This is a genomic window from Mucilaginibacter sp. UYCu711, assembly GCF_050433825.1.
Lineage (GTDB): Bacteria > Bacteroidota > Bacteroidia > Sphingobacteriales > Sphingobacteriaceae > Mucilaginibacter.
Window position 1 is genome coordinate 1 of sequence record NZ_JBNPWM010000013.1, and the last position, 57,671, is coordinate 57,671.

A 57,671-nucleotide genomic window follows, 5' to 3' on the forward strand; every position below is an offset into this window, starting at 1 on the left:
AATATTCTTTAACAACCTTGCCTTTAAAAATTTCATCGTGCTTCTTATTCATAAAAATGCCCCCAAATAGTGTCTAACTTTTTGGGGGCAGTCTACCAGGTGCGCCTTTGTTGTTAAACCTGGCCTTATCACAGGTGTCGCGCAATGCCGTTAAGTTAAGGAGTAAGGCTGAGGTTAATATCAGGCGCTGGATCCAATATCGAAAAAGGGGAAAGTTCGGTGTTGATAGTCAAATTCAGTTTCGATATTATACTTTGGCTTCCTTAACTTAACGGGATTGCAGGTACCCGCCCGTTACCGCAAACATCCCGCTTGTGGTGCATCGTTACTCCGGTACCCTAAGCCATCCTTCTTAAACCACCGCCGTTGCGCCCTTCTTTATGCGCTTTAAGTATGGCTAATATTTCCATATAGCAGCTCACTTTAAAATCATCGCAGCAGCACGTCAGGTGTAGCCGCTTATCCACAAATTCAACCTGTGGGTGTTGTTTATGAATTAAACAGGTTTTGTTTTCAACCCGCGATATCAGCTCATAGTAAATTACTTCCATACGTAAGAGAATAAAAATTTAAAGGCATTACAAGAAACAGTATACGGGGGGCGGGTATGTATACGTGCGAGTAATTTGCAGGGTTTCGTAAAAATTTAATTTTATTTCTTTTGAGATAATTCAATTTACCGGGATGCCTACAGACGGTCCTGGTGAGGCAGCTACCTGTCGGCGGGGACTCACCCCGACATCGCTTCGCTCGTCGACCCTCTCTTCCGCAAGCGGGAAAGGGGGTAATGAAAAAAACTCTCCAAAGGAGAGGGATTTAGGGTAAGACCAACCCTCTTTCCGCCAAAGGCGAAGAGAGGGTCGCGCTCGCCGTAGGCGGGTCGCGGGGTGGGTCAACGGCGCGCGTTTATTACCGTCAACTGTCTATCATAAACTGACTTTCGGTAAACGATGCCCGGCGTATTTATTCTTAATTTTGCACAGCTAAAAATTTTAAGATGTCTATAACTACCGAAAACGAACTAACCGGGATGCAGCAGGCAAGCGATGCTGTGGCCATTACGCTTAAAAAGATGCGTGAGTTTGCCAAACCGGGCATTTCAACAAAGGAACTTGATGAGTACGGCGGTAAATTGCTGGCCGAACTGGGCGCAAAGTCTGCCCCTAAGCTAACCTATGGTTTCCCGGGGTATACCTGTATCAGTGTTAACGAGGTGGCCGCGCACGGCATACCGGCGGCAGATAAGCTATTGAAAGAGGGCGACCTGGTAAATATCGACGTATCGGCCGAGTTAAACGGCTATTGGGCCGATAACGGCGGATCGTTTGTATTGGGGGAGGATATCTACGGCCATGGCAAACTGGTGGCGGCATCAAAAGAGATATTGAAGAAAGCCATCAACAATATTAAAGGTGGGATCAGGATCTCGGAGATAGGCAGGCTGATTGAGACCGAAGCCAAAAAAGCCGGCTACACCGTAATAAAAAACCTGACCGGGCATGGCGTTGGCCGCAGCCTGCACGAAGAACCGCACGAGATAGCCAACTACTGCGACCGTTATAACACCACACGTTTTAAAAAGAATTCGGTAGTAGCGATAGAGACCTTCATTTCAACCCGGTCGACCATTGCCGAGACGCAAGCCGATGGCTGGACCCTAACCGGGAATAAAGGCGGTTTTGTTGCCCAGCACGAGCATACCATTATGGTAACCGGCGGCCAGCCCGTGATATTTACCGCAGGGAGCGGGATTTGGGAGTGAGTTTTGAGTTGTAGGTGGTGTGTTGTAAGCGTTTTGTGCTGACGATACGATAAGCGCAGCGGCCTGTGCGGTTCCCCTCTTGAGAGGGGGCAGGGGTGTGTTTAGCCGCTTCGTTAACACACCCCTGCCATGCACTGCCTCACGCGCCCCCTCTCAAGAGGGGAATAAAATCTGCTTCGCTGTTAGAATTTTGCGCGTCTCTCTCTACGTCATTGCGAGGAACGAAGCAATCTCTACACCTGCTAATCAAATTTCCAACATGTCATTGATTAAAGATTTAGCAGACTAATAAAAATGAAAGTATATTCGTTGCATCAACTAAAACCAATTGATATGCAAACCACTCAACAAATTGCCGACAGGCTGGTGGCTTTATGCCGGGAAGATAAAAATCTGGATTGTATCAGCGAGTTATATGCTGAAAATGCCACGAGCACCGAGTCGGACACTGTAAAGACCGGGCGGGACGCGATATTACAGAAGAATATTAACTGGTTCAATTCGGTAGAAACGCTGCACAGCACCCTTATTTCCACGCCCATTGTAACCGGCAATTTTTTTGCACTCACAATGGATATAGACGCTACCTATAAACAGCACGGCCGTTTTATGATGCGCGAAATTGGCGTTTATGAAGTAAGAGATGGTAAGATCATCAGCGACCAGTTCTTTTATAATATGTAAATATAATCGCGATTTATCAAACAGCTATGATAACGACACAATAGGCCTGGCTTAATTATCCTTCCTCGCCGCCACCTTTACCACCGGCAGTAGCCGGTACAAAACTTGGGCTTATTTGCTTCCTAAATTCAACTATCACCCTTTTCATCGCCGGGTCTTTGGCTACGTTGTGCCATTCTTTGGGATCTTTGGCTTCGTCGTATAGTTCCTCGGTGCCATCGCTGTACCTTATGTAGCGGTATTGTTTGCTGCGGATAGCCTGGTTACCTTGCTTGTAGGTTGTTACCGCCGGGTATTTCCAATCGGCCAGCGGGTCTTTTAAAAGCGGAACGATACTGCGGCCATCCAATTTTGACATTGGGCCGTTTAATCCGCATAGTTCCACCAACGTAGGATAGATGTTTATGAGCGATGTGGGCGCGTCGCATACCTGCCCGGGTTTGGTCATGCCCGGTACGCGCCACATATGCAGCACATGCGAGGTTTGCTCCCAAAGCGCGAATTTGGCAAAGTGTTTCTTTTCGCCCAGGTGGAATCCATTATCAGCAGAAACAACAACGATGGTATTGTTATAATACTTGCTGTTTTCCAACGCGTCCATCATGCGGCCAAAGTTCCAGTCCATAAATGAGATACAGGCCAAATAACCTCTCACGATGCTTTTCCATTCACCGCTTTTTTTCAGGGCCTCATAGTCTACCGGGCTGGCTGCCCATTTTTTAGCTATCTCGGGCAGGTCGTCCCAATCCTCTTCCAACACCGGGGGTAACTGCACACTTTCTAAAGGGTACATATCAAAGAAACGCTTAGGGGCGGTCCAAGGGTTATGCGGTTTGTACAGGCCTGCCGCCATAAAAAACGGTTTGTCGTAATCTTTGCCTAAATTTTCTATTACCTGTTGGGATGTTACATAATCGGGATGGTCCGTATCCGGCCCTGTCCAGGGCTGGTAGTTAAACATTGGCGGCGCAACGCCTGGCTGAATATGTTTTTCGGTTGGTTGCGGGCCGTAGCCACCTTGTCCGCCCTTTACATCCCACATCGCCTGGTTGCGGGCAGGCTTAGGCATTGTATGAAATATTTTGCCACGCGTAAGCGTGATATAGCCGTTGCTTTTAAATAATTCAGGCAGGAAAACCGCGCTGTCCAATACTTTAGAATCCATGATACGGTTATCGTTATCATAAATACCAGACCGGTAAGGCGAGATCCCGCTCAACAATGCCGCCCTTGATGGATTACAAACCGGTGCCGCGCAATAGGCCCGGTTAAAGTTTACCGCTGTTTTTACAAAGCGGTCCAAATTTGGTGTTTTTAAACCGGGATAGCCTTTTAATTGGGTAACGTAATCGTTCAAATCGTCAATCATCACGAAAAGCACGTTAGGCTTGGCTTGTTGTGCTTGCAAAGGGGCAGGAGCGGTGCCTATCAGGCTAACCAATAAAAGGGCATAAATGAATTTCATAATAAAGGAGTTTGGGCTAAGATATGAGTTTTAGGCATAAAAGCGCAAGGCCGTACTTTTGCATTATCGTTGTAAAAATATTAGCTAAGATCGAAACCGAACATCGTCCTGCGTTGTAAACTTCGGACAGCGAAAGCCGCGGAGATCAACGGCGCAGAGATAAAAAACATCCCCGCCACCCAGCGTTTTTAAAAATTGATACGATGATGTAATAAAGACCATTAAATCAATTTGAAACCATGAAAAAATCAATAGGTAGTATAGTAGCTGTGTTAGGGATAATTATTGGGTTGGCGATACTGTTTTTTGTAGCGGGCTGCATTAAAGGTTGAGCGTCTTAGCCCGATACAACAGTACAATTGCCTGATGCTGAGTGTTAATGTCGTTAAAACGCGTAGTATTCACCAAATAGTGAATTGCAGGTAAGATACCTCCCACGTTTGAGGAGCGTTGGGGCGCTAACCACTCAAACTATTCCGGGCCCCGGATAATCGGGGCTTTTTTTGTTGGATGCCTGTTGGTTAGGGATGGTAAATAACAACCATAACACCCAAATACTTATGCACATGCCGGTTATGGCCCAGATGATTTTTAATGGCCCATGGGTAAACATAGCTGCCCAATTAGCCGGTTTGCCGTTAACAAAAGCAAAACCTACCAGGAAAAAGTATTTTACCCAATTAATACCTATTCTTAATAAATAAATTACAATACCAAAAACAACTATCATGGCAATAGGTGCATAATTTTTATGCCTGGCATGCATATCGTTGTAGTACAAAAAGAAGTTAACTAAGGCTATTACCAGTTGTAATAAAACAATTTTAGACGCTTTAATATAATTGGGATGTACAGTTGGCATATGGTAGGTTATAATGCAAGATAATTAATAAAGCGCAAAATAAATAACGCTGTTGGGGACTTCGCATGAAGGGGCAAAAAGTAAGTTGCAACCCAAAAAAATACTCACAACTCACAACCCAAAACTCAACCTACTTCAACTCATCCAAAACCTTAAACATCTTTTCCCTGATGCCGCGGCCGGGGCCGTTGTAGTTGTTTATAATAATGCTGAAGCATAGCTGGCGGCCGTTATGGGTTTGATAGCCGGTGTAGGCCTGGCAGCTGTTGATGCTGCCGCTTTTCATGTGCATATCATTGTATACGGGCAGGCTGTTGTAAAAATCGGTGTACCAGCTATTGGCCGTAGCCGACTGCAGGATCTTAGCCATGGTAGCGGTAGTGATGCGGTTACCGGGAGCCAAGCCGCTTCCATCAAACAGGTTAAGCGAATTTGGGTCGATACCTTTGGCTTTCCAGAAGTCTTGCAGGGCCTCAACCGCGTTGTTGGTATTAACCGGCTTGCCCATTTTGTTGGCAACGGCAAGTAGCATCTGCTCGGCATAAAGGTTAATGCTGATATGGTTTTGCCAGTACAGCATACTGGCCATAGTTGGCGAGTTTATTGTAAGCAACGTGGTGGCAGCCTGCGGCATAGTTAGCCCTTTGTTAACCAGGGTGGTGTTAGATTCGGGTGTGCCGGTTAGGGTAATACCGAGTGTTTTCAAGGTATCTGCCAGGTGCCAGGCAAGGTCGAAAGGTGGGTCGGGCAGGGCAGTGCCTATGGCTTTCTTAGTTTGGTCGGTAGCGTAAGTGCCGCGTACATACATGATGTTGCTGCCGCCCATTGGCAGGTAAGCGTAGGCTTGGTCGCCGGTACCCGGGGCGCCGTTTATAAGCTCGCTTTTGAAGTTAAGATAGGGTATAGCCGGCGAACTGCCCGAAATACCGACAGGTGTATTAACCTGGCCCGTCCGCAGCTTCAGGCTAAACTGGTTCTCGCCCCAGCAAAGCGCCGAGGTGCCCGCGCCGTAATAGGTGCCCAGGTCCTGCCAGATCCACCCGTTGGGGATAGATTGGCTGGTGTAATACGTATCATCACCAATAATACGCCCCACTATCTTCCGGATACCCGCTTTCTTTAAAGCCGACACCATTTGGTTGAGAATGTAGGTTTGCCTGGTAGTTTCCCAGCGCCAGCTGCCCAGGGTAGGGTCGCCATAACCTTTTATGATGACGTCGCCGGTTAGGGTGCCGTTGGCGATGCTGCCGCGGTACCCAAAATCGGTATGGAATAAATAATCGCTCCCCAAAACATTTAACGCGGTTACAGAGGTAACCGCCTTCATGGTGGACCCAGGCGCCAGGCCCATATCCGGGTTGGCGGCAAATACCTGTTCGCCGGTTTTGGCATCAAGCACGGTTAAACCTATAGAAGCATACTTACACTGCGCATCAGCCTGGAACCTGCCAAACGCCGACTGTAATTTTTGCTGTAAAGCGGCATCTTGTGCCCATGCCTGGCTAACAATTAATAATAAACTAAACGGGGCTATCCAGCTGCTTTTCATCCTTTGGTTTTGAAATATAATAAATAGGTATACCAATAAGTACAATAATAAGGCCCGGCCAGGTAAATTGTGGTTTGTAGATGATCAGCAATATGCAAAAGGCCAATCCCATCAGCATATAAATTGCCGGCAATACCGGGTAGCCAAATGCTTTGTACGGGCGCTCGGCGTTAGGGCGTTTTACGCGGAGGATGTAGATACCCAAAATAGTCAATACATAAAATATCACTACTACGAAAGAGATCATATCCAGCAGGTCGCCATACCGGCCGCTAAGGCATAGTACACTGGCTACAGCGCATTGGATCCATAAACCGAAGCTTGGTACCGCAAACTTGTTTAAAGTGCCTGTACGCTTAAAGAATAGGCCGTCCTTGGCCATGGTATAATAAACCCGGGCACCCGCCATGATCAATCCGTTGTTACAGCCAAAGGTTGATATCATGATCATCAACGCGATAATAACCGTACCGAACGAGCCAAATATTACCTGCGACGCTGATACCGCAACACGGTCCTTTTCGGCAGTGGCAATATCATGCAGCGGCAATACACCGGTATAAACTATGTTGATGCTGACATAAATAAGCGTAACAATCAACGTACCTAAAAATAAGCTTAAGCCTATGTTGCGCTGCGGGTTCTTCATCTCGCCGGCTATGAAGGTTACGTTGTTCCAGGCATCACTGCTAAAAATAGAGCCCACCATTGATGCCGCGATAGCACCCAAAGCCGCTGCCATGGTATAGGATACGGTAGAGTTATCCGGATTTAATTTATGGATATCCCAGGCGTTAGTCCAGTTGGCTGTCCATACGTCGCCCTTAATCATGATCAAACCAAATATAATCAGCCCGAATAAACTGGCCAGCTTGGTTAGCGTAAAGGTGTTTTGAATGATCTTGCCGCTTTTAACACCGCGGGTATTGATATAAGTAAGGATAATGATTAATACGATAGACACACACTGCGCCGCGCTGATCGTAAAATTATACGATCCTATCATAGCAGAGAATAGCTTATTATCCTCGCTAACCGCCGGAATTAAATAAGCCGTAAACTTTGAGAACGCTACACCCACCGCCGCTATGGTGCCCGTTTGTATCACCGCGAAAAAGCTCCAGCCATATAAAAAGGCGATGAGTTTATTATAAGCCTCTTTTAAATACACGTATTGTCCGCCCGCTTTCGGGAACATGGCGCTCAGCTCGCCGTAGCTTACGGCTGCGGTAAGAGTCATGAAACCGGTTATCACCCAAACAGCTATGAGCCAGCCGGCCGAGCCTACATTACGTATAATATCGGCACTTACGATGAAGATACCGGAGCCTATCATTGATCCGGCTACGATCATGGTGCCGTCTAACAAGCCCAGCGTGGCTTTTAATTTTGTGGGTTCGGTTTGCTTACTCATTAATTGTGTGGATTTAAAGTTCTAAACTATTCAAAAAACTTTATAATTGACAGGCTATTGTAAAGAAATTAATTTGCTTAATTTGCGAAACCAATTATACCATAGTATCAACTGTAAACAAACAAACTAAATATAAATTTTAACATCGTATATGGATTTTCTGAACACTTACTTAATTTACCTTATCCCCGTTTTTGGTTTAATCGGGATCTTATTTATGATCATCAAGTCGGCCTGGGTTACTAAACAGGAAACCGGCGATGCGTCAATGAACGAGCTTGCAGGCTATATAGCCGACGGTGCAATGGCCTTTTTACGCGCAGAGTGGAAAGTATTAGGCTACTTTGTAGTAGTGGCAGGCGTATTGCTGGCCTGGAGTGGTACTACAGTTGCTACATCAAGCCCGGTTATTGCTATATCTTTTGTAATCGGCGCTTTCCTTTCTGCTTTCGCGGGATATCTGGGAATGCGCATCGCCACCAAATCAAACGTACGCACAACGCAAGCTGCTAAAACCAGTTTGGCACAAGCGCTTAAAGTGTCATTTACCGGTGGTACGGTAATGGGCCTTGGTGTTGCAGGTTTGGCTATTATTGGTTTAGGATCTTTATTCATCGTGTTTTATACCATGTATGTGGTAAATACAGGCGGCAGCGTTAACGGCGAAGCAATGGCTAAAGCGCTTGACGTATTAGCTGGTTTCTCGTTAGGTGCCGAGTCTATCGCGTTATTCGCGCGTGTTGGCGGTGGTATCTACACCAAAGCTGCCGACGTAGGTGCCGATCTTGTTGGCAAGGTTGAAGCCGGTATCCCTGAGGATGACGTGCGTAACCCTGCAACCATTGCCGATAACGTAGGCGATAACGTAGGTGACGTTGCAGGTATGGGTGCCGATTTGTTCGGATCGTACGTAGCAACAATGCTGGCTACCATGGTATTGGGCCGCGAAATCGTATCGCATGATAACATGGGCGGTATTGCCCCGGTTTTATTACCAATGGTAATTGCCGGTTTAGGTTTAATATTCTCGATTGTCGGCGCGTCTTTAGTTAAAATTAAAAACGAGACAGACAGTGTACAAACTGCTTTGAACATAGGTAACTGGGTATCCATCATTTTAACAGCCGTTGCTACCTACTTTGTAGTGCAATGGATGTTACCAAACGATTTTATGCACTTAACCCGTGACGTAATACCAGGAACTACCGATCTTAAAGAAGGCTCATTGGTATTCACCAAAAATGGTGTTTACGGTTCTATCCTGGTAGGTTTAGTGGTTGGTACCTTAATGTCTATCATTACCGAGTATTATACCGCAATGGGTAAACGCCCGGTGATGAGCATTATTAAACAATCATCAACCGGCCACGCTACCAACATCATTGGTGGTTTAGCTATCGGTATGGAATCAACCGTATTGCCGATATTGGTATTGGCTGCCGGTATTTATGGTTCATTCTTTTTTGCAGGATTATATGGTGTGGCTATTGCTGCCGCAGGTATGATGGCTACAACAGCTATGCAATTAGCTATCGACGCGTTTGGCCCAATCGCTGACAACGCCGGTGGTATTGCCGAAATGAGCCAGTTGCCGCCGGAAGTACGCCACCGTACAGATAACCTTGATGCAGTAGGTAACACTACCGCCGCTACAGGTAAAGGATTTGCCATCGCATCAGCCGCGTTAACCTCACTGGCTTTATTTGCCGCTTTTGTGGGTGTTGCCGGTATTGAGCATATTGATATTTACAAAGCCAACGTATTAGCTGGTTTATTTGTGGGAGGGATGATCCCTTTTATCTTCTCGGCATTATGTATCTCGGCAGTGGGCCGTGCAGCAATGGCGATGGTGGAAGAAGTTCGCCGCCAGTTCCGCGAGATCCCGGGCATTATGGAGTACAAAGCTAAACCCGAGTACGAAAAATGCGTGGCCATATCAACCAAAGCATCTATCCGCGAGATGGTTGCCCCGGGACTGATCGCTTTGATCACTCCGGTTGTTGTTGGCTTTATCTTCGGCCCTGAAGTGTTGGGTGGATTATTAGCCGGTGTAACAGTATCGGGTGTGTTGATGGGGATTTTCCAGAGCAACGCCGGAGGTGCCTGGGACAACGCTAAAAAATCATTTGAGAAAGGTGTGGAGATCAACGGCGAGATGCACTACAAAAAATCAGAACCGCATAAAGCATCAGTAACAGGTGATACCGTAGGCGATCCGTTTAAAGATACCTCAGGCCCGTCAATGAACATCCTGATCAAGTTAATGTCAATCGTGTCATTGGTTATCGCACCGCACTTAAATGTGGCTGCCGGCCATAACGCTCATATTCAAAAAGAGATCAAAGTACAATCAATGAACGTACACCAGATCAAGGTTGAGAAAAAAGCATAATAGGCTTAAAGCTTTTTAAGAGGAGGGATGCCAGGTTGGTGTCCCTTTTTTGTTTACTTTAGATTATGAAGACACCAATAAAGGATCAACAGAAAAACTTACAGATAAACAAAAAGAAGAAATCCTTCGCAGAGATAAAGCGTTTGTAGACGGCAAAACTAAGGCACGGTTATGGAGTGACATAAAAAAGGAGTTAGAAAAAGTATACCGTTAGTTATAGATGTCTTTTCTATGTCCGAGTTTGACAACGTTAACAATTAGCATGTCATCAATTATCTCATATATAATTCTATAATCGCCAACTCTTATCCTGTAACCTTCTCTGCCTTTTAATTTTTTGCAACCAGTTGGCCTTGGTTCATTAGCCAAAGTATAAATCGAATCAACTAAGCGCAAGGCTAAATTGTCGGGTAGTTTATCCAACTGTTTCTGGGCGACTCTTGAAATGGTGATTTTATAAGCAGGCATTATTTAGAAAACCTTTGTTTGACATAGTCATCAAACAGCATTGCAGGTTCTTTATCTTTTTTAGCTTCGTCAAAGAGTTTGATATCGTCTAACTCATCCAACTCATCCAAAATTTGCTCAAATTCACCCATGGATAACACAACGGCTGTTTTTTTTCCGTCCTCATCGGTGATATATTGTGGGTGAATAGTATTCATGATAAAATGATTAATGTAAATTTAGAGATATTTCTTCAATTTAAAAAAAACTATTTCAAGCTATAAAACCCTCTATTTTAAGTGCTGTAATCAATATTTTGTCACATTATTTTTTTCAGAAAAATTAACTATGTTTGGGATTAGATTAACTGATTTTCAAAAACACACATGAAGCTATTTATTAAGAAACCTCTTGCGCAATTAATGGCCGCTTCTAAGGAAGGCGAGAAGACATTAAAGCGTACACTCGGTGTTGGCTCGCTTATAGCCTTGGGTATTGGCGCTATTATTGGCGCGGGTATTTTTGTGCGTACAGCAGCTGCAGCCGGCCAGCACGCGGGCCCGGCAGTAACCATTTCATTTTTAATTGCAGCAGCAGGTTGCGCCCTTGCAGGCCTTTGCTATGCTGAGTTTGCCAGTATGATACCCATAGCAGGATCGGCTTATACCTATTCTTACGCTACTATGGGCGAGTTCATTGCCTGGATAATCGGCTGGGATCTGGTGCTTGAGTATGCATTGGGTGCCGCTACTGTAGCCATCGGCTGGTCGCAATATTTTAATACTTTTCTCGATACCTTCTTTAATGTCCATATCCCGTTCGCCTTGTCACACTCGCCTTTCGAAGTGTCGACTACTACAACGGGTATGTATGCCGGCGAATTGGGTACGCATGGTTTAGTTAACTTACCTGCTATTTTCATCCTTTTAATGCTTACGCTATTGCTTATAAAAGGTACTGCAGAATCGGCAGCTGTAAACAATGTTATCGTTATTATTAAGGTAGCAATCGTGTTAATGATCATCGGCTTAGGCTGGAGCTTTATTAACCCTGCTTACCATACGCCATATCTTATCCCTGCTGATGCAGGTACGGTTACCACCAATACAGGTACCGTAAACTATGCCGATACGTTTAACCACGGCTGGCTGGGTGTATTACGCGGAGCGAGTGTGGTATTCTTCGCATTTATTGGATTTGACGCGGTATCAACCGCTGCGCAGGAAGCCAAGAACCCGCAGAAAGATATGCCAAAAGGTATCCTGATCTCTTTGGTATTCTGTACTATTTTATACATCCTTTTCTCGCACGTGTTAACAGGTTTAGTGCCTTACAAAGAGTTTTTATTACAAGGTAAAGAAGCATCAGTAACCTATGCTATAAACGCGGCTATGGGCGGCGGTTACGGCTGGTTAGCTAAACTGGTAACTATAGCTATTTTAGCCGGTTTCTCATCAGTTATCCTGGTGATGTTATTGGGCCAAACCCGCGTGTTCTATACCATGAGTGTTGATGGTTTGGTTCCGTCTATATTTTCAAAACTGCACCCTAAGTTCCGCACACCTTATAAATCGCAATGGTTGTTTTTTGTGATGGTATCCGTCTTCGGTGGGTTCATTCCTGACAGCATTGTGGGTGATATGGTGAGTATAGGTACACTATTCGCATTCGTGCTGGTATGTATCGGTATCTTTATATTACGCAGGACAGACCCGGGTATTACGCGTCCGTTCAAAACCCCGCTTTATTACATAGTTTGCCCGCTTGGTGCAGTAATTTGCTTATGTATGATGGGTAGCGAAGGTTTAGAGAACTGGTTGCGCCTGTTTATCTGGATGGGTATAGGCATGGCAGTTTATTTTGGCTATAGCGTTAAAAACTCGCATGTAAGGCACGGTAAGCCAGAGAGTGCTAACGATCCGCCAAACCCTAAGTTTGTTGAATAATAGCATTTCGATGTACATATTAAAAAAGGTTCTGAATTTTCAGAACCTTTTTTGTTGATATTGTTTTATAGCTTTGCATTAACTATTAACGCCATAACCTATGCAACCGTTCATTTTTAAAGAGATCCTTTCCATAACCATGATCCTTTTCGCGATCATTGATATACTTGGCGCTATACCGGTTGTTATACAGCTGCGCCAACGTGCCGGTCATATCGAGTCGGAAAAGGCCAGTATTGCCGTATTGGTGCTGATGGTTGTGTTTTTATTGATAGGCGATAAAATACTGGATATCATCGGATTGGACGTAGCATCGTTTGCTATCGCAGGTTCACTGGTGATATTTTTTATCGCTATGGAAATGATATTAGGCATCAACCTGTTTAAATCCGAAGATCTGGGCAGCACGGCATCTATTGTCCCGCTGGCTTTCCCGCTAATTGCCGGCGCGGGCACCATGACCACGCTGCTGTCCCTGAAATCACAATATCAAACGCAGAATATACTGGTGGCTATAGTTATCAATACCCTGTTTGTTTACCTGGTGCTTAAAAACGTAGGCTGGCTTGAAAAGCTGTTGGGTAAAACAGGTATCAACATCCTGCGCAAAGCATTCGGGGTAATTTTATTGGCTATCGCGATTAAGCTGTTCAGGAGTAATACGCATTTGTAAGCGGCTTAATCTTCTTTTTTAGTTTTAAAACCTATAGGTACTCTGGGTTTATTTTCTTTTTCGATAAATTTACTGAGATATGTAAATAGTACTTCTATTTTTTGATCTTGCTTAATTAACTTCTTTTCTACCTGTTCAACCAGTAATAATATATCTTTATGCGTTAGTAACAACTCTCTTATTCGTGTGTAAATTCGCATAATTTGTATGTTGACCTGTATTGCCTGTTTGCTATTTAATACGCTTGATAACATTAATACGCCGTGTTCTGTAAAGGCATTAGGGAGTTTTCTTCTACCTCCCCAACTTGATGTCGCATTTTGCGACTTCAAGTCCCCAAACTCTTCTTCTGATAATTTAAACATAAAATCGTCAGGAAACCTATCGGGATTTCGTCCGACCTGTTCATTTAAGCGCCTCGTTTCTATTCCATACAATTCTGCCAAATCTTCATCAAGCATCACTTTTTGATTCCTGATCATAAAGATCTTATCCATTACGATTTCATCGGGTATGGCGACAGATTTAATTTGCTTACTCATTACACAAATATATTCTTTGATCCCAAGAATTTATAACTTGTATCAGACATTATTGATTACATGTTAGTCCGGGATCACAGATCGGGACTAACAGAAAAAATAATTAAAAGTATTCCCTACCGGGTCCAAAGGACTCCTATGGAGGGAGATTTAGAGGGAGCTGCGGCTCAATCTCGCCACAAACATACTATCCGCCCTACGCTCATAACCTTTTAACACTTCCACGCTTTCCAGCTTCAACCCACACTCTTTAACCAAATAATCAACCACATCCTCATTCTCGGCCTTAAAAGCCGAGCAGGTAATGTAGATGAGCGGTTTGCCGGGTTTCAGGAATTTAATAACATTGGCGGCTATGTTTTTTTGCAGGCGCTGAAAGAACTCTATCTTCTGCGGTTCAAATTGCGAGATCATTTCGGGCGTACGGCCCCAGGTGCCCGACCCGCTGCAGGGCGCATCGAGGATAATGCCGTCAAACTCGTAATCGTGCAGGGTTTGGTCGATGTTTTGGGTAAGGTCAAGCTGTTTCTTTTGATATTTCATCAGGCCGGCCGAGCGGAAGCGCTCATCCAAATTAGCTAATATTGATTCGCGGATATCCGACACCACCAGTTTTATATTCGGCTCCAGCTCGTGCAGTAAAAGTGACTTGCCGCCGCTGGCCGCGCAGGCATCCCACCAGGCATCCCATTTATTGGGTTTAAAGTAGTTGGCCGTTTGCTGCGACGAGTAGTCCTGCACCTCGAACCAATGCTGTGTAGGGAAGATGGCCTCAAGCCGCGTACCGTTTGGCAGCGATATACAGCCATTACCTTCATCTTTAAAAGCTACGGCCGCTTTTACCAGTTCGGCCTTTACCAAATGGTCGTAGCCGTTATGTACGTGTATAAACAGGTCGGGCTGTACAAAAAACGATTTCAGGAAAGCCTGTTTATCAATGGCCGGCGATGCCTGGCTAACCCACGGAAAAACATCATCCAACTTAAAATCAGGATAGGTTTTGGTAACCAGGTCTATTTTATCTTCAATAGTAAAACCAACGCAAGCTGCCCAGTCGGGTTTAAAATGCTGCAGGAACGAGTTTACCTGTGTATTGCATAAGAATTCGGCAACCATCAAACGGTCTTCGGTAGGAGTGTTCCAAAGGGCTTTGCCTAACCTAAAGTAGTTATACATTAACCGGTTGGCAACACGCCGGTCGCTTGAGCCCATTTGTTTATTCTGGCGATAAAAGCCCGGTAAAAATTTTCCTAAAGGCGTTTCGGCAGGGTACTCACCCAATATGCGCTGAAATGTTTTAAGCTGGTTTATCGCCTTCATTCTATCTTCCTCAGTTCGTAATTGCGGTAATCCATTATGTTAACATGGGTATTAATGTAGCCAACCCCCGGTTTTTTTATAAAATGGAAGTCGTTATCAATGCCGTTAAAATCGTTGGCGGTTAAATTTTTTACGTCGCCATTATTGGCGCCCAATAGCTTGCCAAAATACATACCCTGGTCAAACCCTTTTAAAGCATATTCGCTTGGATCAATCCGGTAATTTTTACGGTACGCGCGCTGGAAATTAATTGTGGCGGCGTCCTTATAGTCAACCACATCTGCCGACGTTATATGCGTGCGCAGGCGCTGTAACAAATCGCTGCGTAAAAAACTGAATTTTTCCCAGTTAGGGTGCCCAAATAATATAACAGGATATGTTTTCGATAGCGAATCCAGCGTCCGCATAGTAACTGCTAAAAACGCCTGGTTGGTTGATGGGATTACGATAATGTTGGGGCTATCGGTAGTAAACTGACTTTCCAGCAGGTTTAAGCGCCCCCTTACAATAGTAGTTTGGACAACCTGCGTTCGCCCTTTACTTAAACTGTCGATGGTATTTTTAAAGGGGATGATATAATCGTTCTCTTCTGAATAGCCCGATTTTAAAACAAATACTTTCCGGGTATTTAAGCGCTGAGTGATATACTTAGCCGCAGCCCAGGCATGGTATTCCAATGGCGGGATAACCGTTACCAGGTTTTGATTGGCAATGGTAGCCGGAGCCGCCGGGGCCAACGGCGACACAATAGGTTTGCGTGCACCCACCAGGACGCTGGTAAACGCCTTCAGATCATCCGGGAAGATCGGGCCTACTATCAGGTCGCTTGCGCGGACCTGTGGGTTATAAGCCAGCGCATACGATTGTGAGACAACTCCCTTGGTGTCGTAAATATGTAGTTTATAATTATAACCCAACGCGGTTAACGAATCAAGCGCCAGCTTAAAACCCTGGTAATAATCCAAAGCAATATTGGCTTGTTTTAAGCTGATATCGGTATAACCGGAGCCGGGGTTCAGATGGTCCAACGCAAAGGGCAGCAGCATGGCAATGGTTGACTGCCTTGCCGGTACCGGTTTGGGTTTTGGCGGCTCTGGTTTAACAACAGGTTTGTCAGGTTCGGTTTTAGGGGGAGCCACTACCGGCCGCACTTTGGGCGAACAGGCAGCAATTATTAAGGCAATCCCTAAAACTATTAACCGCTTATTCCCACTCAATTGTGGCAGGCGGTTTCGAACTGATATCATATACTACCCGGTTAATCCCTTTTACATTATTAATGATCTCGTTTGATATCTTAGCCAGCAACTCGTATGGTAAATGACACCAGTCTGCCGTCATGCCGTCAACCGACTCAACAGCGCGTAACGCAACCACATGCTCATAAGTACGCTCATCGCCCATAACACCTACCGATTGCACCGGTAAAAATATAGTGCCTGCCTGCCATACTTTATCATAAACACCTGCACCGCGCAAATTGTTGATATAAATCGCGTCAGCCTCTTGTAATATAGCAACTTTTTCCGGCGTTACCTCGCCTAAAATCCTGATACCCAAACCCGGACCCGGAAAAGGGTGGCGGCCTAATATATTTTGGTCGATACCCAAAGCTTTACCAACACGGCGCACTTCGTCTTTAAACAATGTGTTTAATGGCTCAACCACCTTCAGTTTCATAAAGTCGGGCAAGCCGCCTACGTTATGGTGCGATTTAATGGTGGCCGATGGTCCTTTAACTGATACCGACTCAATAACGTCGGGATAGATGGTGCCCTGGCCAAGCCATTTAACGTCCTGCACCTCGTGCGCGGCATCATCAAATACCTCGATGAATACGCGGCCAATGGCTTTACGTTTTGCTTCGGGTTCTGATAAGCCTTTTAACGCGTCATAAAAGCGTTGTTTGGCATCAATGCCACGTACGTTAAGGCCCATGTGCTGGTAGGAATCCAATACCGACTGGTATTCGTCCTTACGTAACAAGCCGTTATCAACAAATATACAATACAGGTTTTTGCCGATAGCATGGTGCAGCAACACCGCCGCAACCGATGAATCAACACCGCCTGATAAGCCTAATACTACTTTATCGTCGCCTATTTTTTCTTTAAGGGCGGCAACGGTGGTTTCAACAAACGAGTCGGCGGTCCAGTCCTGGCTGCATCCGCAGATATCAACCAAAAAGTTTTGCAGCAATTGCTTGCCGTCTGTACTATGTGTAACCTCGGGGTGGAACTGGATACCGTAGGTTTGGGTGCCGGTTATTTGATAGGCGGCTATTTTTACGCTATCTGTACTGGCAATTATTTCAAAATGATCAGCTATGCGGGCAATGGTGTCAGCATGCGACATCCACGTTTGCGAACCCACCGCGATATCCTTAAACAATGGGTTTGAAACATTGATGTACGTTAAGTTGGCACGGCCGTACTCGCGGGTGCTTGATGGCAAAACCTCGCCGCCATGAAAGTGGGCCAGGTATTGTGCGCCGTAACAAACGGCCAAAATAGGCAGCTTACCATGAAACTTCAGGAAATCAAAATGCAGGGCATCTTCCTGGCGAACCGAATAAGGGCTGCCCGAAAGGATAATTCCTTTTACAGTGCTGTCAATTTCTGGGATTTTGTTAAACGGATGGATCTCGCAGTAAATGTTGAGTTCCCTAACCCGGCGCGCGATGAGTTGTGTAAACTGCGAGCCAAAGTCAAGAATGAGGATTTTTTCTTGCATGGGCAAAGATAGTTTTTTAAGGGGAAATTGGGAAGAGAAATAGAAAGACTAATCTTAAATTATTAATTATCTTATCTTTGTTTAGGGATTATTAATAACATGGCTTCAACAGAAGATATTCGATGGCTGCAAAGATTTGCAAATTACCGCAAGGCTTTGGGGCAATTAGAAAAGTTTATTTTGAAAGGTGAATTATCTGAATTAGAAGAGCAGGGTTTGATAAAAGCTTTCGAGTATACCTATGAACTGGCATGGAATACTATGAAGGATTATTTAGATTACCAGGGTATTTTAGATGTGGCCGGCTCAAGGGATACTATAAGAGAAGCTTTTAAAATAAATTTAATTGGGGATGGAGAGGAATGGATGAATATGCTGGTAAGCCGGAATTTAACATCGCACTCTTATAATGAAGAAACTGCCGACGAAATTGCCAGCGCAGTTATTAATACTTATTTTGCTTTATTTAAAGCACTTGAAAGTAAACTCGAAAGTTTAAGATCAGGAAGCCAGGGTAAACTTATTTAACCATGCAATACGGATTATCAGAAAATATAGTCTCCAAAATACATAATGTGCTCGGACAATATCCTGCTGTGGAAAAAGCTGTGATCTATGGTTCGAGAGCGGAGGGGAATTTTAAACCAACATCCGACATTGATATCGCTTTAAAAGGAAATAATATCGATCTCAAATTATTGAGTCTTATCATATTAAAATTGGACGATCTGTTACTCCCATATAAATTTGATCTTTCTATTTATAATCACATAGCAAACAAGGAATTATTAGATCATATCGACCGGATGGGAAAGATATTCTGGGACGTAAATAATATCCAGGCAGATCAGAAGTTAATTGCTTAGGCAAACTTTATAGTCTGCCTAATACGTTTATCTTTATCCCATGCCTAAAAAAACAATAACCCTATTATTCATACTTTGCTTTTGCACCATTGCCAAAGCCCAAACTGCCGACCAGGTTTACGATAAATTCCTGGATTTTAACGATGCGCGGTCGCACAACAATCTGGCAAAAACTTTAACGCTGGGCCAGCAAATTTTAGTTAATGTGGATAAGCTCCCGGCTAAAACCCGCATCTATTTTTACAATGCTTTAGCTAAGGCTTATGAAGATAATAAAGAGTTTGGGAAAGCCCTGCCGTATTACGAAACTGTTGCTAAGGCCGTACCTAACTATTATGTTGTGCACCGCGCTTTAGGCTATATTTACCTGATGCCTGCTGATGAATTGTATAAAAAACTGCAAGCTACAAAGGATAAAACAGCTAATGCAACAGTAATGCAAGATTATAAAAAAGCCGTACTTAAGGCCCTGCCGCATTTGGAAAAAGCACAGGCTTGCGACCCAAGTGATGAAACCCTGGCATTGATCCAATCGCTTTATAAAAATATTAAAGATGATGCCGGCCTGCGTTTGTTAAGCGGGCGGCTTGGTACATTGAGTAAGAATTGTATCGATATAATAACAGAATAATATGTCGCTTAAAACACGACTGGCAACGTTTGATGATGTGCCACAACTGATGAAGTTGATTGCTTTATCTGTTCGCGGATTAAGTACTGATTATTATACCCCGCAGCAAATTGAAAGTGCGCTTAAATACATTTTCGGGGTTGATAGCCAACTGATAACTGATGGTACTTACTATGTGATAGAAAAAGATAACCAAATGGTGGGTTGCGGCGGGTGGAGCAAACGTAATACGTTATACGGCGGCGATCAGCATAAAGAAACAGAGGATCCATTACTTGACCCTGCGAAGGATGCCGCAAGGATAAGGGCATTTTTTGTGCACCCGGATTATGCCAGGCAGGGGATAGGCAAGCATATTATTAATGTTTGCGAAACCGCGGCCCGCGATAACGGTTTTACCACTTTTGAATTGGGGGCAACCTTGCCCGGTGTGCCGCTTTATACCGCAATGGGCTATTCGCCGGTTAAAAGGGTGGATGCTGTTTTAGCTGATGGCGAAGTGTTAGGTATTTTAAAAATGCAGAAACAAGGGTAAATAAAAAGGCTTACGAAGCATAGACCCCGCAAGCCGTTTTAACGGGTTAACGTATTAAAATTTCAAACCTAAGTTAAAGGCTGATCTGAAATTTTGAGCACCATCACTATAGCTTGTTAAGTTTACCAATATGTTTGAGAAGCCAAGCTGCCCTTCATACTCAAAAAATATTTTTAACTTATTGTTAAGCGGGAACTGTATCCCTAACCCGCCGGCGGCACCAAAATCTGTGCTGTTAAAACTGCTTTTTAAATCCGTGTTGGCATAGTTTTCTTTGGCGCTTAATAAAAAGCCCACATAGGGACCTAGGTTGGCATACCAGTTGTTTTCACTTCCAAAATGTATAGTAGCGGCAATTGGTATGGTTATATAATTTATCGAATAATATACACCGGTAACAGTTTTTCCATTTGAAGCATAATAGCCGTCTCCCCAACCTTTTGGATCATAAATAACCTTGGCTTTTATACCCCATTGATCATTAATCGCCCGTTCGGCTGATACGGCAAAATTTGGTGCCCAGATAAGGCCGGGGCTGACGCTGTTTTGCTGGCTTGAAGTTACATAAGAGGCGTTAATGCCGCCGCTAACTCCAAATTCCATTGTTTTTTTTGACTGTGCCTGGGTTAATGAGTAAACGCCAAGTACAATAAAAAGTGTAGTAAATATTTTTTTCATAATTGTGGGTGTTTAGTTAAGCGAAAGTAAACTAAGTTTTAAACTTAATGGCGGAAATATTTAAATACTGACTTATTGGTAGGTATTTAGTTCATCATATAATAAGTGTAGAATAATATTTAATATAACACGTGTGCCGCCTTATAAATAATTACCTACTAAATTCATAGGGATTTTGTTAATTTCGCGGTTCAATTACCATAGCGTTAAATAATGGACTATCAATTTAAAGATATAGAGCAAAAGTGGCAGCAGTTTTGGGCCGATAACCAAACGTTTAAAGCCGAAGATAAATCCACTAAACCCAAGTATTATGTGCTGGATATGTTCCCTTATCCATCGGGCGCTGGGCTGCATGTGGGCCATCCGCTGGGTTATATTGCATCTGATATTTTTGCACGCTACAAACGCTTAAAAGGCTTTAACGTATTGCACCCCATGGGTTATGATAGCTTTGGCCTACCGGCCGAGCAATACGCGATACAAACCGGCCAGCACCCTGCCGTTACAACGGCTGATAATATTGCTACCTACCGCCGACAGTTAGACCAGATAGGTTTCTCGTTCGACTGGAGCCGCGAGGTACGTACCAGCTCGCCTGATTATTATAAATGGACACAATGGATCTTTATGCAGCTGTTTAACAGTTGGTATAATAAAGATGCGGATAAGGCGCAGTCTATTGCCAAACTGGTTGAACATTTTGAGCAAAACGGATCGGCGGGAGTTAACGCCGTTTGCGATGAAGAGGTTTTGACCTTTGCTGCTGATGAATGGAAGGCTAAGACCCCCAATGAACAACAACAAGAATTATTAAAATATCGCTTGACTTACCTGCGCGAAAGCACGGTAAACTGGTGCGCCGCTTTAGGTACCGTATTGGCTAATGACGAGGTTAAAGACGGCTTTAGCGAGCGTGGTGGCTACCCTGTTGAGCAGAAGAAAATGATGCAGTGGAGCATGCGCATCACCGCCTATGCCGAGCGTTTATTGCAGGGACTGGACAAAATTGACTGGCCCGAACCGCTAAAAGAAATGCAGCGCAACTGGATAGGTAAAAGTACCGGTGCGTCCGTAAGATTTCCTCTTGACACTCAAAACTTAAAACCCACAACTCAAAACTATATTGAGGTGTTCACTACCCGTGTTGATACCATATTTGGTGTTACATTTTTGGTGATAGCGCCTGAGCATGAGTTGGTGGCGGAACTAACCACGCCTGCTCAGAAAGCAGAAATAGATGCCTACATCACCCAGACCAAAAAGAAATCGGAGTTGGACAGGATGGCTGATGCCAAGACGGTATCGGGCGCGTTTACGGGCAGCTATGTTATTAACCCGTTAAATGGCGAGAAAATACAGATCTGGATTGCCGACTACGTATTGGCAGGTTACGGCACCGGCGCAGTAATGGCCGTACCAAGCGGCGACCAGCGCGATTACCTGTTTGCCAAACACTTTAATTTGCCGATAGTACCTATCATCGATATACAAAATATTGAAATCGAGGCCGACCCGACCAAGGAAGGGATCTATATTAATTCCGACTTCGCTAACGGCCTGGATTATAAAAATGCTACGGCAGTTATCATAGCTAAATTGGAGGAACTGGGCCTGGGTAAAGCCAAAATAAACTTCAGGATGCGCGATGCTATTTTCGGCCGTCAGCGCTACTGGGGCGAGCCGGTACCGGTTTACTTTAAAGACGGATCGCCGCACTTAATTAGCGAAAGCGATTTGCCATTGCTATTGCCCGAAGTTGATAAATACTTACCTACCGAAACCGGCGAACCGCCATTGGCAAGGGCCGAAGGCTGGGTGTACAACCCAGCCCCCTCTAAATCTCCCCCGGTAGGGGAGACTTCGCCAGCGCACGAGGCCGGAAATTATAGGGAAACTGCTGATCCTGTTTATTATGAAAAATTAAAGGATTATAGCCGCGACAACCGGAATCATCCGACAGAAGCAGAAAGTATTTTGTGGGAACTAATAAGAAAAGAGCAAACTGGCTATAAATTTAGAAGGCAACATGCCATTGATCAATATATAGCTGACTTTGTTTCGCTTGAAAAAGGCTTAGTGATCGAGTTGGATGGACATCACCATAAATTAAATAAAGAAGCCGACGATGCCAGAACCGAGATATTGAATCATTTTGGTTTTAATGTTATAAGATTTACAAATGACGAAGTATTACAAGGTCCTCAAAAAGTATTTGAAATAATAAAAGCGAAGCTTGATTCATTGCCGGAAAGAGATAAAACTCATTTTATAGGTGATCAAAAAGTCTCCCCTACCGGGGGAGATTTAGAGGGGGCTGAGTATGCTTACGAGTTAAGCACCATGCCGGGTTGGGCAGGAAGCAGCTTTTACTGGTACCGCTATATGGATGCGCATAATGATAAAGCGTTTGCATCACAAGAAGCTATTGAATACTGGAAAGATGTTGACCTATACATTGGCGGCAGCGAGCACGCTACCGGCCACTTGCTGTACAGCCGTTTCTGGAATAAATTTTTAAAAGATATCGACCTGGTAATTGAGGAAGAGCCGTTTAAAAAGTTGATAAACCAGGGCATGATACAGGGGCGGAGTAATTTTGTATATCGTTTAATTGATGAAGAGGGCAAGGGTACAAATACATTCGTATCGCATGGCCTGATCAAACAATACAAAACATCACCATTGCATGTGGATGTTAATATTGTGGAGAACGAAGTTTTGAATACCAATAAGTTTAAAGCCTGGCGCGAGGACTTTGCTAATGCCGAATTTATACTGGAAAACGGCAAATACATCTGCGGTGTTGAAGTTGAAAAGATGTCCAAATCTAAATTCAACGTAGTTAACCCGGATGATTTGATTGCCCGTTACGGTGCCGACACTTTGCGTATGTACGAAATGTTCCTTGGTCCGCTGGAACAAAGCAAACCCTGGAATACCAATGGTATTGAAGGTGTATTCAAATTTCTGCGTAAGTTTTGGCGTTTGTTCCATAACGAAGCCTGGGAGTTTAGTGTGTCAAACGCGGGGCCAACTAAAGCCGAATTAAAATCACTGCACAAGATCATCCGTAAGGTGGAGGAGGATATCGAGCGCTTCTCGTTCAATACTTCGGTATCCAGCTTCATGATCGCTATAAATGAACTGACCGACCTTAAGTGCAATAACCGCGCAATATTGCAGGATTTGGTGGTGGTGCTTTCAGCTTACGCCCCGCATATCTGCGAGGAGCTTTGGGTGATGCTGGGTAACCAGGCCGGCACATTATCATATGCGCCATATCCTAAATTTAACCCGGCCTATTTGGTTGAGGATGAATTTGCGTACCCGATATCCATCAACGGTAAAACTAAAATGAACCTGAGTGTTTCGCTGAGCCTTGAGCCTAAAGAGATAGAAGAATTTGTTTTGGCCAATGCCGATGTACAGCGTTATTTAGATGGCAAACAGCCTAAAAAGGTTATTGTGGTTAAGGGGCGTATTGTAAATATGGTGGTTTAATTACCACAAAAAAGCACAGGGGTTTCGCAAACTGATCTAATCCGCGAAACCCCTCCCTTCCACTTCATAGCCCGACGCACCCCTCCCGTGGGGAGGGAATAGATCGCTTCAAAATATGCACTTAATGCTGTTTAACCACCCCTTAGTGTAACATCTACAACATATTCGTTATAAATTGTATTAATAGTGCTGTAGCGTTGTAACATTTGAAGTAATTTCGCCTCTAATTACAAAAAATGTTAAAATGAAACGTATAATTCTACTATTAGCAATAATTTTTTCTGTTACCGTAGCTAAGGCTCAGTTTGGTATTGGCGGTGGTTCTACCGTTGTGGGTAAGGTATCAGGAACGGTTATCGACTCGCTTACAAAAAAACCGTTAGACTATGCTACCGTAGCTATATATCGTGCTACAGGCAATTCTCCTATAAATGGTGTTGTTACTGACGAAAAAGGAAACTTCAGGATAGATAATGTTAAACCCGGCGAGTATAAGTTAGGTATTTCTTTTATCGGTTATCCTACCAAGATGGTAACGGGTGTTGTAACAACGCCGTCAAAACCAGATCATGGCGTAGGGGTGGTTTTTATCGCTCCAAGTGCAAAAGCATTAAAAGAAGTTGTGGTAACCGGCGCAGCCGCATTGGTTGAAAACAAAATAGATAAACTGGTTTACAACGCCGAGAAGGATCTTACATCAGCCGGCGGCAACGCTACCGACGTATTGCAAAAAGTCCCGTTGGTATCTGTTGATATGAATGGTAACGTGGCTTTGCGCGGCGACCAGAACGTTCGTGTGTTGATCAACGGTAAACCATCAGGCGCTACATCAGCAAGTTTGTCTGACGTTTTAAAAACCATTCCTGCTGATCAGATCAAATCAATCGAGGTTATTACTTCGCCATCTGCCAAGTATGATGCAGAAGGATCTGGCGGTATTATTAACATTATCACCAAATCAAAAAATGCCAACGGAATAAGCGGCTCAGTTAGTGGTGGTGTGGGTACCCGTCAAAATAACGGTAATGTTAACTTTAATTATAACCGTAACAGGTTTAGCTTATCAGCCAATTTAGGTGGTAACTTAACCTGGCCGCAAACATCAACAACCGTTTCTGATCAAACTGTTAAAACAGCTGCGATACCAGCAAACGGTGCTAACCCGGGTGTTGCCGCTGTTGACGCGCATAACACCGGTAACTCAAGCAGCCGTATTGCAAGGCATGGTGCAATGGGTTCAATAACGGCAGGTTATGAGTTTAATGCATTTAACAACATTAACAGCACCATCCGGTTAAATGATGGTGGGTTTAATATTGATGGTAACGGCATTAACAACCGTATTGATAATATTACCCCGGCAAACAGCCTTGCCTACAATAGTAAAACTATCTCTCATAATAAATTCCAGGGATTTGACTGGAACCTTGATTATACCCATAAATTTAAAAAAGAGGGCCATGAGTTAACTATTTCAGGTCAGTGGAGCCATAGTATAATCAATACAGATTACTCAAACTTATATACTGCGCTTAACCCAAGCCAAAAAGGAAATAACGACGGTACAAATAACGAGTACACCGCACAGGCCGACTACTCTTTACCTGTAAGCAAGCTTTTAAAATTTGAAGCCGGCGGCAAAACCATCCAAAGACGTATTAATAGTATCTATGATATCTTCAATACCGATGCCAACGGTGGTACTGTTAATCGTGATGATATCAACTCCAACCTGTATGACTATACTCAAAATGTTTACGCAGGATATTCTGTTTTTACCTTTACGCTTCCTAAAGCATATTCATTATTAGTAGGTGGCCGTTATGAAAATACAGCTATAACCGGCGACCCTAAAAACCCATACCAAAATACAACAAGTGGTAATTACCAGGTATTGGTGCCATTTAGCGCAAAATACAATACTTATATCCCAAGCTTAACAGTACAAAAGGTATTTGGATCAAACACGTTGAAATTATCATATAGCAAACGGATCCAGCGCCCAAGCCTGCAGGTTTTAAATCCGTTCATCAACCGCAGCCAGGTTCAAAGCCAGTCGGTAGGTAACCCTAACTTGTCGCCAGAGACTTCACAAACTGTCGAGTTAAACTATAATACCTTTATCAGCTCATCGGTTATAAACGTATCGGTTTTTTATAAAAACACTAATAACTTAATTGAGAGCATTGCTTCGCCAATTAAAGAAACTATAAACGGTAAAGAAATAGTAGGTACGCGTTCTGTATCAAATAACATTGGCGAAAATAATTCATTAGGTGCAAGTTTCTTTGGTTCGATAAACCCTATCAAGATCTTAACCATACGTGCAAGCGTTAACGTGTTTACTTATCACCCAAGTGTTTATGGCCAGTACGTTAGTTTTATAAACCCTGATGCGTTAAAAACACGCTTTATGTCCACTATGTTTGGTAGTGTATCGCTTAACTTGCCAAGCAACTTTATTGTTGAAGGATTTGGATTTTCAAACTCGGCACGTCGTACCATACAGGGTACCAGCCCTGCGTTTGGTATTTATGCCCTGGGTGTAAAAAAACAATTTGCTGATAAGAAAGCGTCTATCGGTTTCAATACCGTGCAGCCTTTTGCAGTTAATAAATCGTTCGATCAGAATATATCAAGCCCTGGCTTTACACAAAGCAGCCATACAAGTTTTCCATTCCAATCATTTGGTATAACATTTAGTTATGCATTTGGTAAAATGAACTTTGGCCCAACCAATCCAAATCAGAAGAAAAAAGGTGTTAACAATGATGACCTTATCCAGGGCGGCGACCAGCAAGGTGGCGGCGCAGGTGGTGGCGGTGCACCAGCCAGACAATAAGTAGCAATCAACATATAATAAAAAAGCGATGAGTGAAAACTCACCGCTTTTTTTATGGGCTATAAATTTAACTTGTCATTCTGAGCGTGAGCGAAGAATCTTATACGCTATCTAAGCCGTTAGCTACCTGTCATTTTACAAGATTCTTCACTCCGTTCAGAATGACAATATTATTTGGTTGTAGATGATGTTACTTATCCAAAAACTCCTGTACAAATATGGCGGTCGCCTGTGGCGCTTTGCTGCCTGCTTTGTAGGTGGTTGCTTCCCCTAATGCTTCGCCGTGTATACCGGGTAGCACTGCTAATTCGGCGCCATCTATTAGTTTGGCCATTGCCATCGTATGCGGAATGGTGATCACATCCTTATCGGCTACTATAAACATTGCAAGAGCTTTTATATTGCTGATGTCGGTATCGCTGATATCTTTAAAGTCTATCATCCGTTGCTTGTCTTTATTAAACATGGTAAGCAGCCCGGCCTGGTTGGGGGTTACTTTTAAAAAGGCGTCTTTTAGCGGCTGAGGCATACTTTCAAATGTGGCCGTTTTCATGAAGTCGAAAAAGCCGTTCATAAAACCATCACGTTTATAACTGCCTGCTATAACAACTATTTTATTAACCAGTTGGGGGTGCCGTATGGCTATTTGCAGCGTAGTGGTACCGCCATTGCTAAAACCCATAATATTGGCTTTAGCTATTTTTAAATGTTTTAACAGTGCTGCCACATCATCGGCGTCCTGCTCGAACGACTCCGGCGCATCCCGGTCGCTGGTGCGGCCATGTGCCTGCAGCTCTACAGCGATAACTTTATTATTGCCGGCAAAGTAGGGCAGGATGTTGCCAAAAGTTACTTCGATGGTTGAGCCGCCGCCGTGGATCAGGACAAGTGGCATATCGCCTTTGCCATGGATCTCATAATACATGTTGATGCCGTTAACAGCGGCATGGCCTGATGTTACTAATGTTTGCATTTTACTGGTTGGTTTTTGTGCGATAGCCTGCAAGGTTATGAATAACATTAAAGTAGCAAGCTGGGCGCGTAAGTTAATGATCATTATTATTTAGTTAATTGGTTGGCTAAATACATGCTTAGTTTTTCTACGTTTTGTTTCAAGCCTTCGGCAGCGTTATGTGCTTTTACTATCGTCTGAAGGATCTCCTCCGAGTCAAACAGCATGCGCCAGGTAAGCAGCGTTTGTTCGCCTTGCGCTTCAAAATTAATGGTAGCCACAAAATGCGGGTTAAAGTGTTCATAACTTATCCTTTTAAATTCAATAACCTCTTTAAAGGTGCTTTTATTAACATAGTCTGTTCCGTCCGGTCCGTGCATCACTAAATTCCATTGGCCGCCCGGCACTACATCCATTTTACTTATGGTATTGGTAAAGCCATTAGGGCCCCACCAGTTAGCGATATGTTCGGGGTTGGTCCACACCTCCCAAACTAATTCAACGGGGGCGTTAAGGGTCCTTGTAATGAATAATTCACGGTCTTTAGTGTTGCTTTCCATGCTGTCTTTCTTTTTTAAGTTTATCTAAATAAGTTTCTAAGTTGTCCAATTTCTGTTCATGATGCTGGCGGAAGCGATCCAGCCAAACCGTTACTTCGTTCAGCTGGTCAAGTTGTGCCTCGCATACCCGTTCGCGGCCCTGCTTCTTTATTTTAAGCAGTTCGCATTCTATCAAAATTTTTATGTGGAGCGATATGGCCTGCCGGCTTACATCAAAGCTGTCGGCAATAGTATTTACATTAAGGGGTTTATCGGCCACCATGTTGATGATCTGGCGGCGGGTAGGGTCGGCAATAGCCTGGAATACATCTCTTCTCTGAATCATTATGCAAGTATATGCTTGCAAATATAAATGCAAGTATTTGCTTGCGCAAATTTATTTGAAAAAAAAGTAAAGCAGAAAATGTACTTTAGTAAACCATGACCAGGAAATGCCTAATCACAATTATAATAGCTGCGATCTTTTTAAGCGGATGTAATAAAGTTAAGCCAGTTAGTTTGATAGGGGAGAATTTCTACCTTGTATCGACTGATATTAACCAAAGCCGTTATGTGCAGATAAATTATCAGTTTCAACCTGGCCAGGTAGAGGTTTTTGCAATTAAGAGTCTGCACCCTATGTATGGCGATGTAACAATTGGCCCGTATTCGTTCAAAAATAATATGCTTAAAATACCATTGATAGGCACCATTGTGGCCAGGCAAACTGCTGACGGATTTAATTTATATCGTAATGGTAAGCTCAAATACAGGCTAACGAGGGAAACAAAATCTTTTATCCAGCCTCCCCAACATCAATCCCAATTTGTTTCAATAACAAAGTAGCGTTAAACGTTGTACACTCGCCGTGTTTCATTTTATAATCAAACAGCATTTCGCCGTTAATTACCTGGATATCGAAATGGAAATTACGGACATAATCTGGATAGGCGTTTTCCAGCTTAGCCATCTCCAGATCGTGCGTGGCAACCATGCCTACGCCTTTTTTAACTATCAGCTGCTCAATAACGGCTTTCGACCCCAGGTACTTATCGACCGAGTTAGTACCGCGCAGCATCTCATCAATCAAAAAGAAAACCTTGTATTCCTGCACAACCGCTGCCAGCAGCATTTGCAGGCGGTCAAGTTCGGCTTTAAAGGTTGACGTACTTTCGTTAAGCGAGTCCTTGATGCGCATATAGCTTACCATGGTTATTACCGATACCCGCATACTTTCGGCACAAACCGGCGCGCCGCAAAGCGCCAGTACCGTATTAATACCAATGGTCCGCAAAAAGGTACTCTTGCCCGCCATGTTGGAGCCGGTAATGATATCGATCTTATAAGTATCCGTAAGTTCATAATCATTGGTGACCCGGTTTTTACTGTTGATAAGCGGGTGGGCGATTGCTTTAGCCACCAGTGTATAAGCTTCACCATCTTCAATTTGCGGAGTTGACCATTCGGGATAATTAAATTCAAGCCCGGCTATGCTGGTAAGGGCCTCAAACTCGGCTATTACATCAAAGGCTTCTTCCAGGTTTTCGTGGTTGTTGCGTTTCCATTGTTCAATAGCGATGGTTTGTTTAAGCGCCCATAGCAGGAAAACATTCAGCACAAACCCAACAACCATTATCAAATTATAGCTCAGCTTATCAATCAGCTTAGCTAAGGCGGCTATATTTTTCGAGGTTTGGTTTTCTTTTATCTTTCGGGTAAGGGTGTTATTATTTGCAGCTTGCCACTCTTGTGTTTCTATCTTATCAAACACAACAGCATAGCCCGCCAATACCTTGCTTATCTTATCGGCAATGGCCGACGATTTAACAATATAACCACCCTTTGATGCAACAATTACCAGGTTAGTTGCTGCAAGTAACAGGGCCGCCAACTCGGCTATCGGCCAAAAGAATCCGGCTATAACAGCCGCCAGTAACAGGAAAGGAGCAATCCTAATGTATTTAATCAGTATCGCCTCGCCCGGGATATTTAGTGGCGTGTACAGGTAATTAAATAATCCCTTAAGCTGATTATTATCGGTTTTGTTAGCAAACAGCAGCAGGGTTTGAAACTCCAGTTTCCATTGGTTCTTGCCGGCTATTTCTTTAACTGCTGCCTGCCGTTCCAGGATCACATCCTTTTTTGCAGGCGCGCTTAGCCAAGCGGCCAGCTTTGCAATACCCGGCCCGGTAGCTGCACGGTTGAGTAGCTGGAACAGCGACATGCTGCCAAAGATATCCAGGTCAGACGTATAGAAATGCTTCTCGTTAGCAAAACCTGCCCCGTTGCTGTATAAATTATCGCGGGAGGTTAGGCTGGCCAGCTCGTTCTCGTTAATGAGTGTAAGGTCCTTAAAATAGCGCATCTGGCGCTCATAGCCGCTTTGGCGCGCTACCAGCCAGGCAAACGCAAACAGCAACAGCACAAAGGTTATCGCTACAATGGTAAAATCATCGTTAACTATCCCAAAGTATATGCCAACAACCATGGCCACAAATACGCCCAGGCGCATTAAAGCATAGGTATCTGCTAGTTTTTTATATTTATCAGCCTCTTGCCGTGCAAGCCGCGCGTTGTTATTATAATGATCTAAAATATCTTGTTCCATCCGTTAAATAAAATCAGTCAAAATAAGCACTAATATTTTAAATAACCGTTTATTTGTTGTTTTATGAAGATAACTTTCTTAACCGTCGGCAAAACAGAGGATGCTTATTTAAAAGATGGCATTGATAAATATGTAAAGCGGCTAAAGCATTATACCAAACTGGAAATGGTTGACCTGCCCGAACTAAAGAACACCAAAGCTTTAACCGAGCAGCAGCAAAAGACTAAAGAAGCCGAAATGATCCTTAAAAAGATCCTGCCCCTGGATCACGTTATCCTATTGGATGAAAAGGGGATGGAGCTTACTTCTAAACAGTTCGCGGCCTATATCGATAAAAAGTCCATCAGCTCAACCTCAAGCCTGGTATTTGTGGTGGGCGGGTCGTATGGGTTTGATCAATCGGTTTATGAGCGGGCCAATGATAAGCTGTCGCTATCGCGGATGACGTTTTCGCACCAGATGATACGGTTGTTCTTTACCGAACAGCTGTACAGGGCGTATACAATCATAAAAGGCGAGCCCTATCATCACGAATAAGGCGCTTTATCAAGTTGTCATTCTGAGCATGGCGAAGAATCTTATACGTTATACTTGTCGCGTTTAGAAGATTCTTCGCTATGCTCAGAATGACAAACACTTTTTTAGTTAACTTTGCATCCATGGGTCACGACCATTTACACGAACACAATCACGCGCATGGCCTTGGCCATCATCATGAACCGCCTAAGCTTGATCATTTAAACAGCGCTTTTATATGGGGCATAGTACTCAACTCGGCTTTTGTTATTGTTGAATTTGTTGCGGGTATCCTAACCGGGTCATTATCCCTGTTAACCGATGCCGGCCATAACCTAAGCGATGTTGCCAGCCTGGCGTTGGCGCTGCTTGCTTTTAAAATGACCAAAGTTGGGTCAAACAGTAAGTATACGTACGGTTATAAACGGTCTACCATCCTGGTATCCTTCTTTAACGCGGTTATACTGGTGGTTACGGTAGGCATAATTATTTATGAAGCTATTACCCGCTTTATCAATCCCGAAGTAGTATCAGGCAGTACAATGGCCTGGGTGGCCGCCATAGGTATCGTTATAAACGCTTTTACGGCTTATCTTTTTGTGAAGGATAAAGATACCGACCTTAACGTAAAAGGCGCTTATTTGCACATGGCTGTTGATGCCATCGTGTCGTTAGGTGTGGTTATATCGGGCGTTATCATTTACTTTACCAATTTATATTGGATTGATAGCGTAGTAGGCTTACTTATAGGCGTCGTTATATTGCGCGGTACCTGGGGGCTGCTCAAAGAGAGCCTGCGCCTTGAAATGGACGGCGTACCTAAAGACATGGATCTTACCAAGATCAAAACCGAACTGTTAAAAGCGAAAGGCGTAGTGGATATTCACCACATGCATGTTTGGGCGCTAAGCACTACAGAAAACGCCTTAACCGCACACTTGGTTATAGCACCTGCCGACCTGCATTTGTTTGACAATATCAAACAAGACCTGCGCCACCGCCTGCAACACCTTGATATTAATCACAGCACCTTTGAGCCCGAGTTTGCGAATGAGAAATGCGACGAACCGGATTGTTAAACCTCACCCGGCCTTCTCCAAAGGAGAGGGAGGAAGTACAAGTGTTTCACTTTAAAATGAAACACTTTGCAACAGTTGAAACACTGTTTTAGGATAATCTGCTAATTATTAGCGTTTTAACAAAATCGAGTGAAACACTTTTGCAACACCTTATTCGTCTGGTTTTTTGACTGTAGTTACCTGTTATTTTATTGATGATCAGTTAATTGTAAATTGACTGTTTTTGATGGAGTGAAACACTTTTTTTGAAACAGCGCACCTGGCTCATCAGCCACAAATATCCCCAAACAAAAAAGACTTGCAGAGTTTAACTCCGCAAGTCTTTTAAGCAGTTGTCTATCAACTTATCCTTTTTTTGATGGATTTTTTGGTGCGCTAACCTTTGGTGCCTGTGGTTTAGGGGCAGCGGTTGGCTTTTTAGCTACCGGTTTTGGTTTGTCGGCGGCCTTTACAGGTACCGCAGCTTTTTCGCCTTCGCCGGCCTCGGCTGCTTTTGGCGCTTCTTCGCTAAACAAAGGCATATCTTTCAGGATGTGGTACCAGTTCAGGATCTTCTTCATATCAGAAGCATAAACTTTTTCTTCATCATGGCCCGGGGCCACTTCTCTGAAAAAACCTCTTAACTTAGTGCCGTCAGCTTTAGCATCAGGTACGTTTGCAGCAGTTTTTATGCGCTCAAATATGCCCGTTAGTTTAATATCCTCGTCATCACCAAAAACAGTGATCTCGTCCAATGCCGCTAATTTAGCGGTCGACAGGTTGGCTATTAGCTTGGTTTTTTGCGCGTCAAGGCTTTCTAACACAAAACCTGTTTTGTTTTGCACCAATGCTTTCCATAAACCCGGTTTACCTGAAACCGATACAATTCCGCTTAAATTCATATGTTGAGTTTTGAGTGGTGAGTAGTGAGTTTTGAGTGTGGCATTAACTCACCACTCAAAACTCAGTACTCATAACTACCTAATTAATCCTCTATTACTTCTATTGATGTTATTTTATCGCCCTGGCGGATATCGTCAACCACGTCAATATTCTCTATAACTTTACCAAAGCAGGTATGGTTACGGTCTAAATGCGCGGTGTTGGTACGGCTATGGCAGATAAAAAACTGTGAACCGCCGGTGTTACGGCCTGCATGAGCCATTGATAATACACCACGATCATGATATTGTAATTCGCCGGTTAACTCACAATCAATGTTATAACCTGGTCCGCCGCTGCCGGCTTTGTAAGCCGTTGCAGGGTCTTTAGAGAAAGGGCAACCACCCTGTATCATAAAGTTAGGGATAACACGGTGAAAAGCTATACCGTTGTAAAATCCTTCTTTTGCCAATTTTTTAAAATTAGCTACTGCTTTAGGTGCATCTGTTTCGTAGAATTCTACGGTCATATCGCCTTTTTCAGTTTTTATAATTGCTTTACTCATTGTCAATTTTTTTAAATGGTTGGCAAAGGTAATGTTTTTAAGGTGAAAGCTAAAAGGTAAAAGGGATAAAGGTTTGAATGCCTTTCAGACACAACTATTTATCTACCAATGCCAGCCACTGCCTGATAACCTTTTGCAAATCATCAGCTTTAGTTTTTACCTCATCCATAGTTTTAAACGTAACCATGCGGCGGCCATCGGTGTAATTTCCCTCTAAAATTCCGGTGGTGTCATTAATGATGGCGCCGGTAGGGAATATCAGCAGGGCCACGTTTTTGCGGGTATTTAGTACAATAATATCCCGCTTATATTCTTTCGGGGCGAACGGTTTCATATCGCCGCTATAAAAAAAGCTGGGCGAGTTCCATTTTATTTGCTCCGCGATATCGGGCGACGTGCTTAAAATTAACTGCCGGATGGTTTCCACCAATTGGGCAAAAGGGGGATCGAGTTTGTTGATGAAACTGGTTACACTTTGCGGGTCGTTAATGTCTTTGGCCATATAATTAAAAATCTAAACTGAATATTGTCGCAACTACACCCTAACTATGTCCTTTTAACACGCTAAATTTAGGCTTTTACACTCCTAAATTTGACTAAACTTTAAAACAAACCAAAATGGAAACGAAACAATTATCAAAAACAGCCTTATGGTCCGGCTGGATCATCAGTGTGTTAGTTATTCTTTTTTTATTGCTTGATGCAGGGATGAAAGTGGTAGAAGCCGCGCCATCAATGGAAGGCAGCATCAAGTTGGGCTGGCCGGCAGATATGGTACAACCTATCGGGTTTATCTTACTGGCCTGCACTATACTGTATGCCGTGCCACGTACCGCTGTCATCGGCGCAATTTTAACAACCGGTTATTTGGGAGGGGCAATAGCTGTAATGATACACGCACAGCAGCCATATTATTTCCCGGTGGTATTTGGTGCTTTGACCTGGTTAGGGCTTTACCTGCGCGATACGAGGGTGCAGGCGTTTATGTAAGCCTAACGTAGCGATGGGTTTTAAACCCATCGCTAATTGTTAAATATGAACAGATGGATAATGCGAGTGCCGTAGGCACGGTCCATATAATATGCGTCGTACCTACGGCACTTGTGTTTACATTTTTTATCGTTCACCGGGTTGAAACCCGGTGCTACAATATTTGTCGAGCCGATGGCTCTTAAATCTTTCGAACACTATTGGTTTTAAACTCATTGCTAATTGTTAAATACGAACAGACAGAGGCGTAGCCTCGATTAATATTGTTAAAACGGGTTTCAACCCGTTGTAATTAAAATAATAGATAATGCGAGTGCCGTAGGCACGGCCCATATAATATGCGTCGTACCTACGGCACTCGTGTTTGCATTTTTTTACCGTTCACCGGGTTGAAACCCGGTGCTACAATATTTGTCGAGCCGACGGCTCTTAAATCTTTCGAACACTATTGGCTTTAAACTCATTGCTAATTGTTAAATATGAACAGATAGAGCCGACGGCTCTTAAATCTTTCGGACACTATTGGTTTTAAACTCATCGTTAATTGTTAAATATGAACAGATAGAGCCGACGGCTCTTAAATCTTTCGGACACTATTGGTTTTAAACTCATCGTTAATTGTTAAATACGAACAGCAGAGGCGTAGCCTCGACCAATATTGTAGCAACGGGTTTCAACCCGTTGTAATTAAAATGATAGATAATCAGAGTGCCGTAGGTACGGCCTATATAATATGCGTCGTACCTACGGCACTTGTGTTTACATTTTTTATCGTTCACTGGGTTGAAACCCGTTGCTACAATATTGGTCGAGCCATCGGCTCTTAAATCTTTCGAACACTACTTATTTTAAACCCATCGCTAATTGTTAAATACGAACAGACAGAGGCGTAGCCTCGATTAATATTGTTAAAACGGGTTTCAACCCGTTGTAATTAAAATAATAGATAATGCGAGTGCCGTAAGTACGACCCGTATAATATGCGTCGTACCTACGGCACTTGTGTTTACATTTTTTATCGTTCACCGGGTTGAAACCCGTTGCTACAATATTGGTCGAGCCATCGGCTCTTAAATCTTTCGAACACTACTTATTTTAAACCCATCGCTGTTCGATATTCGGTGTTAGATATTGCTATCAATGTAATACCTTAAATATTTATTCGTTAAATTTGAACATGAGTTGCCGTTTAAAACACCTTTTAGCTTTTACCCTTCTGCTTTTACCTTTAATTAACCGGGCCGCATCTATCTTGATGCCGATGGATGAAGTGCAGAAGAACCACCTTAAAGCTTATGGTATAGCCTTTTGGGTGTTAAAGAACGGTGGCGAGGTTGACTGGCTGCTTAACTACCGCGGCGGCAGCTTCATGACCAAATATGATAAGAAATTAGAGGACGAATGTAATATCCGCGGCATTAGTTACGAGGTTTTGGCCGATGCAAAAGTAGCCGAAATAGTTACCCAGGTTGGCGATCCATCGGTTAATATGGATTTGGTAAAACTGGAGAAAGCGCCACGTATAGCCGTTTACTCGCCAAAAAACAAACTGCCCTGGGATGACGCGGTTACCCTTGTGTTAAAATATGCCGAGATCCCGTTCGACCTGGTGTATGATGAGGAAGTGCTGCGCGGCGACCTGCCTAAATATGATTGGCTGCACATGCACCATGAGGATTTTACCGGGCAGTACAGTAAGTTCTTTTCGGGCTATAGTAGTGCGCAATGGTATATTGATGATAAAAAAGCGCAGGAAGACATGGCCAACAGGCTGGGCTTTAAAAAAGTATCAAAAATGAAGTTGGCTGTAGCGCAGCATATCCGCGATTTTACTGCCGGCGGCGGATTTTTGTTTGCCATGTGCTCGGGCACCGAAACGTTTGATATAGCGCTGGCAGCTGCAAATACGGATATCTGTGAAAGCATGTTTGACGGCGATGGTGCCGACCGCAACGCGCAAAGCAAACTGGATTTTACCCAAACCTTCGCGTTCCAGAACTTTAATATCGACCTTAACCCGTTCACGCATAGGTTTAGCGATATTGATGTTACCAGCACCCGCGTGGTTGATAAGGCAGAAGATTTTTTTACGCTGTTTGATTTCTCGGCTAAGTGGGATGTGGTGCCAAGTATGCTCACCCAAAACCATGATAAGGTGATAAAAGGTTTTATGGGCTTAACTACTGCCTTTAATAAAAACACCATTAAGCCTGGTGTAACAATTATGGGCGAAATGAAAACAGCCAACGAAGTTCGTTATATTCACGGTGAATACGGGAAAGGCCAATGGACGTTTTACAGCGGCCACGACCCCGAAGATTACCAACACGCGGTAAGCGACCCGCCAACTGATTTGAATTTACATCCAAATTCGCCCGGTTACCGGTTGATATTGAATAATGTGCTGTTTCCGGCCGCTAAGAAAAAGAAACAGAAAACGTAAGCCCCCAGCCCCCTTCAAGGGGGGAGAACATATAGAAGAGTGATATGAAGTGTTTTTTTAAATATCTTTTATCTTTCACCTTTCTGCTTTTAGCTTTCGGCTCAAAAGCGGCTTCCATATTAATACCTATGGACGAGCTGCAAAAAGATCACTTAAAATCATACGGACTTGCCTTTTGGGTTTTGAAACAGGATGCCGAGGTTGACTGGCTGCTTAATTACCGCGGCGGCAGTTTCATGATGCTTTATAATAAAAAAACCGAGGACGAGTGTAAGATCCGGGGAGTAAGCTATGAGGTGATATCAGACGCGAAGGTTGCCGAGATTACCGCGCAGATAAATGACCCCTCGGTTAATATGGACCTGGTTAAGTTACAAAAGGCCCCGCGTATGGCGGTGTACTCGCCCAAAGTAGGCGTTAAGCCGCAGGATGACGCGGTAATACTGGTTTTAAAATACGCCGAGATCCCGTTTGATATAATTTATGACGAAGAGATATTAAAAGGGGACCTGAATAAATACGACTGGCTGCACCTGCACCACGAAGATTTTACCGGCCAGTACAGCAAAGAGGGCCGCCGTAACACTGATAAATTTTTACAAACCAAAGCTATTCAGGAAGCGCTGGCCGAAAAATACCATTTCGCCAAAGTGTCAAAAATGAAACTGGCCGTGGCGCAAACCATTCGCGATTTTTGTGCGGGAGGTGGGTTTTTGTTAGCGATGTGCTCGGGCGCTGATAGTTTTGATATTGCTTTAGCCGCAGCTAAAACAGATATTGTTGATGAACAATATGACGGCGACCCGCCCGACCCGCGCGCGCAATCAAAGCTGGATTTTACGCAGACTTTCGCATTTCAAAACTTTACGGTAACTACCAGTCTGGGTAATAATTTTGATGGTGGCGGTCGTGGTTTTGGCCGTGGTGGCGGTGGCGGCCGGTTTAGTGATATTGACGTGAGCGGTACACGCCATATCCAGCAGGAGGATGATTTTTTTACGCTGTTTGATTTCTCGGCCAAATGGGATGTGGTGCCCAGCATGCTTACGCAGGATCATGACCGGGTAATAAAAGGGTTTATGGGTTTGGCTACGGCTTTTAATAAAAGCAAGATCAAATCAACCGTAACTATAATGGGCGAGTTAAAATCGGCCAACGAAGCACGTTATATCCACGGCGAATACGGCAAAGGGCAATGGACATTTTACGGCGGCCACGACCCCGAAAACTACCAATATAACCCCAACGAACCACCAACCGATCTTTCATTGCACCCCAACTCGCCGGGATATCGGTTGATCCTGAACAATGTGCTGTTCCCGGCTGCTAAGAAGAAGAAGTTAAAGACGTAACCCCCCAACCCGCTGAAGGGGCAGTAATAACCATCATGTCATTTCGATACGAGGAACGAGTGAGAACTTCTCTCTTGAGCGATAGCGAAAAAATCTTATACGAGCGGCCTGTCCCGCGTATAAGATTTTTCGCTATGAATTTTTATGATGGTTATTAATAAAGCTGCAAATCACTCCCCCTTCAGGGGGCCGGGGGGGGTTATTGGTAAAACATCCAGCTTACTCCAAACTTAAGCGCGCGGTCTTGTTGCGGGTAGCGGTTTACGGTATAATATCCATTGCTGAATACGCCCTGGTTAGCATAATCATATTCCACAAACAAATTGGTTTGTTTAATAGTGCCTTTTAAAAATACGGTGCCAATTGGGTAGGACGAGAACGTGATATCTTTTCCGTTATAAAACTGGCCCAGGCCCACGGCGTATGACGGAGCTACATAAGACGTGTTATAGCGAACATCTAAACCAGCCGATAAGTGCACGGCCTTAAATAAATAGGCATTGTAATATAAGCTGCTGTAGGTATAAACCTCGGGCACACGCAGCGTAGACTGGTAATCGGTTTTTTCGTAAACGATATAGTTATCAAAGTGCAGGTTACGCCACCTTAAGTTTTTACCCAGGCTAACTTTTAATAAGTTAATGCTGCCCCCTAACTGCACCGGGTGCGCGTCGATACCATTTGGCTGCGAGGCGTAGTATAGGTAATCGGTAATTAAAAAGTATTCGGCTTTAAAATCAAGCTGTAACGCGTTGTTGATATAATTAAAAGATACGCTGGTAGTTTTTTGGTTACGGAACGTGTTATTAAATATGTAATGATTGCTTATCCAACTGGTGGCCTGTAATGGCGGCGAGCTGCTTTTTACATACCCATTCAGTATAATCTGGCCGGCTTTATTGCTGCCCGTCAGTATGGCTTTGGCATCATACAAAAAATCGCCAAAATTATGGCCTACGGCTATTTGGTTAATGGTGCCTTCCAAATTTATCCTGTCGCTAAACCTGTAGCTTAACTTACCCCTGATGGTGATGTTTTGAAAAGAAGCGTCCTGCTTTTTATCCGGCCCGCGTAGCTTACTGCCATATTGGGTAATGGTGGTATCGCTTACATATTGGGTGTAGCCATACAGGTCTTGCGTAAGGCCAAGGTCAAGCTTTAACTCGTTCTTTACAAACTGGTTTGATTTGCCCCGCAGGTAAAAGCTATACCCAAAATCGTTCATTAAATGCGTTACGTTTAATGAATCGCGCGACCGGTTGGAGCTGAAATAATAATCAGGGAACACATGATAAGTATCTATATCGTTTTGTAAAAAATCATACTTACTGGTGTTGAAATTAAATATATAAGTTACCCTTTGTGTAGGCAATATGTTTGCTGTGTTTGTGCGGATGGTGGTATCTATGCGCCCTATGTAGTACGATTGTTTAATGTAAATGCCGCCGGTCTTCCAGTTTTCGTAAGTGTTTGGCAGGCGCACGGGTTCGGTTGTTTTATCAAATGATGAGTTGGCATGAAGGAAAATGGTATCCTTTACTATCGAGCCGGTTTCGGGCGATTTAAGATTATTAAATATCACATTGGCCAGCATGTTATACCGCTTATTTTTAGACTGGTACCAACTAAAAACTGCCGCGCTCAAATCGCTTACGTTTTGCCCCAGCACACGATTGCTGGAGTAAAAATTACGCGAACCAATAAAGTTTAAATTAAAGCCGATGTTCCAGTTGGGGTTAACGTTTTGGGTATGCACCATTTTAAATACCTGCTCGGCACTACCCGCGCTGGATAAATTTAATACGCTAAGCGGTACACGTGCCTGGAAATATTGGATATCCTGCGGGGTTAACATATAAGGGTCAAGCGCGTGCAGGCCAACATCAAAGCCAATGGTTTTAGCCGGCTCAAACAGCAGAGGGCGTGTTGCCAGCCCCATGGTACCACCCAAACTTATTTTTGGCGACCTGGGCTGAAACAGCGGGCTGTAATTTTGAAAATTAGTAAGCGAGGTATCTATCGCGAACAACTGTGTACTATCCTTGAGCAAAGCCTCGGTAGTAACCTTGATCATTTTAGCCGAAAAAATAACCGTATCGCGGGCACGTAATTCGCGCTTGCGCAGGGTGTCCATCAACTCATCACCGCTTAACTGTTTGCCCGCACGTGGTATGGTATCGCGGCGGTAGCCGCTGCCCTGGTTATATTGCGGGTTGTTAGGGTCGTACCGGTTAGGGTTATTAGGATTGTACTGTTGGGCAACAGCAATTTGCGCCGTAATACAGATCAATAATAAAAGGATGTATTTAAATTTATCTGGCATTTAAACCGGCAATCAATTCTTTAAGTATTAAGGTCAGTTTAGGCTCGGCTGCCACGGCTACTGCTATTATCTCTTCAACCGATACCGGTTTCAGATCCTCAGGGAAACCTTCGTCTGTTAATACAGATATGGCAAATACCGGCAGGCCCATGTGGTTGGCTACAATTACTTCTGGAACGGTACTCATGCCTACCGCGTCGCCGCCAATTATCCGCAGGTATCTATACTCGGCTTTGGTTTCTAAATTAGGGCCGGTTACAGCAACATATACACCTTTATGGCAGGTAATATTGTTTTTTTTAGCGATGGCAAGCGCGCTGGCTATCAGCGTACGTTTATAAGGCTCGCTCATGTCAGGGAAACGCGGGCCAAGGTCGGCATCATTACGCCCCACTAATGGGTTTTGCGGCTGCAGGCTGATGTGGTCTTCTATCACCATCAGGTCGCCTTTTTTAAAGTCAGGGTTTAATGACCCGCTTGCGTTTGATACAAACAGGGTTTTAATGCCCAGCATTTTCATCACCCGCACCGGGAAGGTGATCTGTTTCATGTTATAGCCTTCGTAATAATGCAAACGCCCCTGCATAGCCACAACCTTAACGCCACCAAGCGTACCAAAGATTAATTTACCCGAGTGGAACTCCAGCGTAGAGATGGGGAAATCAGGAATGTTACTGTACATTAACTGTTTCTCAACCTCAATTTCATTTACCAGGCCACCTAGGCCGGTGCCCAAAATTATACCCACTTCGGGTACAAAATCGCCTATGCGGCTTTTAATGTACTGGGTGGTGCTCTCTATATTTTCTGACATATTCTGTTACAATTTGATCAAACTGCTGCTTATCATTTAAAAAATTAACGCCTATGGGTATTACCAAAACGGGCAGCTTTTTAACAAGCGGCAGCAATTCTTGTTCTCCTAAACGCTGTGCATCCTTTTCTGTTGTGATGATCACTTTTTTTTGTGAAGTGCAGGCAGCAAACTCATCGGCAAGTTTAGTGATATTTTTTAAGCTAAACCGATGATGGTCCGGATAATTATGGTGTATAACGTGTAAAGTTTGTTTTTTAATATGGTTAACCAAGGGTAATGCATTGGCAATACCTGTTAGCAGGAAAACTGTAGTATCAGCATCAATAATCGTATCAACCGCTTTACCGCCCATATCCTGCAGGCCCATATAATTTATCGACGTAAAAAACAATTGCTGATAAGGCAGCAGCGACATATTTTTAATAATGCTTTGCTGTTTTTTTACCGGCAGATTAACCGGGCATTTACTGATGATAATTACATCCGCCCGCCAACGGCCGCTAAACGGCTCGCGGTAATTACCGGCAGGCAGTACCAGGTGCGGATCATGGAGTTTATTATAATCAAACAATAAAATGCTCAGGCCCGGTTTAACGGCGCGGTGCTGGTAGGCATCGTCTAAAATTATAAGGTCGAGATCTTGCTTTAATTGTTCAATGCCATCCACGCGTTTCTCGCAAACAGCCACGGTAATATCCGGAAATTTATGTTTGAACTGGGCCGGTTCGTCGCCTACCTGGGTGGCAGATGCAGTGGCGGTAGCAGTTTGGTAGCCTTTGGTTTCGCGGCCATAGCCACGGCTTAGGGTTGCCAGTTTGTTGCCTGTTTTTAACAAACGGATCAGATATTCCGTCATCGGGCTTTTGCCGGCACCGCCAACTTCAAGGTTACCTACGGATATTACCGGCACATCAAACTGGCGGCTGGTAAACAGGCCGGTATCATAACACCAGTTGCGTATCATCACAATTAACCCGTAGATCAACGAAAAAGGAAATAATAGCAGGCGCAGGTATTTCATACAGGGTGTAAAGATAGGAAAAGCGATTAATACAGAAACGTATACAACATATAACGATGGGTTTCAAACCCATCGTTATATGTTAAATGCTACTCGGTTTTCATTTTTTTCTCTGCGAATTTTTTGTACTCGTTATCGCCGCCTAACAGGTAGCCCCAGGCTTTGGTGCTTTCAATCCGATCAAATATGATCTTAAAGATAGCTATAGTCGGGATAGACAGGAACATTCCGGATAGGCCCCACATCATTTCGCCTAAAATAATTCCCAGGAAAGTTATCAGCGCGTTTAACCGCACTTTTGATCCTACAACCGCAGGCAGCAACACATTGGCATCAATAAGGTGGATGCCAATAACTGAGGCACCTACCCAAACGGCATTACTTATAGGCCCCGTAGCAAAAGTGATGAGTACACTCAACGCCAATGCCGAAAATATGCCCAGGTAAGGGATAATATTAAACAGGCCCACAATTATGCCCAGCAATACCGCATACTTTATACCGATAAACCAAAAGGCGGCGCAGGCTACAGTAGCCACAATAACCATCTCGAAAACCAGGCCCAAAATGTACTGCCTTAAAATGCCCTGGATATTCTCAACAATATCATGCACTATCACTTCATTATCCTTACCAAATGCCTGCAATACAAAGCCAAGTAAAAGTTTGCGATAAAACAGGATAAAGAAGGTAAATATCATGATGAACACATAGAACAACAGCAATGAAGATACCGCCCCAAAGGTAGTGCCTACCACCTCGGTACCCGACGACATGATTTTAACCTCTGTTTTATGGATCAGCGCTTTCTGCTTATCTACGTTATAGTTAAATGTATTCTCAATCCAGCCGTATACATTGTTTAACGACTCTGCAATTTGCTTTTGCAGCATGGGCCAGTCGTCCATTAATCTTGATATTTGCGAACCTACCAGGTACAATACGCCGCCGACAAATGCAACCAGCAATATGATAGCTAAAAATGACGACGCGCTGCGTGGCATCCGCAATTTTTGCTCGAAGAACCCCGAAACCGGCAATAATAATATCGCAAACAAAAAACCAAACATCAGCGGGTCCAGGATCTCTTTGCCTTGCACTATTACAAAACCAAACGCCAGTATACCTATCAGTATAAGCGATAAGCGTTCGTAAAATGGAGCGATGAATTTTTTAGCGGTCATTGTATAATTTAGATCGGTAACGCAGCCGTTTGCTATATGGTTTGAAGATAGGAATAATTGTATAACTACTCAAAATATCTGCCCTGTAGGGTATGTTAAATCACGCTTATCTTCTCCAGCAAAATTTTAATGTAATGCTCCATGACCTTGCCGGGCTGCTTGCTAAAAACCTGCGTAGCGCGGTTGGCCAGTATTACGTTGCAGGATACCGCCTGGTGGCCCAATGCGGCAGCCAAACCATAAATACCGGCTGTTTCCATTTCCAGGTTAGTGATGCGCTGCCCTTCGAAACTAAACTGTTGGATGATATCCATTAACTGCGGGATGGCGGCTTCGGCGCGCACCTGCCTGCCCTGCGGCGAGTAAAAACCGGGCGCGGTAATGGTTATGCCTTGCTGCCCGCCTTTACTTAAAACGGCTAATAAACTATCGCCTGCCGATGCCATGTAAGGCGATAGACTAACGTTTGCAGGCAGATCAGCTTTAAAGGCATTAAGCAGGCTTTGTTCTTTGTTGGTAAGTGTCTGTTTGTAATAATGCATCAACGGGTCCAGCCCAAACGCTGCCGATGATAATAACAGGCTGTCGACCGCGATATCTGCCTGTACGGCGCCCGAAGTGCCAATGCGGATAATGTTTAAGCTGCGCAGTTTTTGGTTGATCGTACGCGTCTTAAAATCGATATTAACCAGGGCGTCCAGCTCATTAAATACAATGTCAATGTTATCTGTGCCGATACCGGTTGACAGTACCGTTAACCTTTTATTGCCGATGGTTCCGGTATGCGTAATAAATTCGCGCTTGCCTTTTTTCAGTTCAATCGTATCAAAGTACTTACTTATTTCGCTAACGCGATCGGGGTCGCCAACAGTAATTACCGTGTCGGCAATATCGCCCGGGAGCAGGTTTAAATGGTAAGCGCTGCCATCGGCATTTAAAATTAGGTCGGTTTCTGATATGCGGTTCATCACAGGTAAAATTGGCAAATATTTTGTATGGATTAATATTATTTACTTAAATATTAATACCATGGCAAAGTATTCAGAAAAAGCAAGCGAAAAGGTCGGGAAAATCATGCACGAAATGAAAGAAGGCAAACTGAAAAGCGGCAGCGGTAAAAAAGTAACCAGTAAAAAACAAGCCGTAGCCATAGGCTTATCAGAAGCCAGGAACGCAGGCGCTAAAGTGCCTGAGAAGAAGGATTAATTTTTTATGTCATTGGCAACTTTTTAATGCCCGCTAAACGCGTCAATAATTTTCATCAAAACAATAGCATCCTCAATCGGACTCGGGTTATCACCATCACCATTAAAGTAATTTACTACTTTCTCAATCAAAGGTTGCTGTACGTGTTCAAGCGGGGCGAAGTTGATCTCTTCTTCCTTTGTGCCGATCTTTAGCTTAATGGTATGCGGGGCGTTAAAGAAAGGGAAGCTCATCGTCCCTTCTGACCCTATAATTTCGCAACTGTCTACCGACGCTTCTTCGGCTACATTAAAGCACCACGAACCGTTAACCACCACGCCGTTTTTAAATACCAGTATACCGCTTACATTATCATCGCAGTTGTTAATGCCTGCCTGGTTTAGCCCGTGGCCGGCATAATATTCGGGTTCGCCAAAAAAGTAAAGCATCAGGTCCAACTGGTGGGGCGACAGGTCATGGAAATAGCCACCGCCTGATAATGCAGGGTTAACGCGCCAGTTATCCTCTAAATGGGTTATCAAAGCCGGTTTACGGCTTTGCCACATTCTTATCTGTACGGTACGCACATCACCAATAACCTTACTGTCCAACAGCTCTTTTATCTTTAAAAAGAAAGGCTGCGCGCGGCGGTAATGCGCTATGGATACCTTGCCTGAGCTTTGTTTAACGGCTTCTGCTATTTTTTCGGCCTCGGCGGCGTTTAGGGTTACCGGTTTTTCTATATAAACGTTTAGCCCTTTTTTTAAGGCTGCCAGGGCATAATCCATGTGCGAGGCCGGGGGAGTAGCTACATAAACAGCGTTGATTTCTTCATCATTCATCAATTGCCCGGCATCAGCATACCATTTACCTACCTTATGGCGTTGGGCGTAATCGGCAGCCCTTTCGGCATTGCGGCGCATTACGGCTATTAGCTTGCTGTTGGGTACTTTATTAAATGCAGGGCCGCTTTTTTTTTCTGTTACGTTGCCGCAACCAATTATTCCCCAGGTAGTTTCCATATTGTGTTTGTAGGCAGGAGTAAAAATAACATAAAAACCTTAAACATCAACAGGGCCAATCCTGGGAAAAGTTTGTTTCACGAAATTGCGAGACAGATGAAACAAGTGAAACAAGATTTAGGCTTAACTAATTAATAATGAATATCTTGTGAAAACGTGCTGAAACAAAATGAAACAACTTATCAGTCAGGGTTATCAGGAATAAATTTCATTTTTTTTGCTGATAATCAACTAATTGTGAATATCGGGTTTTAGACGGGTTGAAACAGGGCTTTTGTTTCAGGGTGAAACAAGATCTCGTCATTAATCAAACCACCTCGGCCACCACAAATGTACTGCCGCCAACAAATACCAGGTCGGTTGGGGTAGCTGCTGTTTGGGCTGATAAAAGAGCAGATTTTACCGAATCATAAACCCCTCCATAACACCCAAAACTTCCCGCTTTTTCACGTAAACTTTCCGCTTCCAACCCACGTGGGATATCAGGCTTACAAAAATAATAAATGGCATCTTTCGGCAGCATAGACAGTACCTTGCTGCTATCCTTATCATTCACCATACCAATGACAAAATGCAGCCGGTCAAACTTTACCCCGGCAATATTTTTCAATACTTCCTGTATACCTTCCGGGTTATGGCCGGTATCACAAATAGTAAGCGGGTTGCTGCTTAAGGTCTCCCAGCGGCCATGCAGGCCGGTTAGTGTTTTAACCTGGCGCAGCGCGGTTGTTATATGGTCATCGGTAATGATATAGCCGTGCCGGCGCAACTCGTTTACTGCGCTTAAAACGGTCTTAACGTTTTTTAGCTGGTAGCTGCCGGTTAAATCCAGTTGTAAGTTGTGAGTTGTGGGTTGTGAGTTTTGAGTAATCTCAACGTCCAACAAATCATTATAACCTTTTGACTTTTGACTTTTGACTTTTGAATTAAACAACTCCGACGCAAAGCTTATAGCCGCGTTTTCTTTTTCCGCTTTGCGGATGAAGATATCTGCTACTTCATCCTGCTTTTCGCCAATTATTACGGGGATGTTGGGTTTGATGATGCCGGCTTTTTCGGCAGCGATGAGTTGTAGCGTATCGCCCAGGATATTCATATGGTCCCAGCCGATGTTAGTGATAACGGACAGTAGCGGGGTGATGATATTGGTCGAATCCAGCCTGCCGCCAAGCCCGGTTTCTATTACGGCGATATCAATCTTTTCTTTAGCGAAAATGTCAAATGCCAAACCTACCGTCATCTCAAAAAAAGAAGGTTGGATCTCCTCGAAATCTGTTTTATGATCCGCCACAAAATCAACAACCGACTGCTCACTGATCATTTCGCCATTTATGCGGATGCGTTCCCTGAAATCTTTTAAATGCGGTGAGGTGTATAGCCCTGTTTTATAACCTGCAACCTGCAATACTGCCGCCAGCATGTGCGAGGTTGAGCCCTTGCCGTTGGTGCCGGCTATATGTACGCTTTTAAATTTATGCTGCGGGTTATCAAGGCGATTACAAAGCTCGATGGTATTATCAAGATTGGCTTTGTAGGCTGATGCACCCACGCGGGTAAATACGGGCAGTTGGGTGTACAGGTAATCGATGGTTTGCTGGTAGGTCATGATGATGTGCAAATTTAGGATAAAGCAGCAATTATTACCTATTACCGGATGAAGTTAGCCTTTTCCTTTGCCATCTGGTCCGTCCCTTCAGGATCTCTGGCGAGGGCCCTTGAGATTTACAGCACCTACCTCAGGGTCCTCTGCGAGAGACCCTGAGGGGACAACAAAGTTAGTCTATGGTTTGCCGGTAGGTCATGATGCTACAGCAAATTTAGGATAAAGCAGTAATTATTACTGTGTAAAGTTGTCTTTTTCCTTTCCCGTCCCCTCAGGGTCTCTTGAAAAGGACCCTGAGGTTGCAGTTTCTTCCTCAGGGTCCTCTATGAGGAGACCTGAGGGGATAACAAAGCAGCAATAATAATCATGGTATAACTATTGCATTACCACAACTGTAACCATTGTATTATGAAGCGACGAGTATTAGTTATAGAAGATGAGCCCGTTATTGCGGAAATGATGAGCATATTACTGGAAATTGATGGCTACACAGTGTCCAGCCTGGCAGACACCACCTCGGCCAAAAGAAGGCTGCACGAGCAGGAAGTTGGACTTATTTTACTTGATCTTTCCCTGAGCGGTGATGAGAAAGGCGACGCCATGTGTGCCTATATTAAAGCCGATGAGAAGTTAAAGCACCTGCCGGTTATCCTGGTATCGGCCAACAGTGACCTTGAACAAATAAGCAAAGACTGCGGCGCCGACGGGCATATCGCAAAACCGTTTGATCTGAATTACTTTATGAATAAAGTTAAGGCGCATTGCCTGGAATAATTTGTTGCAGGCATAGGATTTGCATAAAGGATAGTTTATTTCTTGTATCTTAGTTAAAACAGCCGGTCTGTTTAATTTAATTACTGATACTTAATAAACTTTCGTCGCCAATATGTACAGGCTGCCTTTATTAGTTTTTACAATTGTATTTATTGTTATGTTAGCACTTACCCAGTTGCTTACGTACCAGCAGTATAAATTATCAAAGGACAAACACAAAAGCGAATTAGTAGAAGAGGCCGCTGCCGTAAAAGACCGTTTTAAAAATATCCTGTTCAATGACATCGCTGCAGCCAATACCCTGGCAATCATCTACAAGCAATATGGTGTCCCTGCAAAATTCGACAGTGTCGCCAACCAAATATTAAGCAACAATCGCTATGCCCAGGTATTACAGATAACCGAAAACGGCATAGTAAAAAACGTTTACCCGGATACGCATTATAAAGAAACCATTGGTACTAACGTAAATACCGACCCGATACGTACTGCCGAAGAGGCGCGTGCGGTAGAACGAAAGGATATTTACTTTGCCGGCCCCCGGCGGCTGCGTTTCGGCGATACCGGAATATTGGGCAAGGTACCAATCGTTGTAAATAACAATGTAATAGCCGTTGCCACAGTACTTACACGGCTTAATATCATCAAAAAAGAACTTGAACGGGCAGGCATCGATAAGAAGAAATTCGCTTATCAACTGGTAAAATTTGAGAAAGGACGCTATGTCCCTTTTTCGATTTCTGATACCAAACCGGCCAGGGAAAGTGAGCATATTTACACTAAAATACCCGAAGGCGACTGGTTGTTACGTGTAAGTTATACCGAGGGTTATGCTGTAGATAAATTTCCGTTTTTATTATCGGGCATGGGCGTATTATTGTCGTTGGTCGCGGGTTTACTTGCTTATAGGAAAGCGCGCGAACCTTACAAACTCAATGCAATAATCGATGTGAAAACAGCACAGGCCAATAAGGCTAATATGGAGCTGCAGGAGAGGATAAAAGAACTTACTACTATTTATAAGGTTAACCAAATACTTCAGCAGGAGTATGTTAAAACCGACACCCTGCTACAGGAAATAGTAGAAGTATTACCACCAGGGTGGCAATATCCCGAAGTATGTGAGGCAAGAATATTGTTTGATGAGAAAGAATATAAAACACAAGGGTTTAGAGACTCAATATATAAACAGATTGCTGATTTCGGGCTGCTTGACGGCAGAAAAGGAAGTGTTGAAGTAGTATATACCGAAAATAGGCCACCTGAAGCGGAAGGGGTGTTCCTGGAAGAAGAACGCAGTCTTATTAATACCATAGCCGAAGCCATAGAAGTTTATTTTGGCGAGGATATTCAGCAATCCGAACTTGCGAAATCTGAAAACAGGTTCAGAGGAGCTTTTGAAGATTCGGCAATTGGGATGGGGATTACTTCGATAGAAGAAAGCTCTATGGGGCGGTGGATAAAAGTAAACAGGTCGTTATGCGAAATGCTGGGTTATACGGAGGATGAACTATTATCGCTCACCTTTATGCAGGTTACCCACCCGGATGACCTTGCAAGAGACCTTGAGGCTCAAGCCGAAACCCTGAAAGGGGGAACAGGTACTTACCGAATTGAAAAACGGTATATGCATAAAGATGGAAGTATAGTTTGGATAAACCTTAATGTGTCGCTGATAAAAGATAAGGATAAGCACCCGCTATATCTTGTTGCCCAGATAGAAAATATCACCGAAAAAATAGAATCTCAATTTAAGTTTCAAAATCTTGTAGAAAACTTTATTGTGGGCGTATACATCCTTCAGAACGGGCTGATGGTATACGTTAATCCGCGAATTGCTGAAGAGATGGGATATACCCAGGAAGAGATCATAAATCAACCCTTCGAGAAATTTATTTATAGGGAAGACATTGAGCTGGTTAGGGAGAACATGAAGGAGCGGATAGAGAAAGATATCAGATCGACCAGCAGATATGAGGCCCGGGGAATTAAAAAAGACGGCCAGCCGATATGGTTCGAGATATTAGGCGGGGCAACTTTATACCGTGGACAGCCGGCGCTGCTGGGAACGATGGTAAACATTACCGAACGAAAAGCAATTTATGATGAATTGGAACAGCTGAACCAAGACCTGCTACAACAAGCCACCGAACTGGCTGTGTCTAACGCCGACCTGGAGCAGTCGCAAAAAATGTATAGCAACCTGTTTAATTTTAGCCCGCTGCCGGCATGGGTTGCCGATGTTAATACCTTACGTTTCCTGGATGTTAATAATGCAGCCGTGCTTCACTTTGGCTATAGCCGTGACGAATTTTTATCAATGACTTTAAAAGATATCAGACTGCCCGAGGATATCCCCGCCCTAGAACGCGCTGTTAATGAACGAATTAAGCAAAAGGATGGTGTTTTCCGCACGATTTCGACCCATAAAAAGAAGAACGGCGAATTAATTAAGATGGACATCCAGGTTGCACCTATCAGCTACTCGGGCATATCGGCCAATATAGCTATAGCTACAGATATAACAGAGAGACAGAATTACATAAATGCAATTGAAGCACAAAACACACGCCTACTCGAAATTTCGTGGATCCAATCTCATATTGTGCGTGCGCCGCTTTCACGGATAATGGGGCTAATCCCCCTGTTGGAAGATTCGGCAGAGGTTGGAGAGGAAGGTAAAGTGATACTTGATCATCTTTTAACATCAGCTCATGAGCTGGATGAAACCATCAAAAATATAACGGATAAATCAAAAACTGAAGATCTTAAGTCTTTAAAGTCTGATATTAAGGAACATTGATGTTTGCCTTGCGTTTATATGTCCTTTCTGGCTAAAAAGGAAACTCTTAATTCACCTTAAACACAAACACCACCTGCCCAATCTGCGGATCGGGTGCATTTTCAAGCGCATTTAGGCGTGCGCTTCTTACAGCTTGCTCGCATTTTTGGATCAGCGCATTATCAACTATGGTAGTGCCCCTGCCGCCGCCTTTGGCATATACAACATTGCCGTTTTTATCTACGCGGATATCAACCACTATTTTGCCCGTATGGCGGCCATCATCGCCAATAATAGGGCGGCTTTCAAAGCTGCGTTGCGACATATTCAGGCTGCCGCCATTGCCAGAGCCGGTACCGTTATAATTATTGGTAAGTGTGCTGCCGGTTGGCTTGCCCTGGTTACCCGGTGTGCCGGTGGTACCGTCGCCCTCGCCAACACCATTGTTGGTTTTGCCTTTGTACAGCGCGTTTTGATTAACAGTTGGTTTGGTAACCGCTTTGGTAGGTTCGGTAGCTACGGTATGGCTTGGTTTTTTGGTATTGGCCGCAACTTCGGGGGCATCCTCGCTGTTTTGCGTAACTACATTTTTATCGCTGGCTTCTACTTTTGTTTTTTCTTCGGTAGGCGGGGCGGGGGTAACTTTATCGGGTTTGGAGTGGTTAGCTTTTTCGGCCATTGATGGCTGCTCGGTGCTCATATAATCGCTGCCCATGCCTTCATCGGTAGTGCCATAATTAACCAATATACCGCCCGTACCATCTTCCTGCTTTGGCGGCATGCTGATGATCCAAAAATAACACAGCGCCGCAATCAGCACCATTATCACGCTGGTTGCTGCAAATGCCCTTGGGTAGTTATTTTCTTCTTGTATATAGTTCATTTATTCAGTCATTGGTCATTAAGTCATTAGTCATCGGGCTATTCAACCTAATCTCTAATCAACTAATCACTAATCTCTATCCCTACTTTGGTTCCGTAGCTAATACCAGTTTAATATTTAGTTTTTGCGCTATATCCATTACGGCTACTACGTCCTGTATGGCAACGGTTTTATCAACGTATAAAACAATGGTAAGCTGGGTAGCTATGCTTTTATAACTTAAAAGCGTACTATTCAGGTCGGCTACCGGGATCTCTTTTTTATCGACATAATACTTCAGATCCTTGGTGATGGATACTGTAATTGTTTTTTTAGATACCGATTGCCCGCTTGATGATTTTGGCAGCACCAGCTTTATTACGTTGGGGTTGGTTACTGTCGACGCTATCAGGAAAAACAAAAGCAGGAAGAACATGATATCGTTCATGGCCGAAGTATGTACCTCGGCAGATGCCCCTCTTTGTCTCTTTCTTAAATTCATTATTTGCTTGGTTCTTCTAACAGGTCAATAAATTCAATGGCGTCGGTCTCTAATTTTAATATTACTCTTTCAACCATAATATTTAAAATATGGAAGCCTACGTAGGCTATTATACCTACAAACAGGCCTGCTGCCGATGTCACCATCTTTACATATAAACCACCTGATATCACACCCATACTAATGTTATCAGTAGTTGAGATATCATAAAAGATCTTAATTACACCGGCTATGGTGCCCAGGAAACCAAACATGGGCGCGATACCGGCTACTATACCTAAAATGCTGATGTTCTTCTCCAGCTTTGATACTTCAAGCTTACCAATATTCTCTATAGCGCCTTCAATATCTTTTATAGGGCGGCCAATGCGTAACAGGCCTTTTTGCAGCATACGGCCCAAAGGCGAGTTGTTGTTACGGCAAATAGCAATTGCCGACTCCAGATTGCCCGACGTGATGCTGCTGCGTATCTGCTGCATTAAATTATTGTCGTTTCTTGACGCTTTGCGGATGGTAAAATATCTCTCGAAAAATATAACCAAACCCAATACGGCCAAAATGCCTATGGGTACCATTACCCAGCCACCCTTAATAATTAATTCGCCGAAACGAAGTTCCTGGTGCGGTATGGCTGCTAATTGTTGGGTGGCGCGGTTGGCCGTATCTATTACCTTGTTAACGGTGTCTGTAACTGCTTGCATTAATATGTAGGTTATTTGTTTGGTATAATTTCTTGTGGGTAAGCATCGCCGCCAGGTACCTTACCTGATTCGATAGCTTTAACCGCAAAATCTTTAGCTTCCTGTTTAGTGGCAAAATGCCCTATTGATATATGATATAATGGTCCTGTCGCATCTTTCACCCATCTTGGATCAAAGCCGCCCTTCCTAAGTGTTCTGATTGCAGCGTTCGCCTGGGCTATACTTTCGGTACTAACAGTATATACTTCGAAACGTCTAGTTCCGGTAGCTGTAGATGGCGGCGCCAATAATGGGCTACCGGCCTCCAGTTTATCCATAGCGGTAACAGGTTTGTTTACCGGTGCCGTTACTGTCTTTGGTTTGATAACTTGTGGTATAACTTCCTTAAAGTAAGCATTGCCGCCAGGAACTTTACCGGCTTCTATCGCGCTGGCTGCAAAAGCTTTAGCTTGCTCCTGAGTAGAAAAATGACCGATGGATATTGGGTAAGTTGTACCACCCGCATCCGTAACCCATCTTGGCTTTAATCCGGCTTTTTTTAGCTTTATTATAACCGCGTTGGCTTCGGCAATTGTTGCAGCGTCAACTGCATACACCTCAAAGCGCCTGGTGCCTACCGCTGCTGACGGCGGCGCAAGTATTTTGCTATTATTTGCCGGGACAGTTACCATTGGCGGTGTAACTGCTTCTTTCTTTTTAGGAGGGACGACAGATGCCAGCAACTGTTTTTTAGACGCAGCCACTTCAGTTTGTGATAGGATCACTTCTTTCTTTGCAGGTAGCGTTGCGGGTTGCGTAACTATCACTTCTGTTTTTTTAGTTGCAGATGTTGTTTTGGCAATAGTGTCTTTTACCAGGCTATCCCTTTTTAATGAGTCGGCCGTAAGGCTATCAGTCGCTATTGTATCCGGTTTAGACACCACAACCGGTTTTGGTTTAATGGTATCAACGGTTTTATGTTGCCAGAAAACTATTTTGGCAAAGGTATCCGGCTGGTACCGGTATAAGGCAAATACGCCCAATGCTATAACTACTACTGCTATAAATATTACCAGCAATAACATCAGCGGGCCTTTCTTTTGCTCTTCCTCTTCTTCTGTGGCTTCAAAAAACTCCGGCGCTACGCCTGCCATTTCCTCTTCCTGGCGGTAAACGCGGGCCGGTTGCTCTGCAGGCTGAGGCACCTCCTCGGGTATTTCTTCGGTTACGGCAGGTTTTTCCGGTACCTGTTTAGGCGGGTAATTAAGCTCAACCTTAGGGCGCTCCTCAACAGGGTTTGTAATACCTATTTTATTTATGCTGACAGGTTCTAAACCATAAAATATCGTGTCGTCAATTATCTTATCGGCGGGTTTGAAAATTAGCTGGGTTTGCTCGGTATAAAAATGGCCCAGGTTACCAATAGGTACCTCGCTTACAAGCGACTGCTGCTTTAGGTTGGTAATATATTTTTCGGTAAAATATTTTGCCGATGCTATGGATATATTTTTTTTAACGGCAATATATTCGGCTAAGGCATCATCGTCTATCGATTGGATATCAAATTGCGCCTGGTGGTAGGGAGGGTAGAATTTGCGTTCATTTTCGTCATAATACGCGCCAATACGTACCTGCACAAAATAACCAAGGCCAGGTACACTTACCTCACCCTGCTGCATTAACAATTCGCCTAAATAAAAGCCTACATCCATTCGTTAAAAGTAACGGTTAATTAGTTAAGTTCAAATTTAAGTCTTACTCTTAGGGCTCAAGACTAAAAGCTGAAACTCGCACCGCCAAATATATTAAATCCGTAGTCAGGATAATGCACCCAGGTTTGATTTGTTGAATTTAAAATATTATTAACACGCCCAAAAATGGAGATCTGTTTGTTTACTTTATACTCAACACTTCCGCTCAAATCAGCAAACGAGCTGATATTGATGATGTTTAAGCCTGGTGATGGTACAACCCCCGCTGCTGTTGTTACAGAAACATCATAGGTACGGTCATAACTTGAACCACGGAACACCAACGAACCTGTTATTTTAACCTTGTCATTTATATTGATAGCTGTACCGGCAGTCAGTTTAAATTTAGGCAGGTTCCAGGCTTGTGCCTCGCTTGCCATTTTATAATCTTTAAACTCCACGCGGCCAAAAACATCCACGTCGCTTGATGCTTTATAATCCAGCTCGCCGTTAAAGCCGCTTACGGTAGCATTGCCGTTATCGTATATCACGGTGAAACGATTTTGAGTAGCAACAAAATCATTAACAATAAGCGGCATATTTTTTACGCTGTTTCTAAATACATCGGCTTTAAAACCAAGGCCCGGTGCCAATGTGCCTTTAAGGCCGGCGCTCAGGTCAAGCTTATCAACCGAGCTCTGGATCAGCAGGTTTTTACCCAGGAAAGGGTTAATACCAAAAAAATCCCTTAGCGATGATTTGTTTACATCGCCTTTAGCCTCGACAAATAAGCGCACATATTTGGGTATAACCTGGTACTCTAACTTAGCGGCAGGGAATATAGAGAACCGGCCGGCAAAGCCAAACTCATCAACCAAATTTACCCCGGCATCAATTTTATAATTTTCGCCCTGAAACTTGATATAGGGATTTGCCCGCACTATGCTGTTGTTAAACGAGTATAAGCTATCTTTTTGGGTGCTCAGATCCAGCGAAACTGCCAGTCCGGTATAAAACTCATTAATAGTTTTGTTTACAAAACCAGCTAATACCAGGTTATTCTCACGCGCTTTAAACCTGTCGCCAAATAAATAACCTTTAAGTTTAAGCGCATAGGTAAAGTCGTTCTCGATGTCTTTATAATTCCTGGCAATTTCGCCCTCGCCGCTTAGTGTGTTAAAATACTGGTGCGCCACATCTAAAGTAGCCGGCGGGTGTAATAAATTATAACCGTAAAAATAATTACTGCTGTTGCTATAATCCAGGCGGCCGGTTAGGGTATTGGTTTCACCAATGCTTTTGCCAAACACGCCAACTTCGTCCTTACTGCTGTTTTGTTTGTAATAGGTTGTACCGCTTTGCGCAATGTGTTTAACATAGCCGCTTACCTGTAAAGCCTGGTCGGGCCCGTTGCCGAAGTAGCCTTCTAAAAATGTGGTTTTTAAGTTGCCTACGCCTGCACGTACAATGTTGTTGTAGGGCAGGGTATCCGGAGTAACCGGCATTTTCATGGAGTTAAGCTGCTTTATCTCATTATCCTTATCTAACCTTTTATCTAACGGAACATAAGTTAACGGGGCCTTAAACGGCGTTTTATCTTCCAGGTCGGGGTTACGGCGAATCTTTACCGCATCTGCCAGTACCGGTTTGTAGGCTGATGTTATTACAATCTCTTCTGATAGGCTGCCACCGTTAGGATTGGCCGGATTATTGGCAGCACCGCCGCCTTTAACGGTATCTTTAACAGTCACTTTAGCCGCTGCTTCTCCTAATGATTTAGCGTCGGCCTTTTTAACAGTTGCTGCCGGTTTTGCCGCAGGCCTGGTTGTTTTTGCCGCGGGCTTTTTAGCCGTGTTTGTCTTTTTTTGCGCGTTAGCCGGAACAAAGTATAATACCATGATCAAAGTAAACAGCGTGTAGGTGTATTTTAATTTCATGTGCTTGTCTTCTTTTATCCTTTATTAACCGGTTTTTTTGTTTGGGTAGAGTCTGGCACCGCTTCGTCTGTCTTAGGCTTTGGCGGCGAAATTCTATCAAGCTTTTGCTGCGCGATGGCCAGTATGTCGTCATCGCCTTTGTAATTATCCAGGATACTTTGCAGGGTAGCCTTAGCCTGGAAGTTATCTTTCAGCGCTACGTAATTGTCTGATAACAGGATGAACGTTTTGGCTATCCAGTAATCATAATTAGGCATTTCCTTAGCTATCTCAAAGCAGGTTTTTTGCGATGTTTTATACTGATGTTTCAGGTACTGTACCAATGCTACGTTGTATTTAGCCTCGGCTGCCGCTATAGTTTTGGTATTTGATATAGTGTAATCAAATTCGTTTACCGCAGCAGTCGTGTCGCCTTTTTGCAGGTAGGCAAGGCCGGCGTATAAACCCGTTCTGTATTTGTCCTCCTGTGCCGATTTTTCGTTGGCCCGGATCAGCTTAACATAGTTTAGCGCTTCATCGGCAGCGTGCATTTGCGCGT

The 57,671-nt window shown here is 43.8% G+C and carries 51 protein-coding genes (1 of these 51 running past the window's edge); 19 read left to right on the plus strand and 32 right to left on the minus strand.

Annotation, left to right across the window (positions count from 1 at the left end; translation table 11 throughout):
• Window positions 1-338: 338 nt before the first annotated feature.
• Window positions 339-551: a hypothetical protein gene (locus tag ABIB50_RS23535; RefSeq protein WP_429383819.1), complete on the minus strand. Its 213-nt coding sequence runs from the start codon at window positions 549-551 to the stop codon at window positions 339-341.
• 446 nt (window positions 552-997) lie between these two features.
• Here ABIB50_RS23535 and map point away from each other — a divergent pair, with 446 nt between their 5' ends.
• Both map and ABIB50_RS23545 read left to right on the plus strand, forming a co-directional pair.
• A complete protein-coding gene (gene map / locus ABIB50_RS23540) occupies window positions 998-1,762 on the plus strand; it encodes a type I methionyl aminopeptidase (RefSeq protein ID WP_429383821.1) in 765 nt (254 codons plus the stop codon).
• A 333-nt stretch (window positions 1,763-2,095) separates the two neighbouring features.
• Window positions 2,096-2,446, plus strand: coding sequence for a SnoaL-like domain-containing protein (locus ABIB50_RS23545; protein WP_429383823.1), 351 nt, complete (start codon window positions 2,096-2,098; stop codon window positions 2,444-2,446).
• 55 nt (window positions 2,447-2,501) lie between these two features.
• Here the strand turns inward: ABIB50_RS23545 and ABIB50_RS23550 are convergent, their stop codons facing one another.
• The 4 genes from ABIB50_RS23550 to ABIB50_RS23565 form a co-directional block, all read right to left on the minus strand.
• Complete coding sequence (locus ABIB50_RS23550) at window positions 2,502-3,911, minus strand: sulfatase (protein ID WP_429383825.1); 1,410 nt, start codon at window positions 3,909-3,911, stop codon at window positions 2,502-2,504.
• 466 nt (window positions 3,912-4,377) lie between these two features.
• Window positions 4,378-4,773, minus strand: a complete 396-nt coding sequence (locus ABIB50_RS23555) for a hypothetical protein (RefSeq protein WP_429383827.1) — start codon at window positions 4,771-4,773, stop codon at window positions 4,378-4,380.
• A gap of 130 nt (window positions 4,774-4,903) precedes the next feature.
• Window positions 4,904-6,322, minus strand: coding sequence for a D-alanyl-D-alanine carboxypeptidase/D-alanyl-D-alanine endopeptidase (gene dacB, locus ABIB50_RS23560; protein ID WP_429383829.1), 1,419 nt, complete (start codon window positions 6,320-6,322; stop codon window positions 4,904-4,906).
• Window positions 6,294-7,736 (minus strand): APC family permease, encoded by a 1,443-nt coding sequence (locus ABIB50_RS23565; protein ID WP_429383831.1) that lies wholly within the window; start codon window positions 7,734-7,736, stop codon window positions 6,294-6,296. Before ABIB50_RS23565 ends, dacB begins: the two co-directional genes overlap by 29 nt.
• Window positions 7,737-7,887: 151 nt before the next feature.
• On the opposite strand from ABIB50_RS23565, the gene ABIB50_RS23570 reads away from it, so the two are divergent.
• Window positions 7,888-10,128 carry a sodium-translocating pyrophosphatase gene (locus ABIB50_RS23570; RefSeq protein WP_429383833.1) on the plus strand — a complete coding sequence of 747 codons (2,241 nt, stop codon included), beginning with the start codon at window positions 7,888-7,890 and terminating at the stop codon, window positions 10,126-10,128.
• Window positions 10,129-10,338: 210 nt separating this feature from the next.
• Here the strand turns inward: ABIB50_RS23570 and ABIB50_RS23575 are convergent, their stop codons facing one another.
• Both ABIB50_RS23575 and ABIB50_RS23580 read right to left on the minus strand, forming a co-directional pair.
• Window positions 10,339-10,596, minus strand: a complete 258-nt coding sequence (locus tag ABIB50_RS23575; RefSeq protein ID WP_429383835.1) for a type II toxin-antitoxin system RelE family toxin — start codon at window positions 10,594-10,596, stop codon at window positions 10,339-10,341.
• On the minus strand, window positions 10,596-10,793 hold the full coding sequence (locus ABIB50_RS23580; RefSeq protein ID WP_429383836.1) for a hypothetical protein: 198 nt from the start codon (window positions 10,791-10,793) through the stop codon (window positions 10,596-10,598). The genes ABIB50_RS23575 and ABIB50_RS23580 overlap by 1 nt, the downstream gene beginning before the upstream one ends.
• A gap of 168 nt (window positions 10,794-10,961) precedes the next feature.
• Between ABIB50_RS23580 and ABIB50_RS23585 the strand changes: the two genes are divergently transcribed.
• Window positions 10,962-12,521 carry an amino acid permease gene (locus ABIB50_RS23585; protein WP_429383838.1) on the plus strand — a complete coding sequence of 520 codons (1,560 nt, stop codon included), beginning with the start codon at window positions 10,962-10,964 and terminating at the stop codon, window positions 12,519-12,521.
• Between the two features lie 100 nt (window positions 12,522-12,621).
• The gene (locus tag ABIB50_RS23590; protein ID WP_429383840.1) at window positions 12,622-13,194 is read left to right on the plus strand and encodes a MarC family protein; all 573 of its coding nucleotides are present in this window, start codon (window positions 12,622-12,624) and stop codon (window positions 13,192-13,194) included.
• 5 nt (window positions 13,195-13,199) lie between these two features.
• Here ABIB50_RS23590 and ABIB50_RS23595 read toward each other — a convergent pair whose 3' ends face one another.
• The 4 genes from ABIB50_RS23595 to guaA form a co-directional block, all read right to left on the minus strand.
• Window positions 13,200-13,736, minus strand: a complete 537-nt coding sequence (locus tag ABIB50_RS23595) for an ORF6N domain-containing protein (RefSeq protein ID WP_429383842.1) — start codon at window positions 13,734-13,736, stop codon at window positions 13,200-13,202.
• Between the two features lie 150 nt (window positions 13,737-13,886).
• On the minus strand, window positions 13,887-15,056 hold the full coding sequence (locus ABIB50_RS23600; protein WP_429383844.1) for an RsmB/NOP family class I SAM-dependent RNA methyltransferase: 1,170 nt from the start codon (window positions 15,054-15,056) through the stop codon (window positions 13,887-13,889).
• The gene (locus ABIB50_RS23605) at window positions 15,053-16,303 is read right to left on the minus strand and encodes an ABC transporter substrate-binding protein (RefSeq protein ID WP_429383846.1); all 1,251 of its coding nucleotides are present in this window, start codon (window positions 16,301-16,303) and stop codon (window positions 15,053-15,055) included. The genes ABIB50_RS23600 and ABIB50_RS23605 overlap by 4 nt, the downstream gene beginning before the upstream one ends.
• On the minus strand, window positions 16,260-17,789 hold the full coding sequence (gene guaA, locus ABIB50_RS23610) for a glutamine-hydrolyzing GMP synthase (RefSeq protein ID WP_429383847.1): 1,530 nt from the start codon (window positions 17,787-17,789) through the stop codon (window positions 16,260-16,262). Before guaA ends, ABIB50_RS23605 begins: the two co-directional genes overlap by 44 nt.
• A 99-nt stretch (window positions 17,790-17,888) precedes the next feature.
• On the opposite strand from guaA, the gene ABIB50_RS23615 reads away from it, so the two are divergent.
• The 4 genes from ABIB50_RS23615 to ABIB50_RS23630 are packed head-to-tail and all read left to right on the plus strand — an operon-like array spanning window position 17,889 to window position 19,821.
• Window positions 17,889-18,317 (plus strand): nucleotidyltransferase substrate binding protein, encoded by a 429-nt coding sequence (locus tag ABIB50_RS23615; protein ID WP_429383849.1) that lies wholly within the window; start codon window positions 17,889-17,891, stop codon window positions 18,315-18,317.
• Between the two features lie 2 nt (window positions 18,318-18,319).
• Window positions 18,320-18,655: a nucleotidyltransferase domain-containing protein gene (locus ABIB50_RS23620; RefSeq protein WP_429383851.1), complete on the plus strand. Its 336-nt coding sequence runs from the start codon at window positions 18,320-18,322 to the stop codon at window positions 18,653-18,655.
• Window positions 18,656-18,695: 40 nt separating this feature from the next.
• Window positions 18,696-19,286 (plus strand): tetratricopeptide repeat protein, encoded by a 591-nt coding sequence (locus tag ABIB50_RS23625; protein ID WP_429383853.1) that lies wholly within the window; start codon window positions 18,696-18,698, stop codon window positions 19,284-19,286.
• Window position 19,287: 1 nt separating this feature from the next.
• A complete protein-coding gene (locus tag ABIB50_RS23630; RefSeq protein ID WP_429383855.1) occupies window positions 19,288-19,821 on the plus strand; it encodes a GNAT family N-acetyltransferase in 534 nt (177 codons plus the stop codon).
• Window positions 19,822-19,875: 54 nt separating this feature from the next.
• On the opposite strand, the gene ABIB50_RS23635 is transcribed toward ABIB50_RS23630, so the two are convergent.
• The gene (locus ABIB50_RS23635) at window positions 19,876-20,499 is read right to left on the minus strand and encodes a porin family protein (RefSeq protein ID WP_429383857.1); all 624 of its coding nucleotides are present in this window, start codon (window positions 20,497-20,499) and stop codon (window positions 19,876-19,878) included.
• A gap of 213 nt (window positions 20,500-20,712) precedes the next feature.
• Between ABIB50_RS23635 and ABIB50_RS23640 the strand changes: the two genes are divergently transcribed.
• Together ABIB50_RS23640 and ABIB50_RS23645 are read left to right on the plus strand one after the other, a co-directional pair.
• The gene (locus ABIB50_RS23640; protein WP_429383859.1) at window positions 20,713-24,003 is read left to right on the plus strand and encodes a leucine--tRNA ligase; all 3,291 of its coding nucleotides are present in this window, start codon (window positions 20,713-20,715) and stop codon (window positions 24,001-24,003) included.
• 244 nt (window positions 24,004-24,247) lie between these two features.
• Window positions 24,248-26,845: a TonB-dependent receptor domain-containing protein gene (locus ABIB50_RS23645; protein ID WP_429383861.1), complete on the plus strand. Its 2,598-nt coding sequence runs from the start codon at window positions 24,248-24,250 to the stop codon at window positions 26,843-26,845.
• Window positions 26,846-27,035: 190 nt separating this feature from the next.
• Here ABIB50_RS23645 and ABIB50_RS23650 read toward each other — a convergent pair whose 3' ends face one another.
• The 4 genes from ABIB50_RS23650 to ABIB50_RS23665 form a co-directional block, all read right to left on the minus strand.
• Entirely contained in the window at window positions 27,036-27,902 is an 867-nt protein-coding gene (locus ABIB50_RS23650) for an alpha/beta fold hydrolase (protein ID WP_429383862.1), read from the minus strand.
• A gap of 2 nt (window positions 27,903-27,904) precedes the next feature.
• Window positions 27,905-28,357 carry an SRPBCC family protein gene (locus tag ABIB50_RS23655; RefSeq protein WP_429383864.1) on the minus strand — a complete coding sequence of 151 codons (453 nt, stop codon included), beginning with the start codon at window positions 28,355-28,357 and terminating at the stop codon, window positions 27,905-27,907.
• The gene (locus tag ABIB50_RS23660; protein WP_429383866.1) at window positions 28,341-28,682 is read right to left on the minus strand and encodes an ArsR/SmtB family transcription factor; all 342 of its coding nucleotides are present in this window, start codon (window positions 28,680-28,682) and stop codon (window positions 28,341-28,343) included. The genes ABIB50_RS23655 and ABIB50_RS23660 overlap by 17 nt, the downstream gene beginning before the upstream one ends.
• 450 nt (window positions 28,683-29,132) lie before the next feature.
• Window positions 29,133-30,944, minus strand: coding sequence for a MutS-related protein (locus ABIB50_RS23665; RefSeq protein WP_429383868.1), 1,812 nt, complete (start codon window positions 30,942-30,944; stop codon window positions 29,133-29,135).
• Between the two features lie 63 nt (window positions 30,945-31,007).
• Between ABIB50_RS23665 and rlmH the strand changes: the two genes are divergently transcribed.
• Window positions 31,008-31,481: a 23S rRNA (pseudouridine(1915)-N(3))-methyltransferase RlmH gene (rlmH, locus tag ABIB50_RS23670; RefSeq protein ID WP_429383869.1), complete on the plus strand. Its 474-nt coding sequence runs from the start codon at window positions 31,008-31,010 to the stop codon at window positions 31,479-31,481.
• A 122-nt stretch (window positions 31,482-31,603) separates the two neighbouring features.
• On the plus strand, window positions 31,604-32,539 hold the full coding sequence (locus ABIB50_RS23675) for a cation diffusion facilitator family transporter (RefSeq protein ID WP_429383871.1): 936 nt from the start codon (window positions 31,604-31,606) through the stop codon (window positions 32,537-32,539).
• 344 nt (window positions 32,540-32,883) lie between these two features.
• On the opposite strand, the gene ABIB50_RS23680 is transcribed toward ABIB50_RS23675, so the two are convergent.
• From ABIB50_RS23680 to ABIB50_RS23690, 3 genes are all read right to left on the minus strand, one after another.
• Complete coding sequence (locus ABIB50_RS23680; RefSeq protein WP_429383873.1) at window positions 32,884-33,420, minus strand: DUF5606 domain-containing protein; 537 nt, start codon at window positions 33,418-33,420, stop codon at window positions 32,884-32,886.
• Between the two features lie 83 nt (window positions 33,421-33,503).
• Window positions 33,504-33,965 carry a peptidylprolyl isomerase gene (locus ABIB50_RS23685; RefSeq protein WP_429383874.1) on the minus strand — a complete coding sequence of 154 codons (462 nt, stop codon included), beginning with the start codon at window positions 33,963-33,965 and terminating at the stop codon, window positions 33,504-33,506.
• Window positions 33,966-34,059: 94 nt separating this feature from the next.
• Window positions 34,060-34,467 (minus strand): DUF1801 domain-containing protein, encoded by a 408-nt coding sequence (locus tag ABIB50_RS23690; protein ID WP_429383876.1) that lies wholly within the window; start codon window positions 34,465-34,467, stop codon window positions 34,060-34,062.
• Between the two features lie 116 nt (window positions 34,468-34,583).
• Here ABIB50_RS23690 and ABIB50_RS23695 point away from each other — a divergent pair, with 116 nt between their 5' ends.
• From ABIB50_RS23695 to ABIB50_RS23705, 3 genes are all read left to right on the plus strand, one after another.
• Window positions 34,584-34,955 carry a DoxX family protein gene (locus ABIB50_RS23695; protein ID WP_429383878.1) on the plus strand — a complete coding sequence of 124 codons (372 nt, stop codon included), beginning with the start codon at window positions 34,584-34,586 and terminating at the stop codon, window positions 34,953-34,955.
• Window positions 34,956-36,216: 1,261 nt separating this feature from the next.
• Window positions 36,217-37,398 carry an asparagine synthetase B gene (locus ABIB50_RS23700; RefSeq protein WP_429384196.1) on the plus strand — a complete coding sequence of 394 codons (1,182 nt, stop codon included), beginning with the start codon at window positions 36,217-36,219 and terminating at the stop codon, window positions 37,396-37,398.
• Between the two features lie 44 nt (window positions 37,399-37,442).
• Entirely contained in the window at window positions 37,443-38,750 is a 1,308-nt protein-coding gene (locus tag ABIB50_RS23705; protein ID WP_429383880.1) for an asparagine synthetase B, read from the plus strand.
• Between the two features lie 199 nt (window positions 38,751-38,949).
• Here ABIB50_RS23705 and ABIB50_RS23710 read toward each other — a convergent pair whose 3' ends face one another.
• The 5 genes from ABIB50_RS23710 to ABIB50_RS23730 form a co-directional block, all read right to left on the minus strand.
• A complete protein-coding gene (locus ABIB50_RS23710) occupies window positions 38,950-41,073 on the minus strand; it encodes a putative porin (protein ID WP_429383881.1) in 2,124 nt (707 codons plus the stop codon).
• On the minus strand, window positions 41,063-41,887 hold the full coding sequence (locus ABIB50_RS23715; protein ID WP_429383883.1) for a purine-nucleoside phosphorylase: 825 nt from the start codon (window positions 41,885-41,887) through the stop codon (window positions 41,063-41,065). Before ABIB50_RS23715 ends, ABIB50_RS23710 begins: the two co-directional genes overlap by 11 nt.
• Complete coding sequence (gene lpxK / locus ABIB50_RS23720) at window positions 41,850-42,911, minus strand: tetraacyldisaccharide 4'-kinase (protein ID WP_429383884.1); 1,062 nt, start codon at window positions 42,909-42,911, stop codon at window positions 41,850-41,852. Before lpxK ends, ABIB50_RS23715 begins: the two co-directional genes overlap by 38 nt.
• 89 nt (window positions 42,912-43,000) lie before the next feature.
• Window positions 43,001-44,095, minus strand: a complete 1,095-nt coding sequence (locus ABIB50_RS23725; RefSeq protein ID WP_429383886.1) for an AI-2E family transporter — start codon at window positions 44,093-44,095, stop codon at window positions 43,001-43,003.
• 95 nt (window positions 44,096-44,190) lie between these two features.
• Window positions 44,191-45,063 carry a nucleoside phosphorylase gene (locus ABIB50_RS23730; protein ID WP_429383888.1) on the minus strand — a complete coding sequence of 291 codons (873 nt, stop codon included), beginning with the start codon at window positions 45,061-45,063 and terminating at the stop codon, window positions 44,191-44,193.
• A gap of 61 nt (window positions 45,064-45,124) precedes the next feature.
• On the opposite strand from ABIB50_RS23730, the gene ABIB50_RS23735 reads away from it, so the two are divergent.
• Complete coding sequence (locus tag ABIB50_RS23735) at window positions 45,125-45,301, plus strand: DUF6496 domain-containing protein (RefSeq protein WP_429383889.1); 177 nt, start codon at window positions 45,125-45,127, stop codon at window positions 45,299-45,301.
• A gap of 23 nt (window positions 45,302-45,324) precedes the next feature.
• On the opposite strand, the gene ABIB50_RS23740 is transcribed toward ABIB50_RS23735, so the two are convergent.
• Together ABIB50_RS23740 and ABIB50_RS23745 are read right to left on the minus strand one after the other, a co-directional pair.
• Window positions 45,325-46,302 carry a Gfo/Idh/MocA family protein gene (locus ABIB50_RS23740; RefSeq protein ID WP_429383890.1) on the minus strand — a complete coding sequence of 326 codons (978 nt, stop codon included), beginning with the start codon at window positions 46,300-46,302 and terminating at the stop codon, window positions 45,325-45,327.
• A 307-nt stretch (window positions 46,303-46,609) separates the two neighbouring features.
• Window positions 46,610-47,908: a bifunctional folylpolyglutamate synthase/dihydrofolate synthase gene (locus ABIB50_RS23745; protein ID WP_429383891.1), complete on the minus strand. Its 1,299-nt coding sequence runs from the start codon at window positions 47,906-47,908 to the stop codon at window positions 46,610-46,612.
• 405 nt (window positions 47,909-48,313) lie between these two features.
• On the opposite strand from ABIB50_RS23745, the gene ABIB50_RS23750 reads away from it, so the two are divergent.
• The gene (locus ABIB50_RS23750) at window positions 48,314-48,679 is read left to right on the plus strand and encodes a response regulator transcription factor (protein WP_429383893.1); all 366 of its coding nucleotides are present in this window, start codon (window positions 48,314-48,316) and stop codon (window positions 48,677-48,679) included.
• A 157-nt stretch (window positions 48,680-48,836) separates the two neighbouring features.
• The gene (locus ABIB50_RS23755; protein ID WP_429383895.1) at window positions 48,837-51,482 is read left to right on the plus strand and encodes a PAS domain S-box protein; all 2,646 of its coding nucleotides are present in this window, start codon (window positions 48,837-48,839) and stop codon (window positions 51,480-51,482) included.
• Window positions 51,483-51,528: 46 nt separating this feature from the next.
• Here the strand turns inward: ABIB50_RS23755 and ABIB50_RS23760 are convergent, their stop codons facing one another.
• The 6 genes from ABIB50_RS23760 to ABIB50_RS23785 form a co-directional block, all read right to left on the minus strand.
• A complete protein-coding gene (locus ABIB50_RS23760) occupies window positions 51,529-52,344 on the minus strand; it encodes an energy transducer TonB (protein ID WP_429383897.1) in 816 nt (271 codons plus the stop codon).
• An 82-nt stretch (window positions 52,345-52,426) separates the two neighbouring features.
• On the minus strand, window positions 52,427-52,825 hold the full coding sequence (locus ABIB50_RS23765) for an ExbD/TolR family protein (RefSeq protein ID WP_429383899.1): 399 nt from the start codon (window positions 52,823-52,825) through the stop codon (window positions 52,427-52,429).
• Window positions 52,825-53,526, minus strand: coding sequence for a MotA/TolQ/ExbB proton channel family protein (locus tag ABIB50_RS23770; RefSeq protein ID WP_429383901.1), 702 nt, complete (start codon window positions 53,524-53,526; stop codon window positions 52,825-52,827). Before ABIB50_RS23770 ends, ABIB50_RS23765 begins: the two co-directional genes overlap by 1 nt.
• An 11-nt stretch (window positions 53,527-53,537) precedes the next feature.
• Window positions 53,538-55,217: an SPOR domain-containing protein gene (locus tag ABIB50_RS23775; protein WP_429383902.1), complete on the minus strand. Its 1,680-nt coding sequence runs from the start codon at window positions 55,215-55,217 to the stop codon at window positions 53,538-53,540.
• Window positions 55,218-55,279: 62 nt separating this feature from the next.
• Entirely contained in the window at window positions 55,280-57,133 is a 1,854-nt protein-coding gene (locus ABIB50_RS23780; RefSeq protein WP_429383904.1) for a hypothetical protein, read from the minus strand.
• Between the two features lie 14 nt (window positions 57,134-57,147).
• A protein-coding gene (locus ABIB50_RS23785) for a tetratricopeptide repeat protein (RefSeq protein ID WP_429383905.1) crosses the window boundary here: on the minus strand, window positions 57,148-57,671 show its final stretch. Its footprint extends 2,569 nt past the window's final position; only the last 524 of its 3,093 coding nucleotides appear in the window; the start codon falls outside the window, past its right edge; the stop codon is at window positions 57,148-57,150.

Coding starts and splice junctions, on each gene's coding strand:
- ABIB50_RS23535 (WP_429383819.1), bottom strand. CDS start 551: ATGGAAGTAATTTACTATGAGCTGATATCGCGGGTTGAAAACAAAACC.
- map (WP_429383821.1), top strand. CDS start 998: ATGTCTATAACTACCGAAAACGAACTAACCGGGATGCAGCAGGCAAGC.
- ABIB50_RS23545 (WP_429383823.1), top strand. CDS start 2,096: ATGCAAACCACTCAACAAATTGCCGACAGGCTGGTGGCTTTATGCCGG.
- ABIB50_RS23550 (WP_429383825.1), bottom strand. CDS start 3,911: ATGAAATTCATTTATGCCCTTTTATTGGTTAGCCTGATAGGCACCGCT.
- ABIB50_RS23555 (WP_429383827.1), bottom strand. CDS start 4,773: ATGCCAACTGTACATCCCAATTATATTAAAGCGTCTAAAATTGTTTTA.
- dacB (WP_429383829.1), bottom strand. CDS start 6,322: ATGAAAAGCAGCTGGATAGCCCCGTTTAGTTTATTATTAATTGTTAGC.
- ABIB50_RS23565 (WP_429383831.1), bottom strand. CDS start 7,736: ATGAGTAAGCAAACCGAACCCACAAAATTAAAAGCCACGCTGGGCTTG.
- ABIB50_RS23570 (WP_429383833.1), top strand. CDS start 7,888: ATGGATTTTCTGAACACTTACTTAATTTACCTTATCCCCGTTTTTGGT.
- ABIB50_RS23575 (WP_429383835.1), bottom strand. CDS start 10,596: ATGCCTGCTTATAAAATCACCATTTCAAGAGTCGCCCAGAAACAGTTG.
- ABIB50_RS23580 (WP_429383836.1), bottom strand. CDS start 10,793: ATGAATACTATTCACCCACAATATATCACCGATGAGGACGGAAAAAAA.
- ABIB50_RS23585 (WP_429383838.1), top strand. CDS start 10,962: ATGAAGCTATTTATTAAGAAACCTCTTGCGCAATTAATGGCCGCTTCT.
- ABIB50_RS23590 (WP_429383840.1), top strand. CDS start 12,622: ATGCAACCGTTCATTTTTAAAGAGATCCTTTCCATAACCATGATCCTT.
- ABIB50_RS23595 (WP_429383842.1), bottom strand. CDS start 13,736: ATGAGTAAGCAAATTAAATCTGTCGCCATACCCGATGAAATCGTAATG.
- ABIB50_RS23600 (WP_429383844.1), bottom strand. CDS start 15,056: ATGAAGGCGATAAACCAGCTTAAAACATTTCAGCGCATATTGGGTGAG.
- ABIB50_RS23605 (WP_429383846.1), bottom strand. CDS start 16,303: ATGATATCAGTTCGAAACCGCCTGCCACAATTGAGTGGGAATAAGCGG.
- guaA (WP_429383847.1), bottom strand. CDS start 17,789: ATGCAAGAAAAAATCCTCATTCTTGACTTTGGCTCGCAGTTTACACAA.
- ABIB50_RS23615 (WP_429383849.1), top strand. CDS start 17,889: ATGGCTTCAACAGAAGATATTCGATGGCTGCAAAGATTTGCAAATTAC.
- ABIB50_RS23620 (WP_429383851.1), top strand. CDS start 18,320: ATGCAATACGGATTATCAGAAAATATAGTCTCCAAAATACATAATGTG.
- ABIB50_RS23625 (WP_429383853.1), top strand. CDS start 18,696: ATGCCTAAAAAAACAATAACCCTATTATTCATACTTTGCTTTTGCACC.
- ABIB50_RS23630 (WP_429383855.1), top strand. CDS start 19,288: ATGTCGCTTAAAACACGACTGGCAACGTTTGATGATGTGCCACAACTG.
- ABIB50_RS23635 (WP_429383857.1), bottom strand. CDS start 20,499: ATGAAAAAAATATTTACTACACTTTTTATTGTACTTGGCGTTTACTCA.
- ABIB50_RS23640 (WP_429383859.1), top strand. CDS start 20,713: ATGGACTATCAATTTAAAGATATAGAGCAAAAGTGGCAGCAGTTTTGG.
- ABIB50_RS23645 (WP_429383861.1), top strand. CDS start 24,248: ATGAAACGTATAATTCTACTATTAGCAATAATTTTTTCTGTTACCGTA.
- ABIB50_RS23650 (WP_429383862.1), bottom strand. CDS start 27,902: ATGATCATTAACTTACGCGCCCAGCTTGCTACTTTAATGTTATTCATA.
- ABIB50_RS23655 (WP_429383864.1), bottom strand. CDS start 28,357: ATGGAAAGCAACACTAAAGACCGTGAATTATTCATTACAAGGACCCTT.
- ABIB50_RS23660 (WP_429383866.1), bottom strand. CDS start 28,682: ATGATTCAGAGAAGAGATGTATTCCAGGCTATTGCCGACCCTACCCGC.
- ABIB50_RS23665 (WP_429383868.1), bottom strand. CDS start 30,944: ATGGAACAAGATATTTTAGATCATTATAATAACAACGCGCGGCTTGCA.
- rlmH (WP_429383869.1), top strand. CDS start 31,008: ATGAAGATAACTTTCTTAACCGTCGGCAAAACAGAGGATGCTTATTTA.
- ABIB50_RS23675 (WP_429383871.1), top strand. CDS start 31,604: ATGGGTCACGACCATTTACACGAACACAATCACGCGCATGGCCTTGGC.
- ABIB50_RS23680 (WP_429383873.1), bottom strand. CDS start 33,420: ATGAATTTAAGCGGAATTGTATCGGTTTCAGGTAAACCGGGTTTATGG.
- ABIB50_RS23685 (WP_429383874.1), bottom strand. CDS start 33,965: ATGAGTAAAGCAATTATAAAAACTGAAAAAGGCGATATGACCGTAGAA.
- ABIB50_RS23690 (WP_429383876.1), bottom strand. CDS start 34,467: ATGGCCAAAGACATTAACGACCCGCAAAGTGTAACCAGTTTCATCAAC.
- ABIB50_RS23695 (WP_429383878.1), top strand. CDS start 34,584: ATGGAAACGAAACAATTATCAAAAACAGCCTTATGGTCCGGCTGGATC.
- ABIB50_RS23700 (WP_429384196.1), top strand. CDS start 36,217: ATGGATGAAGTGCAGAAGAACCACCTTAAAGCTTATGGTATAGCCTTT.
- ABIB50_RS23705 (WP_429383880.1), top strand. CDS start 37,443: ATGAAGTGTTTTTTTAAATATCTTTTATCTTTCACCTTTCTGCTTTTA.
- ABIB50_RS23710 (WP_429383881.1), bottom strand. CDS start 41,073: ATGCCAGATAAATTTAAATACATCCTTTTATTATTGATCTGTATTACG.
- ABIB50_RS23715 (WP_429383883.1), bottom strand. CDS start 41,887: ATGTCAGAAAATATAGAGAGCACCACCCAGTACATTAAAAGCCGCATA.
- lpxK (WP_429383884.1), bottom strand. CDS start 42,911: ATGAAATACCTGCGCCTGCTATTATTTCCTTTTTCGTTGATCTACGGG.
- ABIB50_RS23725 (WP_429383886.1), bottom strand. CDS start 44,095: ATGACCGCTAAAAAATTCATCGCTCCATTTTACGAACGCTTATCGCTT.
- ABIB50_RS23730 (WP_429383888.1), bottom strand. CDS start 45,063: ATGAACCGCATATCAGAAACCGACCTAATTTTAAATGCCGATGGCAGC.
- ABIB50_RS23735 (WP_429383889.1), top strand. CDS start 45,125: ATGGCAAAGTATTCAGAAAAAGCAAGCGAAAAGGTCGGGAAAATCATG.
- ABIB50_RS23740 (WP_429383890.1), bottom strand. CDS start 46,302: ATGGAAACTACCTGGGGAATAATTGGTTGCGGCAACGTAACAGAAAAA.
- ABIB50_RS23745 (WP_429383891.1), bottom strand. CDS start 47,908: ATGACCTACCAGCAAACCATCGATTACCTGTACACCCAACTGCCCGTA.
- ABIB50_RS23750 (WP_429383893.1), top strand. CDS start 48,314: ATGAAGCGACGAGTATTAGTTATAGAAGATGAGCCCGTTATTGCGGAA.
- ABIB50_RS23755 (WP_429383895.1), top strand. CDS start 48,837: ATGTTAGCACTTACCCAGTTGCTTACGTACCAGCAGTATAAATTATCA.
- ABIB50_RS23760 (WP_429383897.1), bottom strand. CDS start 52,344: ATGAACTATATACAAGAAGAAAATAACTACCCAAGGGCATTTGCAGCA.
- ABIB50_RS23765 (WP_429383899.1), bottom strand. CDS start 52,825: ATGAATTTAAGAAAGAGACAAAGAGGGGCATCTGCCGAGGTACATACT.
- ABIB50_RS23770 (WP_429383901.1), bottom strand. CDS start 53,526: ATGCAAGCAGTTACAGACACCGTTAACAAGGTAATAGATACGGCCAAC.
- ABIB50_RS23775 (WP_429383902.1), bottom strand. CDS start 55,217: ATGGATGTAGGCTTTTATTTAGGCGAATTGTTAATGCAGCAGGGTGAG.
- ABIB50_RS23780 (WP_429383904.1), bottom strand. CDS start 57,133: ATGAAATTAAAATACACCTACACGCTGTTTACTTTGATCATGGTATTA.